The 54,866-nt window shown below is 68.0% G+C and carries 54 protein-coding genes, 1 other RNA gene, 1 pseudogene and 1 riboswitch (2 of these 57 cut by a window edge); of the genes and pseudogenes, 38 read left to right on the top strand and 18 right to left on the bottom strand.

The window, feature by feature from the left end:
* The 4 genes from ACIPRS_RS08160 to ACIPRS_RS08145 all read left to right on the top strand — a co-directional run.
* Nucleotides 1-341: the final stretch of an MDR family MFS transporter gene (locus tag ACIPRS_RS08160; protein WP_446538186.1), read on the top strand. Its footprint begins 1,213 nt before the window's first position; the window shows 341 of its 1,554 coding nt (coding positions 1,214-1,554); the start codon falls outside the window, past its left edge; it ends in the stop codon at nt 339-341.
* A 42-nt stretch (nt 342-383) separates the two neighbouring features.
* Complete coding sequence (gene gloA2 / locus ACIPRS_RS08155; protein ID WP_446538185.1) at nt 384-770, top strand: SMU1112c/YaeR family gloxylase I-like metalloprotein; 387 nt, start codon at nt 384-386, stop codon at nt 768-770.
* 218 nt (nt 771-988) lie between these two features.
* Nucleotides 989-1,306 carry an NINE protein gene (locus tag ACIPRS_RS08150; protein ID WP_192202081.1) on the top strand — a complete coding sequence of 106 codons (318 nt, stop codon included), beginning with the start codon at nt 989-991 and terminating at the stop codon, nt 1,304-1,306.
* Between the two features lie 26 nt (nt 1,307-1,332).
* Nucleotides 1,333-1,797 carry a DUF6265 family protein gene (locus ACIPRS_RS08145; RefSeq protein WP_446538184.1) on the top strand — a complete coding sequence of 155 codons (465 nt, stop codon included), beginning with the start codon at nt 1,333-1,335 and terminating at the stop codon, nt 1,795-1,797.
* 4 nt (nt 1,798-1,801) lie between these two features.
* Here ACIPRS_RS08145 and cysK read toward each other — a convergent pair whose 3' ends face one another.
* Nucleotides 1,802-2,776 (bottom strand): cysteine synthase A, encoded by a 975-nt coding sequence (cysK, locus tag ACIPRS_RS08140; RefSeq protein WP_337731560.1) that lies wholly within the window; start codon nt 2,774-2,776, stop codon nt 1,802-1,804.
* Between the two features lie 25 nt (nt 2,777-2,801).
* Nucleotides 2,802-4,262, bottom strand: coding sequence for a siroheme synthase CysG (cysG, locus tag ACIPRS_RS08135; protein ID WP_446538183.1), 1,461 nt, complete (start codon nt 4,260-4,262; stop codon nt 2,802-2,804).
* Between the two features lie 170 nt (nt 4,263-4,432).
* On the opposite strand from cysG, the gene ACIPRS_RS08130 reads away from it, so the two are divergent.
* From ACIPRS_RS08130 to ACIPRS_RS08120, 3 genes are all read left to right on the top strand, one after another.
* On the top strand, nt 4,433-5,416 hold the full coding sequence (locus tag ACIPRS_RS08130) for a LysR family transcriptional regulator (protein ID WP_192202077.1): 984 nt from the start codon (nt 4,433-4,435) through the stop codon (nt 5,414-5,416).
* An 80-nt stretch (nt 5,417-5,496) separates the two neighbouring features.
* The gene (locus ACIPRS_RS08125; RefSeq protein ID WP_337731558.1) at nt 5,497-5,844 is read left to right on the top strand and encodes a hypothetical protein; all 348 of its coding nucleotides are present in this window, start codon (nt 5,497-5,499) and stop codon (nt 5,842-5,844) included.
* Between the two features lie 16 nt (nt 5,845-5,860).
* Nucleotides 5,861-6,244 (top strand): ribosomal maturation YjgA family protein, encoded by a 384-nt coding sequence (locus ACIPRS_RS08120; RefSeq protein WP_446538182.1) that lies wholly within the window; start codon nt 5,861-5,863, stop codon nt 6,242-6,244.
* A gap of 19 nt (nt 6,245-6,263) precedes the next feature.
* On the opposite strand, the gene ACIPRS_RS08115 is transcribed toward ACIPRS_RS08120, so the two are convergent.
* The 6 genes from ACIPRS_RS08115 to ACIPRS_RS08090 all read right to left on the bottom strand — a co-directional run bounded on the left by ACIPRS_RS08115 (nt 6,264) and on the right by ACIPRS_RS08090 (nt 13,270).
* Nucleotides 6,264-6,629, bottom strand: coding sequence for a hypothetical protein (locus ACIPRS_RS08115; protein WP_446538181.1), 366 nt, complete (start codon nt 6,627-6,629; stop codon nt 6,264-6,266).
* A 113-nt stretch (nt 6,630-6,742) separates the two neighbouring features.
* The gene (locus tag ACIPRS_RS08110; RefSeq protein WP_277727251.1) at nt 6,743-7,513 is read right to left on the bottom strand and encodes a LytR/AlgR family response regulator transcription factor; all 771 of its coding nucleotides are present in this window, start codon (nt 7,511-7,513) and stop codon (nt 6,743-6,745) included.
* Complete coding sequence (locus ACIPRS_RS08105; RefSeq protein ID WP_337731555.1) at nt 7,510-8,772, bottom strand: histidine kinase; 1,263 nt, start codon at nt 8,770-8,772, stop codon at nt 7,510-7,512. Before ACIPRS_RS08105 ends, ACIPRS_RS08110 begins: the two co-directional genes overlap by 4 nt.
* 140 nt (nt 8,773-8,912) lie before the next feature.
* Nucleotides 8,913-9,626: a phosphoadenylyl-sulfate reductase gene (locus ACIPRS_RS08100; RefSeq protein WP_446538180.1), complete on the bottom strand. Its 714-nt coding sequence runs from the start codon at nt 9,624-9,626 to the stop codon at nt 8,913-8,915.
* Nucleotides 9,623-11,326, bottom strand: coding sequence for an assimilatory sulfite reductase (NADPH) hemoprotein subunit (gene cysI, locus ACIPRS_RS08095; protein ID WP_446538179.1), 1,704 nt, complete (start codon nt 11,324-11,326; stop codon nt 9,623-9,625). Before cysI ends, ACIPRS_RS08100 begins: the two co-directional genes overlap by 4 nt.
* An 84-nt stretch (nt 11,327-11,410) precedes the next feature.
* Nucleotides 11,411-13,270 carry an assimilatory sulfite reductase (NADPH) flavoprotein subunit gene (locus ACIPRS_RS08090; protein ID WP_446538178.1) on the bottom strand — a complete coding sequence of 620 codons (1,860 nt, stop codon included), beginning with the start codon at nt 13,268-13,270 and terminating at the stop codon, nt 11,411-11,413.
* A gap of 205 nt (nt 13,271-13,475) precedes the next feature.
* On the opposite strand from ACIPRS_RS08090, the gene cysD reads away from it, so the two are divergent.
* From cysD to ACIPRS_RS08055, 7 genes are all read left to right on the top strand, one after another.
* Nucleotides 13,476-14,387, top strand: coding sequence for a sulfate adenylyltransferase subunit CysD (gene cysD, locus ACIPRS_RS08085; protein WP_446538177.1), 912 nt, complete (start codon nt 13,476-13,478; stop codon nt 14,385-14,387).
* Between the two features lie 172 nt (nt 14,388-14,559).
* A complete protein-coding gene (cysN, locus tag ACIPRS_RS08080; protein ID WP_446538176.1) occupies nt 14,560-16,434 on the top strand; it encodes a sulfate adenylyltransferase subunit CysN in 1,875 nt (624 codons plus the stop codon).
* 164 nt (nt 16,435-16,598) lie between these two features.
* On the top strand, nt 16,599-17,705 hold the full coding sequence (locus ACIPRS_RS08075; protein ID WP_446538175.1) for an efflux RND transporter periplasmic adaptor subunit: 1,107 nt from the start codon (nt 16,599-16,601) through the stop codon (nt 17,703-17,705).
* A 4-nt stretch (nt 17,706-17,709) separates the two neighbouring features.
* Nucleotides 17,710-20,844, top strand: coding sequence for an efflux RND transporter permease subunit (locus tag ACIPRS_RS08070; RefSeq protein WP_446538174.1), 3,135 nt, complete (start codon nt 17,710-17,712; stop codon nt 20,842-20,844).
* Nucleotides 20,837-21,385: a GNAT family N-acetyltransferase gene (locus ACIPRS_RS08065; protein WP_446538173.1), complete on the top strand. Its 549-nt coding sequence runs from the start codon at nt 20,837-20,839 to the stop codon at nt 21,383-21,385. Before ACIPRS_RS08070 ends, ACIPRS_RS08065 begins: the two co-directional genes overlap by 8 nt.
* Before the next feature lie 112 nt (nt 21,386-21,497).
* Nucleotides 21,498-22,997 carry an alanine/glycine:cation symporter family protein gene (locus ACIPRS_RS08060; RefSeq protein ID WP_337731545.1) on the top strand — a complete coding sequence of 500 codons (1,500 nt, stop codon included), beginning with the start codon at nt 21,498-21,500 and terminating at the stop codon, nt 22,995-22,997.
* Nucleotide 22,998: 1 nt separating this feature from the next.
* Nucleotides 22,999-23,874 carry a TrmH family RNA methyltransferase gene (locus ACIPRS_RS08055; RefSeq protein WP_446538172.1) on the top strand — a complete coding sequence of 292 codons (876 nt, stop codon included), beginning with the start codon at nt 22,999-23,001 and terminating at the stop codon, nt 23,872-23,874.
* An 82-nt stretch (nt 23,875-23,956) separates the two neighbouring features.
* Here the strand turns inward: ACIPRS_RS08055 and ACIPRS_RS08050 are convergent, their stop codons facing one another.
* The 4 genes from ACIPRS_RS08050 to ACIPRS_RS08035 form a co-directional block, all read right to left on the bottom strand.
* On the bottom strand, nt 23,957-25,345 hold the full coding sequence (locus ACIPRS_RS08050) for a M28 family peptidase (protein ID WP_446538171.1): 1,389 nt from the start codon (nt 25,343-25,345) through the stop codon (nt 23,957-23,959).
* A 93-nt stretch (nt 25,346-25,438) separates the two neighbouring features.
* Nucleotides 25,439-25,840: a large-conductance mechanosensitive channel protein MscL gene (gene mscL, locus ACIPRS_RS08045; RefSeq protein WP_337731542.1), complete on the bottom strand. Its 402-nt coding sequence runs from the start codon at nt 25,838-25,840 to the stop codon at nt 25,439-25,441.
* Nucleotides 25,841-25,904: 64 nt separating this feature from the next.
* Nucleotides 25,905-26,612: a fumarylacetoacetate hydrolase family protein gene (locus tag ACIPRS_RS08040; RefSeq protein ID WP_446538170.1), complete on the bottom strand. Its 708-nt coding sequence runs from the start codon at nt 26,610-26,612 to the stop codon at nt 25,905-25,907.
* Nucleotides 26,613-26,676: 64 nt separating this feature from the next.
* Entirely contained in the window at nt 26,677-26,952 is a 276-nt protein-coding gene (locus tag ACIPRS_RS08035; RefSeq protein ID WP_337731540.1) for a hypothetical protein, read from the bottom strand.
* 90 nt (nt 26,953-27,042) lie between these two features.
* On the opposite strand from ACIPRS_RS08035, the gene ACIPRS_RS08030 reads away from it, so the two are divergent.
* On the top strand, nt 27,043-27,366 hold the full coding sequence (locus ACIPRS_RS08030; protein WP_446538169.1) for a Rieske (2Fe-2S) protein: 324 nt from the start codon (nt 27,043-27,045) through the stop codon (nt 27,364-27,366).
* A 15-nt stretch (nt 27,367-27,381) separates the two neighbouring features.
* Here the strand turns inward: ACIPRS_RS08030 and ACIPRS_RS08025 are convergent, their stop codons facing one another.
* A complete protein-coding gene (locus ACIPRS_RS08025) occupies nt 27,382-28,464 on the bottom strand; it encodes a methyl-accepting chemotaxis protein (RefSeq protein WP_446538168.1) in 1,083 nt (360 codons plus the stop codon).
* Nucleotides 28,465-28,749: 285 nt separating this feature from the next.
* On the opposite strand from ACIPRS_RS08025, the gene ACIPRS_RS08020 reads away from it, so the two are divergent.
* Nucleotides 28,750-28,959, top strand: a complete 210-nt coding sequence (locus ACIPRS_RS08020) for a hypothetical protein (protein ID WP_446538167.1) — start codon at nt 28,750-28,752, stop codon at nt 28,957-28,959.
* 274 nt (nt 28,960-29,233) lie between these two features.
* Here ACIPRS_RS08020 and ettA read toward each other — a convergent pair whose 3' ends face one another.
* On the bottom strand, nt 29,234-30,901 hold the full coding sequence (ettA, locus tag ACIPRS_RS08015) for an energy-dependent translational throttle protein EttA (RefSeq protein ID WP_062357777.1): 1,668 nt from the start codon (nt 30,899-30,901) through the stop codon (nt 29,234-29,236).
* Between the two features lie 215 nt (nt 30,902-31,116).
* Here ettA and ACIPRS_RS08010 point away from each other — a divergent pair, with 215 nt between their 5' ends.
* The 12 genes from ACIPRS_RS08010 to thiL all read left to right on the top strand — a co-directional run bounded on the left by ACIPRS_RS08010 (nt 31,117) and on the right by thiL (nt 40,321).
* The gene (locus ACIPRS_RS08010; RefSeq protein WP_337731536.1) at nt 31,117-31,605 is read left to right on the top strand and encodes an RcnB family protein; all 489 of its coding nucleotides are present in this window, start codon (nt 31,117-31,119) and stop codon (nt 31,603-31,605) included.
* Between the two features lie 149 nt (nt 31,606-31,754).
* The gene (glyA, locus tag ACIPRS_RS08005) at nt 31,755-33,008 is read left to right on the top strand and encodes a serine hydroxymethyltransferase (protein ID WP_446538166.1); all 1,254 of its coding nucleotides are present in this window, start codon (nt 31,755-31,757) and stop codon (nt 33,006-33,008) included.
* 6 nt (nt 33,009-33,014) lie between these two features.
* On the top strand, nt 33,015-33,551 hold the full coding sequence (nrdR, locus tag ACIPRS_RS08000; protein WP_192202052.1) for a transcriptional regulator NrdR: 537 nt from the start codon (nt 33,015-33,017) through the stop codon (nt 33,549-33,551).
* Nucleotides 33,552-33,554: 3 nt separating this feature from the next.
* Nucleotides 33,555-34,067: a GNAT family N-acetyltransferase gene (locus tag ACIPRS_RS07995; protein ID WP_446538165.1), complete on the top strand. Its 513-nt coding sequence runs from the start codon at nt 33,555-33,557 to the stop codon at nt 34,065-34,067.
* Nucleotides 34,068-34,070: 3 nt separating this feature from the next.
* Nucleotides 34,071-35,168, top strand: a complete 1,098-nt coding sequence (ribD, locus tag ACIPRS_RS07990) for a bifunctional diaminohydroxyphosphoribosylaminopyrimidine deaminase/5-amino-6-(5-phosphoribosylamino)uracil reductase RibD (protein ID WP_446538164.1) — start codon at nt 34,071-34,073, stop codon at nt 35,166-35,168.
* A gap of 9 nt (nt 35,169-35,177) precedes the next feature.
* On the top strand, nt 35,178-35,939 hold the full coding sequence (locus ACIPRS_RS07985; RefSeq protein WP_446538163.1) for a class I SAM-dependent methyltransferase: 762 nt from the start codon (nt 35,178-35,180) through the stop codon (nt 35,937-35,939).
* Between the two features lie 156 nt (nt 35,940-36,095).
* Nucleotides 36,096-36,242: riboswitch (FMN riboswitch) on the top strand.
* A gap of 139 nt (nt 36,243-36,381) precedes the next feature.
* Nucleotides 36,382-36,993 (top strand): riboflavin synthase, encoded by a 612-nt coding sequence (locus ACIPRS_RS07980; RefSeq protein WP_337731531.1) that lies wholly within the window; start codon nt 36,382-36,384, stop codon nt 36,991-36,993.
* A complete protein-coding gene (ribB, locus tag ACIPRS_RS07975; protein ID WP_446538162.1) occupies nt 36,990-38,084 on the top strand; it encodes a 3,4-dihydroxy-2-butanone-4-phosphate synthase in 1,095 nt (364 codons plus the stop codon). The genes ACIPRS_RS07980 and ribB overlap by 4 nt, the downstream gene beginning before the upstream one ends.
* Before the next feature lie 65 nt (nt 38,085-38,149).
* Nucleotides 38,150-38,617 (top strand): 6,7-dimethyl-8-ribityllumazine synthase, encoded by a 468-nt coding sequence (gene ribH, locus ACIPRS_RS07970; protein WP_192202046.1) that lies wholly within the window; start codon nt 38,150-38,152, stop codon nt 38,615-38,617.
* Nucleotides 38,618-38,639: 22 nt separating this feature from the next.
* Nucleotides 38,640-39,107: a transcription antitermination factor NusB gene (gene nusB, locus ACIPRS_RS07965; RefSeq protein WP_446538161.1), complete on the top strand. Its 468-nt coding sequence runs from the start codon at nt 38,640-38,642 to the stop codon at nt 39,105-39,107.
* Nucleotide 39,108: 1 nt separating this feature from the next.
* Nucleotides 39,109-39,360, top strand: a complete 252-nt coding sequence (locus tag ACIPRS_RS07960; RefSeq protein ID WP_337731528.1) for a helix-hairpin-helix domain-containing protein — start codon at nt 39,109-39,111, stop codon at nt 39,358-39,360.
* 7 nt (nt 39,361-39,367) lie between these two features.
* Nucleotides 39,368-40,321 (top strand): thiamine-phosphate kinase, encoded by a 954-nt coding sequence (gene thiL / locus ACIPRS_RS07955; RefSeq protein WP_446538160.1) that lies wholly within the window; start codon nt 39,368-39,370, stop codon nt 40,319-40,321.
* A gap of 138 nt (nt 40,322-40,459) precedes the next feature.
* On the opposite strand, the gene ACIPRS_RS07950 is transcribed toward thiL, so the two are convergent.
* The 3 genes and pseudogenes from ACIPRS_RS07950 to ACIPRS_RS07940 form a co-directional block, all read right to left on the bottom strand.
* Nucleotides 40,460-41,848, bottom strand: a complete 1,389-nt coding sequence (locus ACIPRS_RS07950) for an FAD-binding oxidoreductase (protein WP_446538159.1) — start codon at nt 41,846-41,848, stop codon at nt 40,460-40,462.
* A 29-nt stretch (nt 41,849-41,877) separates the two neighbouring features.
* Nucleotides 41,878-42,267, bottom strand: coding sequence for a YraN family protein (locus tag ACIPRS_RS07945; RefSeq protein ID WP_446538158.1), 390 nt, complete (start codon nt 42,265-42,267; stop codon nt 41,878-41,880).
* Nucleotides 42,257-43,522 (bottom strand): annotated as a pseudogene (locus ACIPRS_RS07940) (penicillin-binding protein activator); the annotation flags it as partial. The pseudogene ACIPRS_RS07940 and the gene ACIPRS_RS07945, both read right to left, overlap by 11 nt.
* Before the next feature lie 215 nt (nt 43,523-43,737).
* Here ACIPRS_RS07940 and rsmI point away from each other — a divergent pair.
* The 3 genes from rsmI (at nt 43,738) to rnpB (ending at nt 46,166) form a co-directional block, all read left to right on the top strand.
* Nucleotides 43,738-44,568, top strand: a complete 831-nt coding sequence (rsmI, locus tag ACIPRS_RS07935) for a 16S rRNA (cytidine(1402)-2'-O)-methyltransferase (protein WP_192202040.1) — start codon at nt 43,738-43,740, stop codon at nt 44,566-44,568.
* Between the two features lie 27 nt (nt 44,569-44,595).
* The gene (gene chrA, locus ACIPRS_RS07930) at nt 44,596-45,768 is read left to right on the top strand and encodes a chromate efflux transporter (RefSeq protein ID WP_446538157.1); all 1,173 of its coding nucleotides are present in this window, start codon (nt 44,596-44,598) and stop codon (nt 45,766-45,768) included.
* A gap of 48 nt (nt 45,769-45,816) precedes the next feature.
* An RNA gene (rnpB, locus tag ACIPRS_RS07925) (RNase P RNA component class A) lies at nt 45,817-46,166 on the top strand.
* Between the two features lie 204 nt (nt 46,167-46,370).
* Here the strand turns inward: rnpB and ACIPRS_RS07920 are convergent.
* Nucleotides 46,371-47,141: an NRDE family protein gene (locus ACIPRS_RS07920; protein ID WP_446538156.1), complete on the bottom strand. Its 771-nt coding sequence runs from the start codon at nt 47,139-47,141 to the stop codon at nt 46,371-46,373.
* Between the two features lie 322 nt (nt 47,142-47,463).
* On the opposite strand from ACIPRS_RS07920, the gene mraZ reads away from it, so the two are divergent.
* The 7 genes in view from mraZ to mraY are tightly spaced (at most 14 nt apart) and all read left to right on the top strand, a layout consistent with a single transcriptional unit that may run on beyond the window.
* Nucleotides 47,464-47,910, top strand: a complete 447-nt coding sequence (gene mraZ / locus ACIPRS_RS07915) for a division/cell wall cluster transcriptional repressor MraZ (RefSeq protein ID WP_142125694.1) — start codon at nt 47,464-47,466, stop codon at nt 47,908-47,910.
* A gap of 14 nt (nt 47,911-47,924) precedes the next feature.
* Nucleotides 47,925-48,875, top strand: a complete 951-nt coding sequence (gene rsmH / locus ACIPRS_RS07910; protein WP_446538446.1) for a 16S rRNA (cytosine(1402)-N(4))-methyltransferase RsmH — start codon at nt 47,925-47,927, stop codon at nt 48,873-48,875.
* Nucleotides 48,872-49,135, top strand: coding sequence for a cell division protein FtsL (gene ftsL, locus ACIPRS_RS07905; protein WP_192202037.1), 264 nt, complete (start codon nt 48,872-48,874; stop codon nt 49,133-49,135). Before rsmH ends, ftsL begins: the two co-directional genes overlap by 4 nt.
* Nucleotides 49,132-50,976, top strand: a complete 1,845-nt coding sequence (locus ACIPRS_RS07900) for a peptidoglycan D,D-transpeptidase FtsI family protein (RefSeq protein ID WP_446538155.1) — start codon at nt 49,132-49,134, stop codon at nt 50,974-50,976. The genes ftsL and ACIPRS_RS07900 overlap by 4 nt, the downstream gene beginning before the upstream one ends.
* Nucleotides 50,973-52,457 carry a UDP-N-acetylmuramoyl-L-alanyl-D-glutamate--2,6-diaminopimelate ligase gene (locus ACIPRS_RS07895; RefSeq protein WP_446538154.1) on the top strand — a complete coding sequence of 495 codons (1,485 nt, stop codon included), beginning with the start codon at nt 50,973-50,975 and terminating at the stop codon, nt 52,455-52,457. Before ACIPRS_RS07900 ends, ACIPRS_RS07895 begins: the two co-directional genes overlap by 4 nt.
* The gene (locus ACIPRS_RS07890; RefSeq protein ID WP_446538153.1) at nt 52,454-53,833 is read left to right on the top strand and encodes a UDP-N-acetylmuramoyl-tripeptide--D-alanyl-D-alanine ligase; all 1,380 of its coding nucleotides are present in this window, start codon (nt 52,454-52,456) and stop codon (nt 53,831-53,833) included. The genes ACIPRS_RS07895 and ACIPRS_RS07890 overlap by 4 nt, the downstream gene beginning before the upstream one ends.
* On the top strand, nt 53,823-54,866 hold the 5' portion of the coding sequence (mraY, locus tag ACIPRS_RS07885) for a phospho-N-acetylmuramoyl-pentapeptide-transferase (RefSeq protein ID WP_337731518.1). It continues 42 nt past the right edge of the window; only the first 1,044 of its 1,086 coding nucleotides appear in the window; its start codon is at nt 53,823-53,825; the stop codon falls past the right edge of the window. The genes ACIPRS_RS07890 and mraY overlap by 11 nt, the downstream gene beginning before the upstream one ends.

The raw sequence follows: 54,866 nt of genomic DNA, 5'->3' as shown, positions 1-54,866 counted from the left end.
TTTTCAGCCTGGTGCGCAACATCGGCTCGTCGGTCGGCATCTCGGTGGTGATGACGATGCTGTCGCGCGCGATGCAGGTGAACCACGCCGAGATCGGCGCGCGCATTCCCGCGTTTGGCGCAGAGACCACGCTGCTGCCTGCGGCGATGGATCCGTCCACGGCCACCGGTCTGGCGATGCTCAATGCCGAGGTCAACCGGCAGGCAGCGGCCATCGGCTATCTCAACGACTTCAAGCTGATGATGCTGCTCACCCTGGTGTCGATGCCGCTGGTGCTGCTGATGCGCGGCGGCAAGGCGCCGTCGGGGGGTGCCGGTGCGGATGCCGCTGCGGCGCATTGAGTGCCGGAGAGCGGTAGCGATGCCTGCGTTTACACTGCCCGCATGAAGATCGAAGGCCTGCACCACGTCGCGATCATCGCGTCCGACTACGCGCGCTCGAAGCGCTTCTATACCGACGTGCTCGGACTGCGCGTGGTTGCGGAGCACTATCGCGCAGAACGCGATTCCTGGAAGCTCGACCTCGCGCTGCCCGATGGCGCGCAGGTCGAGCTGTTCTCCTTTCCCTCGCCGCCGCCGCGTGTGTCGCGACCGGAGGCGTGCGGACTGCGCCACTTGGCGCTGCGCGTCGCGGACCTTGATGCTGCCGTCGCCCATCTTTACGCGCATGGCGTGGAATGCGAGCCGGTCCGCGTGGACGAGTACACGGGTCGTCGCTTCACCTTCTTCGCCGATCCGGACGACCTGCCGCTGGAGCTGTACGAGCAGTGAGGTGCTCACTGCAGGAGCGACGTGAGTCGCGACCGCACGCCATCCATGTTGGGATCTCGCAGACAGCGCATCATCTTGCCGCGCCCGGCTTGACCAGAGGCCAATATGGCGGACGACAGACGGTCGCGATTCACGTCGCTCCTACAGGACCCCGTACAAACGTGGATTCGCCCGCGTCGGCCTGCTAACGTGCGTGCCGTTCACTCGGGGGATGTCGGATGTTCTGCAGACAATGCGGCCAGCAGCTGGTCGACGAGGCCGTCGCGTGCCCGCAATGTGGCGTGGCGACGGGATACTTCCAGCAGGCCGTGGCGCAGGGCAAAAGCCGTACCAATTTCATCCTGTTCGGTGCGTTGCTGGGATTGATCGGCGTGCCGGGGGTGCATAACTTCTATGCCGGCTACAACCAGAGGGGATTGATCCAGCTGCTGGTCAGCGTGCTCTCGTGCTGGCTGCTCTGGCTGCCGATGTACATCTGGACGATCGTGGAGATCTGTACCGTCACCGTCGACAGCGACGGCAAGCCGATGTATTGAGGCGTCACGTCGATGAGGGCAATGCCATGAAGCCAACCGTCCCGTGCATGACCGGCCTGCTGCTGGCGATCGCCTCCGGCGCACACGCCGGAGAACTGGAGTGGCTGGCGGGCCACTGGTGCGGCCAGCATGGCAAGACATTCAGCGAGGAAACCTGGATGGCGCCGCGCGGCGGCCTTCTGGTCGGCATGCAGCGTGACTCGCGCGATGGCAAGGCGACAGGCTTCGAGTTCATGCGCATCGCGCAGCAGGACGGGCGCTGGGTGTTGCTGGCGCAGCCGGGCGGTGGCGCGGTCACCGCGTTCCCGGCGGCCAGCGTGGAGAAGGATCGCGTCGTGTTCGCCAATCCTTCGCACGACTTTCCGCGTCGCGTGATCTACCAGCGACGGGACGTCGACACGCTGCATGCCCGCGTCGACGACGGCCGCGATGACGGCAAGGCGCTGGAATGGACGTGGCGGCGCGAATGCGACGCGCCGCCGTCCGGCTGATCCGTCACGGCAGCGCGGCGTCGCCCAGCGAGGCCAGCCAGTCGTCGTCCGAACCCTCGTTGACGCCTTCGAACAGCGGCGTGGAGAAGTAGCGCTCGCCAGTGTCCGGGAGCATCGCCAGCAGCACGTCGCCGGGCTTGGCCTTCTGCGCAACCTGCAGCGCGGCAGCGACCGTGGCGCCGCCGGAGATGCCGACGAAGATGCCTTCCTCGGCCGCAAGGCGGCGCGCGGTGGCGATGGCCTCCACGTCGGTGACCGGCAGGATCTCGTCGGCCACCTCGCGGTTCAGCACGTCCGGCACGAAGTCCGGGGTCCAGCCCTGGATCTTGTGCGGCTGCCATTCCTTGCCCTGCAACAACGAGGCGCCCGCCGGTTCGGAGGCGGTGATGCGCACTTCCGGACGCGCGACCTTGAGCACTTCGCCCACGCCCGTCAGCGTGCCGCCGGTACCCCAGCCGGTGACGAAGTGATCGAGTCGCTGGCCGGCGAAATCGCGCAGGATTTCCGCCGCCGTCGTCTGCCGGTGATAGGCGGGATTGGCGGGATTGGCGAATTGGCGGGCAAGGAACCAGCCGTGCTGCTTCGCCAGTTCCTCGGCGCGGCGCACCATGCCGCTGCCACGCTCGGCGGCCGGTGTCAGGATCACCTTGGCGCCGTACGCGCGCATCAGCTTGCGGCGCTCGATCGAGAAGGTCTCGACCATCGTGGCCACGAATTTGTAGCCGCGCGCGGCGGCGACCATGGCGAGTGCGACGCCGGTGTTGCCGGAGGTCGCTTCGACGATGGTGTCGCCGGGTTTCAGCAGTCCCTTGGCCTCCGCATCGAGGATGATCGCCAGCGCCAGGCGGTCCTTCACCGACCCGCCCGGGTTGAACGATTCGACCTTGGCGTAGAGCGTGACGTGCTCGGGTGCGATGCGGTGCAGCTTGACGACCGGGGTGCGGCCGATGGTGTCGAGGATGCTGTCGTAAACGGCCATGGGGTCTCCGTAGGTAAGCGGTGGATCAGGCGGCCTGCAGTGTGGGCGCCGGGAGGTTGCGGGAATGTGTGGGCGCGCCTGCACCGAGCGGCGGCGCGCCGAACCAGTGCAGCGCGTCTGCCAGCGCGGCCACCTCGCCGAGGACCAGCAGGGCAGGTGAACGTACCTGATGGAAACGCGCGGTTTCCGGAAGATCGGCCAGGGTGCCATTCAGCACGCGTTGCTCGCGGCGCGTGCCGTTTTCGATCAGAGCGAAGGGCGTGGACGCTGCTCGGCCGTGCTGCACCAACCGGTCGCGCAGGCCTTCGAGCCCCGCCACGCCCATGTAGACCGCGAGTGTCTGCCGCTCCTGCGCCAGCGCCTGCCAGTCCAGCGTGTCGAACGACTCCTTGCAGTGCGCCGTCACCAGCTTCACCGACTGCGCGTGGTCGCGATGGGTCAGCGGGATGCCGGCGTACGCGGCGCACGCGACGGCGGCGGTGATGCCGGGCACCACCTCATAGGGAATGTCGTGCGCGCGCAGGAATTCCAGCTCTTCGCCGCCCCGGCCGAACACGAACGGATCGCCGCCTTTCAACCGCACCACGCGCTTGCCGGCGCGCGCGTGCTCCAGCATCAGCGCATGGATCTCCTCCTGGCGGGTGCTGTGGCCAGTGGCCGACTTGCCTACTTCAATGTAGGCCGCATCGCGGCGGCCGAGGCGCAGCACGTCGTCGCTGACCAGGCGGTCGTGCAGGATGACGTCGGCCTCGTTCATGGCGCGCAAGGCGTTGAGCGTCAGCAGGCCGGCATCGCCGGGGCCGGCGCCAACCACCGCGACGGAACCGGCGTGCGTGGTAGCGGCGCGCTCATCCAGCATGGCCTGGAAATGCTGTTCGGCCTGCGCGTGCAACTGCTGGCGGAACAGGCGGGGCAAGGGGCCCGCCAGCAGCTTCTCGAAGAAGCGGCGGCGTTCGCCAGGCTGCGGGAAGCGCTGGCGGATGCGCAGGCGCTGCCGGGTGAACAGGTCGGCCAGCGAGGCCCAGGAATCATCCAGCAGGGTTTCGAGCTGGCGACGCAGGTGGCGGGCCAGCATCGGTGCGCCGCCGCCGCTGGAGATGGCGATCTGCAGCGGGCCGCGTTCGACGATGGCGGGCACCTGGAAACTGGAGAGTTCGCCATCGTCCACGACATTGGCGAACACGTGGCGCGCTTCGGCGGCGGCGGCGACCGCGCGGTTGACCGACGCATCGTCGGTCGCCGCGACCACCAGCCATGCCCCCGACAGCCAGTGGGCATCGAAACGCCCGGCAATCCAGTCGATGCGTCCTTCCTCGTGCCACGTGCGCAGCTTCGGCGTGAGCTCCGGCGCGCCGACGCGCGGACGGGCGCCGGCATGCAGCAGCGCGGCTGTCTTCCTTTCCGCGACCGGGCCGCCACCCACGACGAGTACCCGGCGGCCTTGCAGGTCGGCGAACAGGGGGAACAACGGAGCACTCACGGGCATGGAGAGGATGGCGGCTGGGTTGCTGACCGTACTGCCGCCTCATGGCGGTCGGAAATGACATCCCACGAGAACCATATATCCTGCGGTTATAAGGCCGGCCGGCTACGGTCCGGACAAATCCTCTACAGTCCAAGGCCCCCTTCCGGTGGGCCGATGCGCGCCCCACGCCGATGACGCTGACCCAACTTCGCTATCTGGTGGCCATCGCCGATGCCGACCTGAACATCACGCTGGCGGCGGCGCGGGTGCATGCCACCCAGCCCGGCCTGTCCAAGCAGCTCAAGCAACTGGAAGACGAGCTGGGCTTCCTGCTGTTCGTGCGCAAGGGCAGGAGCCTGGAAGCCGTGACGCCTGCCGGCAACGAAGTGATCGAGCGCGCGCGGCTGGTGCTGGCCGAGGCCAACAACATCCGCACCTACGCCGCCAACCAGCGCCGCGAGAGCCAGGGCCAGCTGGTGCTGGTGACCACGCATACGCAGGCGCGCTTCGTGTTGCCGCCAGCCATCGCGCAGATCAAGCGGGATTTCCCGCAGGTGAGCGTGCATCTGCAGCAGGCGCCGGAAAGCCAGGCGCTGGACCTGCTGACCCAGGGCGATGCCGACATGGCCGTGGTCAGTACCGCCGGCGATCAGCCACAGGCGGGCATCGCCGTGCCGCTGTACCGCTGGCGCCGGCTGGTGCTGGTGCCACGCGGCCACGCGCTGGAAGAGCTCGGTCGCGTGCCGGGGATGGCCGATCTCGCCGGGCAGCCCCTCATCAGCTACGAATCCTCCACCCGGCCGGGGTCATCGCTGCAACGCGCGTTCGCCAAGGTGGGGCTGGAGCCGAACATCGCCCTGACCGCGCTCGATGCCGACCTGATCAAGACCTACGTCCGCGCCGGCCTCGGCGTGGGTCTGCTGGCCGAGATGGCGGTGAATGCCACCGACACCGATCTGCGAGCATGGCCGGCACCGGCGGAGGTCAAGGAATGCATCACGTGGGCGGTGCTGCCGCGTGAGCGCGTGCTGCGCGATTACGCGTTGGACCTGGTGCGCGCGCTGGCACCGCAGATCGACCGCCGCGACCTGCGCCGGGTGATCGACGGCAACCAGGATCCGGATTGGCCCGAGCCCCCAACGTGGGCAGCGCTCACCCAGACGATCACCAGTTGAATCGTCCCCCGATCACGTGATTGACGGCATCCCCCGACCTGCGCGAGCCTGAAGTCTCGTCGACACGGTCGGATACCGCGATGAACCGCATATCGAAGATGGTGCTGCGCATGTACGTGCCGGCGGTCGTCATCACCCTCGGCGGGCTGGCGACGGCCGAAGCCGTCACCCGCACCGAGCGCGTGCTGGTGGGTATTCCACCGCAACGACTGGCGTCGTTGTCGTTCCTGCTCGCCATCCTGTTGGGCACCGCGTGGGCGCTGCATTCCAGTTGGCGGCTGTACCGCTGGGCACGGGGCCGCGAGCTGCGCTGCGCCTGCGGCGGCATGATGTCGCGCGTGCGCTACAACCGGCAGCGACAGAAGTACCGCAAGTGCCTGGCCTGTGGTGGCAAGTCGCTGGAGGGCGCGCATTGCGCTGGCGGCTGACGGGCGGCGCGCACGCATGAGGTGGCGGTTCGACGCGGTCTCCGCCGCCTGGGCGCTGGCATTGCTGGTATTGCTCGTGTTGCTGGCGACCGTCGGCGCGGGGCTCGGCTGGACAAGGGGCTTCGTGGGCGACGTGCTCGCAGTGGTCTGGGTGCATTGCCTGCTTGCCACCGTCGCCTGGATGCGTCCGCCGGTGCGGCCTTTGCTGGCGCTCGCCGTGGGGCTCGCGATCGAGGCCGCGCAGTACGTCAGCCAGCAGACGGGCTGGCAGGTGTCCTCACCCGTGCTGCGCGTCGTGCTGGGCAGCACGCCGGATGCGCTGGACGTGTTGGCCTACCTGATCGGCTTCCTGCTGGCGCTCCTGCTGGAGCGCCGTCATCTCGGCGCCCGGGCGGCATGAGGCGCACATGGGTTCCCGTCTACGAGGGGCAACTCTCCCCGACCTGCTGTTGCGCCACGCATTCCCGGTAGCGGGTGGGCAGTCCGCGTATCTCATGGGTCTTGCCGGGCGCCAGCGCGAAGTTCTCCAGCGTCGTGCGCGTGCAGGGCGCAGGGTTTTTGCCCGGTGCGGGCGCAGGGCAGTGTTCGGTGTAAACGAGGTAATGGCACTGGCCGCTCTCGCTGGCGAAGCACTCGAACCTCGCCACGCCCTCCCGCACCGTGGTCTTGCTGAAGAGCGTGTCCACGCCGTTGGCGCTGCTGTGGTGGATGGTGGTGACGCTGGGCTTCTCGTTGCATCCTGCCAGGGCCATCAGGCAGGACAGCAGGGACGTGACGATGCGCATGGCGTTTCCTCTGGTGTTTCGATGGGCAAAGGCAAGCCATCCACGACGCAGGCGCGCCGTGCCGGTGATGCCACGTTGGATGCCGCGCGGAGCGGCCGGGTTTAGAACGGCGACTACATGTTGCGGAACAGGCTCATGAAGGGCTGGCTGACGGTCAGGGTTTCCGGACGCGTCTTCAACTTCAGCCGGCCACGGCCTGCGTCATCGCGGCTGACCGAGGCGACGGCCTTCATGTTGACGATGGTGGAGCGGTGGATCTGTTTGAAGGTGTTGGCATCCAGCGAATCGAGCAGCTCGCGCAGTGGGGTGCGCAGCAGCGATTCGCCTTCGGCGGTCATCACGGTGGTGTACTTGTTGTCGGCCTGGAAGTAGGCCACGTCGTCCACCATGATCAGCCGGGTGTCCTTGCCCGCGCTGGCGGTGATCCACACCAGCGGCGGCTTCGACGACGTTACTTCTCGTGCCGACAGGTGGCGCAGAAGCGCTTCCAGCGTTGCGCCGTCGGGATGGCCCGCCGCGGCGCGTGCCTGGATGCGCTGCACGGTGGCCAGCAACCGCTCGCGCGTGATCGGCTTGAGCAGGTAGTCGATGGCGCCCTGCTCGAACGCATCGATGGCGTACTGGTCGTAGGCGGTGACGAATACCACCTGCGTGCGTGGACTCGCATCGGCCAGGCCGCGAGCGACCTCGATGCCGGTCAGGCCGGGCATGCGGATATCGAGGAACGCCACGTCGGGCTGCAACTCGGCGATGGATTCCAGCGCGCTGGCGCCATCCTCGCACTCGGCCACGATGTCCAGCTGCGGCCAGGCTTCCTTCAACAGCGAGGACAGCGCGGTGCGCAGCAGCTCCTCGTCTTCGGCGATCACGCCCCGGAAGTTCATGCGGCACCTGCCTTGCCGGTCAGCGGCAGCGTCAGCGTGGCGGCTACGCCGCTGGGGAAATTGGACACGATGGCGAACGAAGCCTCGCTGCCGAAGGTCAGGCGCAAGCGTTCACGCAGGTTCTTCAGGCCGATGCCGGTGCCGGTGCTCTGGCCACCGAAGCCCTGGCCGTCGTCGGCGACGGTGAGCGTGGCGTGGTCGTCGTGCTTGCGGGCGAGGATCCAGATGGTGCCGCCGCCGGTCTTGGGCTCCAGGCCGTGTTTGATGGCGTTCTCCACCAGCGTCTGCAGCATCATCGACGGCATAGGCACCGGCTTCAGTGCGTCCGGTACTTCGACCTGCACGTTGAGGCGGGTGCCCATGCGGATCTTCAGGATCTCCAGGTAGGCCTGGGTGCGCTCCAGTTCCTCGCCCAAGGTGGACAGCGCCTCGTCGGTGCGCGGCAGCGAGCTGCGCAGGTAGTGGATCAGGTGGCCGAGCATGATGTCGGCACGCGGTGGATCGGTGCGGGTCAGCACCTGCGCGCTCGCGAGCGTGTTGTAGAGGAAGTGCGGTTCCACCTGCGCGTTGAGCAGGTTCAGGCGCGCCACGGTCAGTTCCTTCTCGCTGACGGTCTTCTCGACGTCGGCCTGTTCCTGCCGGCGCTGGTCGGCGACGCGGCGGGTGATGGCGCGGGTGACGGCTTCAGCGTTCTCCACGTTCACGCCGTCGTCCAGCACGAACAGGTCGAGCCAGGCGCTGGCATCCGGGCCCAGCATCAGGGTGATGCTGCTGGTGCCATTGCCGGGGGTGACGGTGGCCTGCACCAGGTCACGCTTCACCGCGAAGCGGGCCATGATGTTGAAGCGTGAGGGCTGGCTGGGACCGTCGAAACTGTCCACCCGACGCACCTTGACCCGTACCTGCAGACTGTCGGGGGCGCTCTCCGCCTCCTCCGCGCGCGGCAGTTCGCGCAGCGCGCCTTCGATCAGGGCGAAGGCGGCGGCCGTATCCAGCGGCACTTCGATCTGCCGGCGCTGGCGGCTCGACAGTGTGGTGCTGTCCAGCCGTCCCGTGATCAGCCAGATCCGGCGCAGATGGCTGATCAGGCCGATCAGCACCGACAGCATCACCAGGGTCGAGGCGAGGTTGAAGAGCCATTCGGCCGCACCCGACAGCATGGTCCGTTCGAAGATGCCGTTCCAGATGAAGCCCGCCATGAGCACTGCGCCGAACCAGGCGACGAGGATGCGGACGATCAGGAGCAGGCTTGGGAACACGTGGGACACCGCGGCTTCGGGAGTGCCGTGGAGGATAGCCCGCCCGTCCCGGGAGGGAAGAGGGTGCGCGACGGACCCCGCGATGCGGCGACGAAACCGGGCTGGCCCGACGCGAATGCCTCAGGCCGGCGGGGCTGCCATCAGACGTCGATGTGGATGCCGCACTCGCGCTTGAGGCCGTTGAAGCGGGTGTCTTCCTCGCGCATGCCGGGCTCCCAGCGGCGCGTGGTGTGGAAGTCGCCGATCGACACGTAGCCCTGCTCCCACAACGGGTGGTACGGCAGGCCATGCTGCTTCATGTACTGCCAGACGTCGCGGTCGGTCCAGTCGACGATGGGGTTGAGCTTCCAGCGGTCCTCGCGTTGTTGCAGCACCGGTGCGTTGGCCCGGCTGGTGGCCTGGCTGCGGCGCAGGCCGGTGAACCAGGTGCCCACGCCCAGTTCCTTCAGGGCGCGCTTCATCGGTTCGACCTTGCGCAGGCTGTTGTACTGCTCGATGCCGACCAGGCCCTGTTCCCACAGGCGGCCATGGCGCGCTTCCATCCATGCGCGGCTGACCAGCGGGCGGAACACCTGCAGGTTGAGCTGCAGGCGTTCGGTCAGTTCGTCGGCGAAGCGATAGGTCTCGGGGAACAGGTAGCCGGTGTCGATCAGCACCACCGGGATGTCGGCCTTCTGCTGCGTGACCATATGCAACAGCACGGCCGCCTGCGCACCGAAGCTCGACGACATCGCCGCTTCCGCCGGGCCATGCTCCAGCGCCCACGCGATGCGCTGCTCGGCGGTCTGCGTCTCCAGCCACGCGTTGTGCTCGGCGATCTGGTCCGTGTCCAGGGAAAGGGCGAGGGCGCTCATGCGTGCAGTTCCAGTGCGATCTGTCGGTGGGTGGGGTAGGCGGGCAGGGCGACCACGCCGCTGCGGTGGAGGAAGTCGCCGAAGCCTTCGCCGTCGTCGCGTTCGCCGGCGTAGCGCGCGAACAGGCCGTCGAGCGTGTCGAGGATGGCGGCCTCGTCGATGTTCTCGCGGTGCAGCGTGTTGAGCCGCTGGCCACGGGCGTCGCCGCCGAGCATCAGGTTGTAGCGCCCCGGCGCCTTGCCGACCAGCGCGATCTCGGCCAGGTAGGGACGCGAGCAGCCATTCGGGCAACCGGAGATGCGCAGCACGATCGGCGCCTCGCGCAGGCCGTGCTTGTCGAGCAGGGGCTGCAGCCGGTCGGTGAACCCGGGCAGGTAGCGTTCGGCCTCGGCCATCGCCAGGCCGCAGGTGGGCAGCGCCACGCAGGCCACCGCCGCGCGCTGCAGGGCGGTGCCCAGGCGTTCACCGGCATCCAGACCGTGCGTCTTCACCAGCGCGTCGATGCGCTCGCGTTCGCCCGCCGGCACGCCGGCGATGACGAGGTTCTGGTTCGCGGTCATGCGGAACTCGCCACGGTGTACGTTGGCGATCTCGCGCAGGCCGGTGAGATGCGTCGTGGTCCCGGCGTCGGCGATCCGGCCGGCATACAGGTGCAGGGTCAGGTGCCAGCGGCCGTCTTCGCCCTCGACCCAGCCGTAGCGGTCGCCGTTGTGGTCGAAGCGGAAGGCACGCACGGGCTGCAGGGCCGCGCCGCTGCGGCGTTCGATTTCGCCGACCACCTTCTCCAAGCCATGGTCGTCGATGGTGTACTTGAAGCGCGCACGCTTGCGCAGCTCGCGGTTGCCGAGGTCGCGCTGGGTGGTGACGACGGCCGTGGCGACCTCGAGCAGCTGGTCGGGCGTGATGAAGCCGACCACGTTGCCGATGCGCGGATAGGTCTCCGCATCGCCATGGGTCGCGCCCATGCCACCGCCGATCACCACGTTGAAACCGGCCAGGGCGCCGTCTTCGAGGATGGCGATGAAACCGAGGTCGTTCGCGAACACATCCACGTCGTTGACCGGCGGCACCGCGAAGCCGATCTTGAACTTGCGCGGCAGATAGGTGGCGCCGTAGATGGGCTCTTCTTCCTCGCCGCTGCCGGCCACTTGCTCCTCGTCCAGCCAGATCTCGTAGTAGGCACGGGTGTTGGGCAGCAGGTGTTCGGACAGCTTTGCCGCCCAGGCCTGCACCTCGGCGTGCGCGCGCGACTCCAGCGGATTGGCGGCGACCAGCACGTTGCGGTTGACGTCGCCGCAGGCCGCCAGCGTGTCGATCAGTGCGGCGTTGATGGCCTGCATCGTCGCCTTCAGTTCGCGCTTGATGACGCCGTGGAACTGGAAGGCCTGGCGCGTGGTGATGCGCAGTGAATGGTTGGCGTACTGTGTGGCGATGGCGTCCAGCTTCAGCCACTGCTCCGGCGTGACCACACCGCCGGGCGTGCGCGTACGGATCATGAACTGGAACGCGGGTTCGAGCTTTTGGCGGCGGCGCTCGTCGCGCAGGTCGCGATCGTCCTGCTGGTAACTGCCGTGGTACTTGATCAGGGTCTGGTCCGACTCGCGCAGCGCGCCGGTGACCGGATCGGCCAGGCTCTCGAGCAGGCTGCCGCGCAGGCGGTTGCTCTCGGATTTGATGTCTTCGACGGAGTGGTTGCTCATCGGTGTTCCACTGTAGGAGCGACGTAAGTCGCGACCGGAAGGTTGCAGGTCGCGACTTACGTCGCTCCTACAAAAGCGGGGTCGTCAGTACACGTCGCGCCCGTAGCGCCCCTCCGTCTGCAGCTGCACCAGGTACTCGCGGGCGGCCTCCTCATCAAGCCCGCCATGCTCGGCGACGATGGACTGCAGCGCCGCATGCACGTCCTTGCCCATGCCGATGGCACCGCACACGTACAGGTGCGCGCCGTTCTGCAGCCAGTCGTAGACCTCGCGGCCGCGTTCGCGCAGGCGGTCCTGCACGTACACCTTGCGTGCCTGGTCGCGCGAGAAGGCCAGGTCCAGCCGGTGCAGTTCGCCGCTGCGCAGCGCGTCCTGCCACTCGCTCTGGTAGAAGAAGCCGTGGTTGAAATGCTGGGCGCCGAAGAACAGCCAGTTGCGGCCGCGCGCGCCGGTCTCGGCGCGCTCCTGCACGAACCCGCGGAACGGCGCCACGCCGGTGCCGGGGCCGATCATCAGGATGTCGCGGCTGCCATCGGCGGGCACGCGGAAGCGTTCGTTGGCCTCGATGTAGACCGGTACCTGGTCGCCTTCCCCGCGTGCGGCGAGAAAGCCGCTGGCCGCACCGCCATGTGCATGGCCGAAGGCGTCGTAACCCAGCACGTCGACGGTCAGGTGGGCTTCTTCGCCCACGCGCTTGCGGCTGGAGGCGATGGAGTACAGGCGTGGCGCCAGCGGGCGCAATGCGGCGACCAGTTCCTGCGCGGACCAGTCGGCGGGCCAGCGACGCAGCACGTCGATGATCTGGTGGGTGCCGAACAACTGCGCCAGCGCCGGTGCGTTCGCCGGGCCGAGCAGGGTGTTGAGTTCTTCCGCCTGCGCGTGTGCGGCATGCGTGGCCAGGAACGGACGCGACACGCGGGTCAGTTCGCGGCGCGCCGCGAGCCATTCGCGCAGCGGCAGGGTATCGCCGCCTTCGCTGACGGCGCTCTCGCCGTCCAGCTGCAGCGCCTCGATCACGCCATCGACCAGCGCAGCGGGATTGCGGTGGCGCACGCCCAGCGCGTCGCCGGGTTCATAGTGCAGGCCGCTGCCTTCCAGCGACAGTTCGATATGGCGCACGTCCTTGTCGGCAACGCCGTGCTGGCCGAAGCGCGGTCCCTTGAAGTCGCGACCGCTGATGCGCTGGTTGAGCAGCAGCTCGGCGGGGAACGGGTGCTCGTGCGACCACGCGGCCGCATGGCCCGGGCGCAGCGGGGTGACGGATGCGAGCGAGGTGACGGCGGGTGCCTTCAGCAGCTCGCGCGCATGTCCCAGCGCCTGTTCGCGCCACGGGGCGGCGACGGTATCGATGTCGAGATCCGCCAGACCGGCAGCGAACAGGCGGCTGCCGCCCAGTTCGGCCAGGCGCGCGTCCAGGCGCGTGGCGATGCCGCAGAAGTCGGCATAACTGGAATCGCCCAGTCCGAGGACGGCGTACTTCAGTTCGGGCAGCTTCGGCGCGCGCTTGCCGCGCAGGAATTCCACCAGGCCGATGCTGTCGTCCGGCGGGTCGCCTTCGCCCTGGGTGCTGATGACGATGTACAGCAGGCGCTCGCTGGCGAGCTCGCGCTGCGGGTAGGCATCGGCCCGCAGCAGGCGAACCGACAATCCGGCGGCTTCGGCCTGCTGCGCCAGCGCTTCCGCGGTGCGGCGGGCATTGCCGGTCTGGCTGCCGTAGACGATGGTCAGGCGCTGGCCGGCCTGCGGGCCGGCGGCCGGCACGACGGCCAGAGGTTGGGGGGCGGCGTGGGCAGCCGGCGCGAGTTGCGCCTGGGCCAAGCCGGCCGTGTACCCCGAGATCCACCACAGGCTGGCGCCATCCAGGCCAGCGACCGCCTCGGCCAGCAGCGCCCGCCGTTCCTCCGCGAGGGGGATGGGGGCAGGAACAGGCTGGGTGGCGGACATTCGGTATGGCCCGTGGGCGCGACTGGGACGACCGATGTTAGGAAGGCGACGCCACGCGTTGAAAGGACGCATGGTTATGGGCTTATGGCCTGAGCTTATTTCGCCGGCATGAGGCGCGAGCCGAATACTTCCCGGCCTCCGGACCCGGCACCAACGCCCTGCTAGGCTAGCGTGTCCGGGTCCTCCGCCCCCTTTGCCTGCCTCGATGACCGCCGTACCCCGCCTCTCCCATCTCGACCGCCTGGAAGCGGAAAGCATCCACATCCTCCGCGAGGTCGCTGCCGAATTCCGCAATCCGGTGCTGCTGTACTCGGTGGGCAAGGACAGTTCGGTGCTGCTGCACCTGTTGCTGAAGGCGTTCGCCCCGGCCCGGCCGCCCATCCCGCTGCTGCATGTGGACACCCGCTGGAAGTTCCGCGAGATGATCGCCTTCCGCGACCAGCGCGCCGCGGAGACCGGCGTGGATCTGCGGGTACACATCAATCCGGACGGGATTGCCCAGGACATCGGGCCGATCAGCCACGGTGCCACCGTGCACACCGACGTGATGAAGACCCAGGGCCTGAAGCAGGCGCTGGACCAGTACGCCTTCGATGCCGCAATAGGCGGTGCCCGCCGCGACGAGGAGAAGTCGCGCGCCAAGGAACGCGTGTTCTCCTTCCGCAACGACAAGCACCGCTGGGACCCGAAGAACCAGCGCCCCGAACTGTGGAACCTGTACAACGCGCGCATCCACAAGGGCGAGAGCGTGCGCGTGTTCCCTCTGTCCAACTGGACCGAACTGGACATCTGGCTCTACATCTACCGCGAGAACATTCCGGTGGTGCCGCTGTACTTCGCCGCCGAACGTCCGGTGGTGGAGCGCGACGGCGCGCTGATCCTGGTGGATGACGAGCGCCTGCCGCTGCGCGACGGCGAAGTGCCGCAGCAGCGCCGCGTACGCTTCCGCACCCTGGGTTGCTACCCGCTGACCGGTGCCATCGACTCCGACGCCGATTCGCTGGAGAAGATCATCGCCGAGATGCTGGTGACTACCAGTTCCGAGCGCCAGGGCCGGGTGATCGACCAGGACCCGGGTGCATCGATGGAGAAGAAGAAGCTGGAGGGCTATTTCTGATGAGCATCCCTCCGCCGTCGTCCCAGCGAACGCTGGGATCCAAGTTGGTGTTCGCGCGATCAATGACGCTTGCCTGGGCTCCCTGCAAGATCAAGATGGATCCCAGCGTTCGCTGGGATGACGATACCGGTCTGGAGTTGACGCGCATGAAGATGATGTCGGTGGCCGCTGCATGAATACTGCAGGCGACATCGCCACCTACCTGAAACAGCACGAATCCAAGCCGCTGTTGCGCTTCATCACCTGCGGCAGCGTGGACGATGGCAAGAGCACGCTGATCGGCCGCCTGCTGTACGACAGCAAGCGCCTGTTCGACGACCAGCTGGCCGCGCTGGAAAAGGACAGCCGCAAGCACGGCACCCAGGGCGAGCGCATCGACTACGCGCTGCTGCTGGACGGCCTGGCCGCCGAACGCGAGCAGGGCATCACCATCGACGTGGCCTACCGCTACTTCGATACGGACAAGCGCAAGTTCATCGTCGCCGACTGCCCCGGGCATGAGCAGTACACGCGCAACATGGCCACCGGCGCATCCACCGCGGACCTGGCCGTGGTGCTGGTAGATGCGCGCAAGGGCCTGCTGACGCAGACACACCGGCACAGCTATATCGTCTCACTGCTCGGCATCCGCCACGTGGTGCTGGCGGTGAACAAGATGGACCTGGTGGACTTCGACCAGGCCGTGTTCGAACGCATCGCCGCGGATTACCGCGCGCTCGCGCAGCGGCTCGGCATTGCATCGATCACCTGCATCCCGCTGTCGGCGCTGGAAGGCGACAACCTGTCCACGCGTTCCGTGCGCACGCCGTGGTACACCGGCCCCGCCTTGCTGGAACACCTGGAAAGCGTGCAGGTCGACGCGCACGATACCGGCGCGGGCCTGCGCCTGCCGGTGCAATGGGTCAACCGCCCGCACCAGAATTTCCGCGGCTATGCAGGCACGATCGCGGCGGGCGAGGTGAAGCCGGGCGACGAGGTGGTGGTGCTGCCGTCCGCGCGCCGTTCACGCATCGAGCAGGTACTTGGCCCGGATGGCGAAGTCGCCACGGCGCACGCCGGCCAGGCCGTGACGTTGACCCTGGCGGACGAGATCGACATCAGCCGCGGCGACGTGATCGCCGCCGCCGGCGATCCGCCCGAGGTCGCCGACCAGTTCGCCGCGCACCTGCTGTGGATGTCCGACGCGCCGCTGCTGCCGGGCCGGCCCTACTGGCTGAAGATCGGTGCGCGCACGGTGTCGGCCACGGTGACGGAGATCAAGCACCGCATCGACGTGAACACCCAGGAGCACCTGGCCGCCAAGCGGCTGGAGCTCAACGAGGTCGGCTACTGCAACCTCAGCCTGGATGAACCGGTCGCTTTCGATACCTACGCGCGCAATCGCGCGCTGGGCAGCTTCATCCTGATCGACCGTTACGACAACGGCACGGCCGCCGCGGGTACGCTGGACTTCGCGCTGCGCCGCGCCGGCAACGTGCACTGGCAGCATGTCGATGTCGACAAGGCCGCGCGTGCGCGCCAGAAGGGGCAGGTGCCGAAGGTCCTGTGGTTCACCGGCCTTTCCGGCGCGGGCAAATCCACCATCGCCAACCTGGTCGACAAGCGCCTGCATGCACTGGGCTACCACAGCTTCCTGCTGGATGGCGACAACGTGCGCCATGGGCTGAACCGCGACCTCGGCTTCACCGACGAGGATCGCGTGGAGAACATCCGTCGCGTGGCCGAGGTGGCGAAGCTGATGACCGACGCCGGCCTGATCGTGCTGGTCAGCTTCATTTCGCCCTTCCGTGCGGAGCGGCGGATGGCGCGCGACCGGTTCGCCGACGGTGAGTTCATCGAGGTCTTCGTCGACGTGCCCCTCGATCTCGCCGAGGCGCGCGATGTGAAGGGCCTGTATCGCAAGGCCCGCGCGGGGTTGATCCCGAATTTCACCGGCATCGATTCGCCGTATGAAACCCCCGAGCACCCCGATGTGCATCTGCACGCGGGCGAACAGGACCCCCAGACCCTGGCGCTCCAGGTGCTGGCGAAGCTGGGCCTGGAGTAACGCCGGGCCGACCTCGCCGCAGCCGGCAAGGGTCATAGGTCATGGTTTGGCATGTGCACCACATGCCTTCTGGCGCGTTTCCCGCACGAACCGCCGCATCCGCTGCAGCGTGTTTCACGTACGGCCGGTAGACTGCGTGAATAACGGAAATTACGGGAAGTTCCATGCTCAACCGATTCGCCCCCCGCGCCCTGCTGGTCGCGCTGCCCCTCTTGCTGCTTGCCGCCTGTGGCGGTGACAAGGGTGCGCAGGCGAAGGGCAACGGCACTGGCGGCGCGGGCGAGCGGCCCATCCCGGTCACCACCCAGGTCGTCCGGCAGGCCGCATGGAACGACACCCTGCAGGCGCTGGGCACGGCGAAGGCACGCGAGTCCGTCACCCTGACCGCGAAGGTCAGCGAGATCGTGCAGGACGTGCATTTCGAAAGCGGCCAGCAGGTCAAGGCTGGCCAGACCCTGGTCACGCTGAAGGGCGACGCCGCGCAGGCCACGCTGGTGCAGGCGGAGGCGACCTACGCGGAGGCCGAACGTCTCTACCGCCGACAGAAGGAACTCGCCGACCAGCAGCTGATCGCCCGTTCGCAACTGGATACCCAGCTCGCGCTGCGCGATGCCGCCGCCGCGCGCGTGCGCCAGGCGCGCGCCGACATCGGTGACCGCAGCGTGCGCGCGCCGTTCGCCGGGGTCCTGGGCATCCGCCAGGTCAGTCCCGGTTCGCTGATCACCGCCAACAGCACCATCGCCACGCTGGATGACATCTCGCGCATGTACGTGGACTTCCAGGTGCCGGAGGCCGCGCTGGCGTCCGTCGAGGCCGGCAACACGGTGACCGCGACTGCTGCCGCGTATCCGGGCGAGTCGTTCGAGGGCGAGGTGGAGACCATCGAAGCGCGCATCGACGCGACCACGCGTGCCGTAACCGTGCGTGCGGTGTTCCCGAATGCCGAGCGCAAGCTGCGTCCGGGCATGCTGCTGGACGTACGCCTGTTCCGTCCCGAGCGGCAGGCGCTGGTGATTCCCGAGATCGCGGTGGTGCAGGTGGGCCGCGATTCGTTCGTCTACCGGGTCAAGCCGGATGGCAGCGTCGAGCAGGCGGCGGTGACCGCAGGCGTGCGGCGTGACGGTCAGGTCGAGATCGTGAAGGGCATTGCCGCCGGCGACCGCATCGTCATCGACGGCACCGGCAAGCTGCGTCCGGGCGTGAAGGTGGCCGATGCCGCCCCGGCGGCGGCGCCCAAGCAGGACGCCCCCGCCGCCGACGGCCAGGGCTGAGCGCATGAAGCTCTCCGATCTGTCGATCAAGCGCCCCGTCTTCGCGGTGGTGGTCAGCCTGCTGCTGGTCGTGCTGGGCGTGATGTCGTTCCTGCGGCTGACCCTGCGCGAACTGCCCAACATCGACCCGCCCATCGTGTCGGTGGAGGTGAACTATCCGGGCGCATCGGCGGCGGTGGTCGAAACACGCATCACCCAGATCCTCGAGGACGGTCTGTCGGGCATCGAGGGCATCAAGACCATCCAGTCGAGCAGCCGCAACGGCCGCGCCGACGTCACCATCGAGTTCAACCTCAGCCGCGACATCGAGGCTGCCGCCAACGATGTGCGCGACCGTGTCAGCCGCGTGATGAACCGCCTGCCGGACGAAGCCGATCCGCCGCAGATCTCCAAGGTCGAGGCCGACGCCGACGTCATCATCTGGTTGAACATGCGTTCCACCGTGATGGACACGATGGAGCTGACCGACTACGCCGACCGTTACGTGCTGGACCGCCTGTCCGCGCTGGATGGCGTGGCGCGCGTGCAGCTCGGCGGCGGTCAGCGCTATGCGATGCGGATCTGGCTGGACCGCGAGGCGATGGCGGCGCGCGGCGTGACCACCGGCGATGTCGAGACCGCGCTGCGCGCGCAGAACATCGAGTTGCCGGCCGGCCGCATCGAATCGGCCACGCGCGACTTCACCCTGCGCGTCGAGCGCGGGTACCAGCGGCCGGAGCAGTTCGCCCAGTTGCCGCTGCGCAAGGGCGCCGACGGTTACGTGGTGCGGCTGGGCGACGTGGCCAAGGTGGAACTGGGTGCCGAAGAGCGTCGCTCCTACCTGCGCAGCAACGCGGTGCCGAACGTCGGCCTGGGCATCGTGCGCACGTCCACCGCGAACGCGCTCGACGTGGCGCGCGCGGCGCGCGCCGAGGCCGAGATCATCCAGCAGACGCTGCCGGAAGGCACCGACATCTTCGTCGCCTTCGACAGCACCACGTTCATCGAGGCCTCGATCGAACGCGTCTACTGGACGCTGGGCGAGGCGATGGTGCTGGTGTTCCTGGTGATCTGGCTGTTCCTCGGCAGCCTGCGCGCGGCGCTGATCCCCGCAGTGACCGTGCCCGTCTGCCTGATTTCCGCCTTCATCGCGCTCTATGCCTTCGGCTTCTCGATCAACCTGCTGACCCTGCTCGCGCTGGTGCTCTGCATCGGCCTGGTGGTGGACGACGCCATCGTGGTGCTGGAGAACGTGCAGCGCCGCGCCGATCTGGGCGAACCGGCGCTGGTGGCCGCGCGCCGCGGCACTGCCCAGGTGGCCTTCGCGGTGATCGCGACCACGGCGGTGCTGGTGGCGGTGTTCCTGCCCGTCGGCTTCATGGAGGGCAACACCGGGCGCCTGTTCCGCGAGTTGTCCGTGGCGCTGGCGGCGGCGGTGGCGATCTCGGCCTTCGTCGCACTGACGCTGACGCCGATGATGTCGTCCAAGCTGGTGCGGCCGCATACCGAGCCGCGCGGCCTCAACGCGTGGACCAACCGCACGCTGACCCGCGTCAGCGATGGCTACGGCCGGCACGTGGAGCGCCTGGTCGGCCTGACCGGCAAGCGCATCCTCGGCCTGGTGCTGGCGGCCATGGCGCTGTGCGGCATCGCCATCGTCGTGCTCGGCCTGCGCGTGCCGAGTGAACTGGCGCCTGCGGAAGATCGCGGCCGCTTCTTCGTCATGGTCGATGGTCCGGAAGGCGCGGGCTTCGACTACATGGTCAACCAGATGCAGCAGGTCGAGCGCATCGTGATGGGCCAGGTGGGCGGCGACAAGCCGATCGAACGCGCCAACTCGCGCGTGCCGCGCGGCTTCGGCGGCAGCGAGGACATGCATACCGGCCAGGTGATCGTGTTCCTGCAGGACTGGCACGAGCGCGAGGCCACCACGGACGACGTCGTCAACGGCCTGCGCGCCGAGCTGTCCAAGCTGCCGGGCGTGCAGGCGCGCGCCAACGTGGCCGGCGGCCTGGTCGGCAGCCGTGGCCAGCGCTACCAGCTGGTGCTGGGTGGCCCCGACTACGTCGAGCTGGCGCAGTGGCGCGACCGCATCCTGCAACGGATGGAATCCAACCCGGGCATCCAGGACCCGGATTCCGACTACAAGGAAACGCGGCCGCAGATGCGGGTGAACATCGACCGCGACCGCGCCGCCGACCTCGGGGTGTCGGTGCAGGAGATCGGCCGCACGCTGGAAACGATGATGGGCTCGCGCCAGGTGACCACGTACGTGGACAACGGCGAGGAGTACGACGTCATGCTGCAGGCCGGCCGCGACAAGCGCGCCAACACCGAGGATCTGGCGCAGACCTACGTGCGCGGCAGCGACGGCGCGCTGATCCCGCTGTCCAACCTGGTGACGCTGAGCGAGATCGCCGAACCGGGCACGTTCAACCGCTTCAACCGCCTGCGGGCGATCACCATCAGCGCCGGCCTCGCGCCCGGCTACACGATGGGCGAGGCGCTGGAATGGACGCGGCAGACGGTGGCCGAGGAGTTGCCGGACTATGCGCAGATCGACTGGAAGGGCGAGTCGCGCGAGTACCAGGAAGCCGGTGGCGCGATCCTGCTGACCTTCACGCTGGCGCTGCTGATCGTCTACTTGGTGCTGGCAGCGCAGTTCGAGAGCTTCATCCACCCGCTGATCATCATGCTGACCGTGCCGCTGGCGGTGCTGGGCGCGCTGATCGGCCTGTGGGTCACCGGCGGCACGCTGAATCTCTTCAGCCAGATCGGCATCGTGATGCTGATCGGCCTGGCGGCGAAGAACGGCATCCTGATCGTCGAGTTCGCCAACCAGCTGCGCGATGACGGGGCGGATGTGGCGCGCGCCATCGCCGAATCGGCGCGCGTGCGCCTGCGTCCCATCCTGATGACGTCGGTGGCCACGGTGATGGGCGCAGTGCCGCTGGTGCTCGCCGGCGGCCCGGGTTCGGCCAGCCGGGCGACCATCGGCGTCGTGGTGATCTTCGGCGTGACCTTCTCCACGCTGCTGTCGTTGTACGTGGTGCCTGCGTTCTATGCGCTGCTGGCGCCGTACACGCGCTCGCCCGAAGCCGTCGCGCACGAGCTGGGCAAACTGGAAGCGGAAACCCCTTCCGTGGGCGGCCATGGCTGAGTCCGGCGGACGTCCGTTCGCCGGCGTCCGGCTGGAGGGCGAGGGGTTCGTGCTGCGTGCCTGGCAGCATGATGACCTGGACGCCCTGGTGCGGCATGCGGATGACCCGCTTGTACCGCGCGGGTTGAGCGACCGCTTCCCGCATCCCTATACGCGCGCGGATGGCGAAGCCTTCCTCGCCGGTCGCGTGGTCGACCTCGATCATCCCGTGCTCGCGATAGAAATCGACGGCGAGGCCTGCGGCGGCATCGGCGTGCGCCCGCGCCACGGCGAGAAGGCCCATGCGGCGGAACTGGGTTACTGGCTGGGACGCCGCCATTGGGGGCACGGGCACATGACCCGTATCGTCGCGGCCTACCTGAAATGGGCGGTGCCTGCGCTCGATCTGCATCGGATCGAGGCCAACGTGCTGGACGTTAATCCCGCCTCGGCACGGGTGCTGGAGAAGAACGGCTTCCAGCAGGAAGGCGTGCGCCGTGCGGCCGTGCGCAAGCCCGACGGGCTGCACGACCTGCGGCTCCTGGGCCGGATCTGGCCCTGAATCCACGTGGGGACTGCGCAGCGGCGCAGGTTACGGGTATCTTTCAGGGACTTGGCAGCGCTCGCCCGCCGCTTTCCCGCATCCCTGCATCAACGACCGGAGACCCATCCCCGTGGAAGCCTTTTTTGCCTGGTTGAACGGCATCATCTGGAGCAATGCGCTGATCGCGCTGTGCCTGGGTGCCGGCCTGTGGTTCACCATCCGCACCCGCGTCATGCAGGTGCGCGGTTTCGCCGAGATGTGCCGCCTGACGGTGACGGGCCAGAAGTCGGACGCCGGCGTGTCTTCGTTCCAGGCGCTGGCGATCTCGATGGCCGGACGCATGGGCATCGGCAACATCGCCGGCGTCGCCACGGCGATCGCCTATGGCGGCCCGGGCGCGGTGTTCTGGATGTGGGTGATGGGCTTCCTGGGCGCGTCGACCTCGTACATCGAGTGCACCCTGGCGCAGATCTACAAGGAGAAGGACGGCGAAGGGCGTTATCGCGGCGGCCCGGCGTACTACATCGAGAAGGCGATGGGGCTGAAGTGGTATGCGGTGACCTTCGCCGTGGCCACGGTCATCGCCACCGGCCTGCTGCTGCCGGGCGTGCAGGCCAACGCGATCGCCGACAGCGCCACCAACGTGCTGTGCGGCATGGGCGACTGCGCCGCCGTGGGCGGCACCGGCGCGCTGAAACTCTGGATCGGGCTGGGCGTGGCGGCCGTACTAGCGGTCATCATCTTCGGCGGCATCAAGCGCATCGCGACCTTCGCCGAGGTCGTGGTGCCGTTCATGGCGCTGGCCTTCATCCTGATGGCGGTGATCGTGATGATCGCCAACGCCGGCAAGGTGCCGGCGATGTTCGCCGACATCTTCTCCAGCGCGTTCGGCGCGCATGCGGCCTTCGGCGCGATCATCGGCCAGGCCATCGCCTGGGGCGTGAAGCGCGGCATCTACGCCAACGAAGCCGGCCAGGGCACCGGCCCGCACGCCGCCGCGGCCGCCGAAGTCTCGCACCCCGCCAAGCAGGGTTACGTGCAGGCGTTCGCGATCTACTTCGACACCATGCTGGTGTGCACCTCGACGGCGTTCCTGTTGCTGTCGACGGGCATGTACAACACGTTCAAGACGGTCAGCGAGAACGGCAAGGACACGCTGGTCGAGATCTTCTCCGGCGTTCCCGGCCTGCAGCCATCGGAAGGTGCGCAGTTCACCCAGGCGGCGGTGGAATCGGTGCTGCCGGGCTGGGGGGCAGGCTTCGTGGCGCTGGCGCTGTTCTTCTTCGCCTTCACCACGATCATGGCCTATTACTACATGGCCGAGACCAACCTGACCTACCTGGCCGGCGTGAAGAAAACCCACCCGCTGGCGACGCTGCTGCTGCGCCTGGGCATCGTGGGCATGGTCGTGTTCGGCGCGTACCACAACGCCGCGATGGCGTGGACGCTGGGTGATATCGGCGTGGGCCTGATGGCATGGTTGAACGTCATCGCCATCCTGATCCTGCAGAAGCCGGCCCTGATCGCGTTGCGCGACTACGAGCGGCAGAAGAAGCAGGGGCTGGACCCGACCTTCGATCCGGAAGCGCTCGGCATCCGCAACGCGCACTTCTGGAAGAAGCAGGCCTGACGTGAGCAATCCCTGGAACACCCGTCCGCCGCGTCCGCCCGGCAATCCGCCGGATCGCCGGCGTCCGCCAAGGGCGCAGGATGAGCGTCCACCCCGCGTCCAAGCCTCCGGCGGCGAACGTCCTGCGGACGCTTCACGCGAGGAACTGCGCCTGTACGGTCTGAATGCCGTGCAGGCGGTGTTCGCGCGGCGCCCCGACGCCATCCGCAAGCTGTATCTCCTCGAAGCGCGCATCCCCGCGCTGAAACCCCTGCTGGCATGGTGCGTCAAGCACCGTGTCGGCTACCGGGTGGTGGAGGAGGGTGATCTGGATCGCCTGGCTGCCAGCACGCACCACGAAGGCGTGGTGGCCGACGTGCTGAAACTGGCGCCGTCGCCGATGACGGACTGGTTGCGTGCGCTTCCCGAGGGACAGCCGGCCGCAGCGCTGTGGCTGGACGGCGTGGGCAATCCGCACAACTTCGGCGCCATCCTGCGCTCGGCCGCGCATTTCGGCGTGGCCGGCATCCTGCTGCCGCGCGACTCCACGCTGGCGCTGTCCGGTGCGGCGGCGCGTGTGGCCGAGGGCGGCGCCGAACAGGTGCCGCTGGTGCGGATGGGCAACCCGGAGAATGCGCTGGCGCAATTGCGCGGCGCAGGCTTTGCGCTGGCCGCCACTGTCGTGCGCGGGGGAGATGACCTGTTCGCGGCAAGACTGCCGCGACGCTTGATCTACGTGATGGGCGCGGAAGGCGAGGGCATGGATGCGCGCCTCGCCGAGGCCTGCGACCTGCGCCTGTCGATTCCCGGCAGCGGTGCAGTCGAGAGCCTCAACGTCGCCGCCGCGACGGCGGTGTTCCTGGCGCAGTGGAAGCAGCGTCTGTCGACAAAACTGTAGGAGGGGCTTCAGCCCCGACTTCGTTTTTTTGCGATCTCGGTAGTCAGCAGTGAGGGTCGGGGCTGAAGCCCCTCCTGCAGGTCTACTCCTTCAGCTGGCTGCCGAAATCGCCCTCGGCTTCTGCCGCCAGGTACGCGAACACCGTGTACGCCGCGACATTCTGCGCCAGCGCCGCCGGGTCGATCTTGTCCAGCGTGTCGTCGGCGTTGTGGTGCAGGTCGAAGTAGTCGCTGCCGTCCTGCGCCAGCCACGCCCACGCCATGCCCTTTGCGGCGAATGGACTGATGTCCGGGCCTGCGCTGCCCTTGCCGGGTGCGTACTCGATGCCCAGCGGCGCCAGTGCCTGCGCGATCTGTTCGGTCGCCTTGCGCGCATGGTCCGGCGCGCCGGTATTGAACGCGTAGATGCGGCCCGCGCCGAAGTCGCTTTCGGCGGCGATCTGGTGGCGCGTGATGTCGGCCAGGTACTTCTCCGCGTAGGCCTTGCCGCCGTAGAGGCCCTGCTCTTCGTTGGCGAAGGCGATTACGCGGATGGTGCGCTTCGGCGCCTGCTTGAGCTGGCCGATCAGATGCCCCGCCGCCATGGTGATGCCGATGCCCGCGCCGTCGTCGATCGCGCCGGTGCCCAGGTCCCACGAATCCAGGTGGCCACCGATCACCACCACTTCCTTGGGCAAGCTGCGCCCGGTGATCTCGCCGATGACATTGTGCGAGGTGTACTCGCCGTCCCAGCCGCAATCCAGTGCGAGCGACACGCGCACCGGGCCGCGCTGCAGCAGACGCGCCAACTGGTCGGCATCGGGGATGGTCAGCGACGCGGACGGTACCGGCGTCAGGCCCTCGTCGAAGCGCGTGATGCCGGTATGCGCGACGCGGTGGTTGTCGGTGCCGGCCGAGCGCATCAGGAACGCGATGGCGCCCTTGCGGATCGCCGCCGAGGGTCCTTTCGAGCGGATCGCGCCGCCGTTGCGGTAGTCGCTGCCGTCACGCGCGGCCTTCATCGGATAGTCGACGAAGGCGATCTTGCCGGCCAGCGAGCCCGCCGGCGCCGCTTCCAGTGCGGCCAGGTCGGCGAAGCGCACGATCTCCGCGTCCACCTTGCCCGCGGGGCTGCCGCCCAGCGCGGTGATCGTCAGCGGTTGCGCGTGCGTGCCGAGCACGGCCGCGCTTTCGCTGCGGCGCACCCACTTGGGAAACGTCACCGGTTCGATCCAAACCTTGTCGAAACCCAGTGCCTTGAACTTCGCCTGTGCCCACGCGACCGCCTTCGCGTCGGCCTCGCTGCCGGCCAGGCGCGGGCCCACTTCGGTCGTCAGTGATTCGACGACGTTCCAGCCGGTGCGGTCCGTGAGGGCCTGCTCGCGCAGTTGCGCGGCAGTGGCCAGTGCGGTGTCGGGGATGCGGGTTTCGCGGGAGGCGGCGAAGGCGGGCGCGGTGACGGCCAGGGCAAGCAGCAGCGGAGCAAGACGCATGGAGGGTCCCGGAAAAACGAAGGCCACGAGCTTACCAGCCCGTGGCCCCGTGTTTCCGTCGACGGCGTTGCCGATCCGGAACGCCGCGTGCCGTTATTTCTTCAGTGCGTCCCGGATCTCGCGCAGCAGCACGATGTCCTCGGGCGTGGCGGCTTCCGGCGCGGGTGCACGCACGCGGTTGTAGGCTTTCAGGAACAGGAAGATCACGAACGCGATGATCAGGAAGTCGATGGCGGTCTGCAGGAAAGCGCCATACTTCAACAGCAGCGCCGGCACGATCTCCTTGCCCGCCGCATCCACCTGCGCCGCGCGCAGGGTCACCGCCAGGTCGCTGAATTTCACACCGCCCATCGTCAGGCCCACCAACGGCATCACGATGCCATCCACCAGGCTGCTGACGATCTTGCCGAACGCGGCACCGATGACCACGCCGACGGCCAGGTCGACCACGTTGCCGCGCGATACGAACTCCTTGAACTCGCTGATCATGCCCATCCCATGTCCTCGTCAGTCGGCGCCTCTGCGGCGTCGGCGCCGACTATATCGCACGCACCGTCGATCAGCCGGCAATACGGCCGCGCAACTCGACCACGCCGTCGAGGGTGGCGGTGAACGTGTCGCCCGGCACCAGCGCAGCCACGCCTGCGGGCGTGCCCATGAAGACCAGGTCGCCCGCCTTCAGTGCGTAAAGCGTGGACAACTCGTGCAGGATGTCGGCCACGTCCCAGATGAGGTCGTGCAGCGCGCCATGCTGGCGCATGTCGCCGTTCACCCGCAGGGTCAGCGTGCGGTCTTCCAGCACCCCGACATCCGCCGCTGGAACCAGTTCGCTGACCGGTGCGGAATGATCGAAGCCTTTGCCGGTATCCCAGGGCAGGCCCTTGGCCTTGGCCGCGCCCTGCAGGTCGCGACGGGTCAGGTCCAGGCCGACGCCGTAGGCGATCACCAGCGCCTTCGCGGCCCCGGGGGAGAGCGGTCCGGGTGGTGCGTCGGTGCCCAGTGCGACGACCAGTTCCACCTCGTGGTGCAGATCGCGCGTGCCCGGCGGGTAGGGAACATCCGCATTCCCGGTGACGATCGCGTCGCCCGGCTTGTGGAAGAACACGGGGCTGCCGCGCTCGGCCTTCGAAGCGGGTGCGGTCGCGCCCATCTCGCGCGCGTGCTCGGCGAAGTTGCGGCCCACGCAGAAGATGCGGCGCACCGGGAACGTGCCGCCACCGCGCACCGGAACGCGCGGAACAGGCGGAGCAGGGATGATGTCGGTCATGTCGGCCACCCGGGGAATGTGGCCGCAGAGTTTAGGCGGGAACGCGCTCGCCCCGCCAAGATGCTCAATGCGAGAGGGGCAGCACCGGCTTGCGGACCACGTGGTACTCCGCGTCGACCACCCGCGCATCGCGCGCGCTGGGCTTGCCCCGCTGGCGCAGGAGCTTGTAAGCCAGGCCGCCGGCGATCATCGCGGCACCGACGAACACGCTGAAGAACACCAGCACACCGAGCAGCAGTACACCCAGCAGGCCCAGGCCGACCCGCAGCAGCGGATGGCGCGGCTTGCGCGGAGCGAACACGTGGCGGAAGGCATTGAACTGGAAATGGCGTGCGTACATGGCGTTGCGTCGTGACAGAATGCGGCCGGAGCCGGTACGCGCAGTATCGGATGACCGTTTGATGACCGTGTGAGGACTTCGTTAAGCGACATGCGACTGAGCGCACTGAATGACATCGCCGACGGCGGTTTCGCCGAGGTTGAAGCCGTGATCGGCGACGATGCCGAGTCGTTGATCCTGCATCGCGATGGCGGCGATGTGCGCGCATGGCTCAATGTCTGTCCCCACGCCGGCAGACGGCTGGACTGGGCGCCTGGTCAATTCCTCAAGAGCAAGAACGGCCACCTTGTCTGTGCCGCCCACGGTGCCTCGTTCGAACTCGTACGCGGTGACTGTGTCGCCGGGCCCTGCCGCGGCGATTCGCTGTGCGCCGTCGCCGTGCAGGTGCGTGACGGCGAGGTGTGGCTGGACTGAGCCGCGCTGCTGGCGTCAGTCGACGCCTTGCACGATCACGCAATGCCAGCCGGTGCGGTAGGTCTCGTAGCCGGGTGACGCGGCCTGTGCCACGCAATGGGCGCGGCCCTCGATGGATACGTCGATCGCGCCACGGGGCTGGGCGAACAGGGATGCATGCCCAGGAAAATCGAGTCGCGAGGCATCCGCGCCGGACTGCGTGTCGGCCAGCAGCCGGCCCTGCGCATCGACGATGCAGACCCGGCTACGGCGCCATTCCACCTCCGACAATGGCGTCCGTTCCACGATGGTCTGCGCCAGTGCGTCCCATCGGAACACAATGCCGAGCACGCCCAGCACGCGCCCCTGTACGCGACCGCCTTCGCGCACCGTGCAGGCGTAAACCAGTACGCGCTCACCGCCCGCAAGCGTGCTCGCATGCATGGACTGGAAGCCGAACTCTTCGCCATTGCGCGTGGACATGGCGGACTGGAACCATTCCTGCTGCGCGACCGAGTGGCCTGCGGACGGGTACTGGCGTGGCCGGCCATTGGTCAGCACATTGCCTTGCAGGTCGGTGAGCACGAGGTCGAAATAGACGGTGTAGGAATCCAGTATCTGGCCGAGCCGCTGGCTGGCATGCGTGAGCGCGGCCGGTTGCGGGTCGTGTGCGGCGGCGACGATCGCCGCATCGGTAGCCCACCAGCGCACATCGCAACTGCGCTCGTACAGGTTGCGGTCGATCAGGTCGATGTTGGCCAGCGCCAGGTCCGTCAGCCGCGTCCGGCGCACGTCGGTCTGCAGTTGGTCCAGTCGCTCGCGCAGATCGGTGCTGGTGCGACCCGCCATGCGGTCGATTTCCTGCGCGGTGTCGCTGACCCGTCGCGACAGCGTGTCCATCTCTTCGGCGATCACGCCGAAGCTGCGTCCGGCGCTGCCGATACGCACGGCCTCGATGCGTGCATTCATCGAGATGATGCGGGTGATGCGGTTGATCTCGTCGATCTTCTGCAGCGATTGACGCAGTTGTTTCAGCAAGGAATCCGACAGTCCCGATACCGACTGGATGTGGTCGTCGATGCCGGCGTCGGGCACGGGGGCGACAGCGCATGCGTTCATGGAGCTCCTTGTGGGGAAGGGGGCGGGGCAACACGGCGCCAGAATGCGGCAGCGTGAAGTCGCTCCCCGTATTGAGGCGCTATCGGCGCGCAAGCGGAGCGCTTTAATCGGCACCGTCGCGGTGCGCGATTTCCCCGGGATGGGGCGGCCGGGCGTCGCGTGTTGGACGCATGCGCGACGCTTGCCTGGAATCCGCGCACCACGGACAGGAGACCGGCATGGGCGACGCGAGCAACTGCATCGCCGTCCGCGTTGGCGACCACGTCCAAGTCGATCGGCGATTGGATGAACGCCTATTTCGCGGCTGCGACGTTGCTGCTGTTGCCGTTCGAAGCAGTGGCGTTCCGGTTGGCCTTTCACCGCGTCGGTTCGCTGAACTACCCGGAATGGCTGGTGATAGCGGCCTTCCTGACCGTCCAGACCTTTGTCTTCTGGTCGATCGCGCTGCTTCTGCAACGCTGGGTCCCGGGACGGTTTACGGCATCTTTTCGTTGATGCAGCTGTTTCAGCCGTATGCGCGCTGGAAATCGCTGCTGCGCGGCCTTCTGGATTGTGGGCTCTTCTTCGTTGTCATCCAGGTGGTAGTGGGGGTAGCGGTGGCAGTGGTGATGGCGACCTCCGCCGGAGGGTAGTACCCCACCTTGCATTCGATTGCCGCACATTTGCAGGTCGAACGCAGTGACCGATCGCAGACGAGAACGCCGGCACAGGGCCGGCGTTCTCGTTGGGCAAGGTCAGAGGCGATCACGCATCTGTGCGCGCGAACACGTCACTTCAGCGCCTTGAACCGCAGGCGGTGCGGACGGGCGCCGTCTTCGCCCAGGCGACGCTTCTTGTCTTCCTCGTACTCGCGGTAGTTGCCCTGGAAGAACTCCACGTGCGAGTCGCCTTCGAAGGCGAGGATGTGGGTGGCGATGCGGTCCAGGAACCAGCGGTCATGCGAAATGACGAAGGTGTTGCCGGGGAACTCCAGCAGCGCGTCTTCCAGCGCACGCAGGGTTTCGATGTCCAGGTCGTTGGACGGTTCGTCGAGCAGCAGCACGTTGCCGCCCTGCAGCAGCGTCTTGGCCATGTGCAGGCGGCCGCGTTCACCGCCGGACAGCGAGCCCACCATTTTCTGCTGGTCCTGGCCCTTGAAGTTGAAGCGGCCGATGTACGCGCGCGACTGGATCTCGACGCCGTTGATGTTGAGGATGTCCAGGCCGCCGGAAATCTCCTGGAAGACGTTGTGGTTGCCTTCCAGCTTCTCGCGGCTCTGGTCCACGTACGCCAGCTGCACGGTCGGACCGGTGGTGATGGTGCCGGAATCCGGCTTTTCCTGGCCGGTGATCATCTTGAACAGCGTCGACTTGCCCGCGCCGTTGGGGCCGATGATGCCGACGATCGCGCCGCCCGGGACCAGGAAGCTCAGATTGTCGATCAGCAGGCGGTCGCCGAACTTCTTCGAGACATTCTTGAACTCGATGACGTTGTTGCCCAGTCGCTCCCCCGGCGGGATGAAGATCTCGTTGGTCTCGTTGCGGCGCTGGTAGTCGACCGATTGCAGTTCTTCCAGACGTGCCAGGCGCGCCTTGCCCTTGGAGCGGCCGCCCTTGGCGTTCTGGCGCGACCATTCAAGTTCCTTCTGGATCGCCTTCTGGCGGGCCTTTTCCTGGTTGTCTTCCTGCTTCAGGCGCTCGTCCTTCTGCACCAGCCAGTCGGTGTAGTTGCCCTTCCACGGGATGCCGCGACCGCGGTCGAGTTCGAGGATCCATTCGGCGGCGTTGTCGAGGAAGTAACGGTCATGGGTGACCGCCACCACGGTGCCGGTGTAGCGGGCGAGGAACTGTTCCAGCCACTCGACGGACTCGGCATCCAGGTGGTTGGTCGGTTCGTCGAGCAGCAGCATGTCCGGCTTCTGCAGCAGCAGGCGGCACAGCGCCACGCGGCGCTTCTCGCCGCCGGACAGCTTGCCGACGATGGCGTCCCACGGCGGCAGGCGCAGCGCGTCGGCGGCCACGTCCAGCTGGTTTTCCAGTGTGTGCGCGTCGCCGGCGGCGAGGATCGCTTCCAGACGCTCCTGTTCCTTGGCCAGGGCGTCGAAGTCGGCGCCTTCTTCGGCGTAGGCGGCGTACACGGCTTCGAGGGCGGCCTGCGCCTGCAGCACATCGCCCACGCCTTCCTCGACGGCCTGGCGGACGGTGTGTTCAGGGTTGAGCTCCGGCTCCTGCGCCAGGTAGCCGACCTTGATACCGGGCTGCGGGCGGGCCTCACCCTCGAAATCCTTGTCCACGCCGGCCATGATCTTCAGTACCGTGGACTTGCCGGCGCCATTCAGGCCCAGCAGGCCGATCTTGGCGCCCGGATAGAAGGACAGCGAGATGTCCTTGATGATCTGCCGCTTGGGCGGGACCACCTTGCTGACCCGGTTCATGGTGTAGATGTATTGCGAGGACATGCAGGCTCCGGTACGCAGGCCCCGGCGCCCGGCCGGGGACGGCGGGCGGGGAGGCAAATTGGGAATGCGGCGATTATAGCCGCTAAGGCTCGCCCGACCGCTGGCTGAATACGTTTCGCCAACCCGCCTTTGACACAGCCGTAACCGTTTTCCAGCGGGAATCGGTTCAGATGCGATCCGCATCATGGACTCACGTGCCACACAGAGGGGTTTCCATGAATACCAAGCGCATTTTCCAGAGCATGGCCTGCGCCGTCCTGGCCTTCGCCGTCACCGCTCCCGTGCTGGCGCGCGACGATGATCGCGGCCACGACCGGGGTCGTTCGCACCACTACGACCGCCGGGATGACCGGCGGGATGATCGCCGCGACTGGCGCGAAGACCGCCGCGATGACCGTCGCGACTACCGTGATCAGCGCCAGGCGTACCGTCACGGCTACCACGATGGCCGTCGTTACGACGACCGCCGCTACTACGCACCGCCGCGCGTGGTCTACCGCCCGGCGCCCGGCTACCATCGCTGGGCGAAGGGCCAGCGTTACCGCGACTACTACCGTGGCCCGGTGTACGTGGTGAACGACTACGATTACTACGATCTGCGCCGCCCGCCCCGGGGCTACCACTGGGTCCGCGACGACCGCGGCAACATGCTGATGGTGGCCATCGCCACCGGCATCATCGCGGACCTGCTGCTGCATCACTGACGCCCCAGGTCGGGTGTGACCGAAAAGCGCGCTTCGGCGCGCTTTTCTTTTCCCGGCGGTGGGCAAGCGGGACCGGGAGGGCGCTTCGTCCGTGGGGTCCCGGGCGGGCTACAATCGGCCCTCCCGACCGACCTTGCCCCGGAGACCCGATGTTCCCGCGCGACGCCCGCATCGAAACCTACGATCCCGAACTGGCCCAGGCCATCGCCAACGAGGCGCGCCGGCAGGAGGATCACGTCGAGCTGATCGCCAGCGAGAACTACGCCAGCCCCCGCGTGCTGGAGGCCCAGGGCAGCGTGCTGACCAACAAGTACGCCGAGGGCTACCCGCACAAGCGCTATTACGGCGGTTGCGAATACGTGGATATCGCCGAGCAGCTGGCGATCGACCGTGTGAAGCAGCTGTTCGGCGCCGACTACGCCAACGTGCAGCCGCATTCCGGCTCCCAGGCCAACCAGGCCGTGTACTTCGCCCTGCTGAACCCCGGCGACACCATCCTGGGCATGAGCCTGGCCCACGGCGGCCACCTGACCCACGGCGCCAAGGTCAACGCCTCGGGCAAGCTGTTCAACGCCATCCAGTACGGCGTGAACGACCAGGGCCTGATCGATTACGACGAGGTCGAGAAGCTCGCCCTGGAGCACAAGCCGAAGATGGTCGTGGCCGGTTTCTCCGCCTACTCGCAAGTGGTGGACTGGGCGCGCTTCCGCGCCATCGCCGACAAGGTCGGCGCCTACCTGTTCGTCGACATGGCGCACGTGGCAGGCCTGGTGGCCGCCGGCGTCTACCCGAATCCGCTGCCGCATGCCCACGTGGTCACCTCGACCACCCACAAGACGCTGCGCGGTCCGCGCGGCGGCATCATCGTGGCCAAGGGTGCGGGCGAAGAGATCGAGAAGAAGCTGCAGAGCATCGTCTTCCCGGGTATCCAGGGCGGTCCGCTGATGCACGTCATCGCGGCCAAGGCCGTGGCCTTCAAGGAAGCGCTGGAGCCGGAATTCAAGGACTACCAGGCGCAGGTGGTGAAGAACGCGCAGGCGATGGCGAAGACGATCATCGCGCGCGGCTACAAGATCGTGTCCGGCGGCACCGAAAACCACCTGATGCTGGTCGACATGATCGGCAAGGACGTCAGCGGCAAGGATGCGGAAGAGGCGCTGGGCAAGGCGCACATCACCGTCAACAAGAACTCCGTGCCGAACGACCCGCGCAAGCCCTTCGTGACCTCGGGCCTGCGCATCGGTACGCCGGCGGTGACCACGCGCGGCTATGGCGAGCAGGACTGCATCGACCTGGCCAACTGGATCTGCGATGTGCTGGACGCGCCGACCGACGAGGCCGTGCTGGCGAAGGTGCGGGACAACGTGACCGCGCAGTGCCGGAAGTACCCCGTCTACGGCTGATCGACGATGCACTGCCCCTTCTGCCAGCACACCGATACCCGCGTGATCGATTCGCGCGTATCCGAGGACGGCGCGACGATCCGTCGTCGCCGTGAGTGCGAGGCGTGCGGGGAGCGGTTCTCCACGCTGGAGAACATCGAGATCAAGCTGCCGGCGGTCATCAAGGGCGATGGCCGCCGCGACACCTTCGATGCGCGCAAGCTGCGTGCCGGCTTCGACCGCGCGCTGCAGAAGCGGCCGGTATCCGAAGAACAGATCGAAGCGGCCGTACGCGCGGTGATCCATGCCATCCGCATGAGTGGCGAGCGCGAGATCGCCTCGCGCAAGATCGGCGAGTTCGTCATGAACGAGCTGCGGAAGCTCGACCATGTGGGCTACGTGCGCTTCGCCTCGGTCTACCGCAGTTTCGAGGACGTGGCCGATTTCCGCGAGGAGATCGAGAAGCTGGAGCGCGACCTGCCTGCGGGCGCCGGCCAGCTCTCGCTGCTGGGCGGTGATGTGGTGCCGTTCGACAAGCACGCGGACAAGAACAAGAAGCGTTGATTCGTGCACATCGACTGGATCGGTCGGCACCGGCAGTACATACCTGCGCTCGCCGCGTGGCACCACGCCGAATGGGGCGGCCTGTACGACGACTGGACCCTGCAGGCGGCCACCGATGAGCTGGAGGATCACGCGGCGCGCACGTCGGTGCCGACGACGCTGTTGCTGATGGATGACCGGGCGCTGCTGGGGTCTGTCAGTCTGCTGCTGGAGGATGCGCCGGCGCTGCAGGATCGCGGCAGTCCCTGGCTGGGCAGCCTGTTCGTATTGCCGGAGGCGCGCGGTCGTGGCGGTGGACGGGTCCTGGTGGATGCCGCCGTTGCGCACGCTGCGCAGGAAGGCGTGGCAGTGCTCCGGCTGTTCACCCTGTGGCATGAGGATTTCTACACCTCGCTGGGCTGGCAGGTCGATGAGTGCACGTCGCTGCATGGGACACCGGTGGTGGTCATGTCCATCCGGCCCGCGCAGCGCGTGGCGCATACTGGTTCACATGCCCCTGACGTGCCGCGTGGATGACGCATGACCGAATTCGCTTTTTCCTCCCTGGATCACACCTGCATGGCGCGAGCGTTGCGTCTGGCCGAACGCGGGGCGTACACCACGCGTCCGAACCCGATGGTGGGTTGCGTGATCGCGCAGGGTGGGGAGATCGTGGGTGAAGGCTGGCACCAGAAAGCCGGCGGGCCGCACGCGGAGGTGTTCGCGTTGCAGGCGGCGGGCGAGCGCGCGAAGGGCGCGACGGCCTACGTCACCCTGGAGCCGTGTGCGCATACCGGTCGCACGGGCCCGTGCGCGGATGCGCTGATCGCGGCGGGTGTGGTCCGGGTGGTGGCGGCGATGCGCGATCCCTTCCCGCAGGTCGATGGTGCCGGTTTCGACAGGCTGCGCGCGGCAGGCATCGCCGTGCAGTCCGGACTGATGGAGACGCAGGCGCGGCGCCTGAATCGTGGATTCCTGTCGCGCGTCGAACGCGGCAGGCCCTGGATGCGGGTGAAGCTGGCGACCAGCCTGGATGGCCGCACGGCGATGGCGAACGGGGATTCCAAGTGGATCAGTGGCGAAGCCTCCCGCCGCGACGTGATGCGTTGGCGCGCCCGTGCGGGGGCCATCCTGACCGGCGCCGGTACCGTGCTGGCGGATGATCCGTCGCTGACGGTGCGCTTCGGGGATGACACGGTGTTCGAGCCGCCCCTGCGGGTCGTGCTGGACCCCGGGCTGGCGACGGTGGCGCGCGGCAATGTGCGGCAGGGCGAAGCCCCCACGCTGTACGTCCATGCCGCGGATGCCAAACCGCCGCGCGACACGGCGGTGCAGCGCGTGGTGGCGCCGGCGACGGGCAGCAATTTCGATCTGAAGGCGGTGCTGGAGCTGCTTGGCGCGCGCGGCATCAACGAGGTGCATGCCGAGGCGGGCGCCACGCTGGCCGGCGCGTTCCTCGCCGCCGGGCTGGCCGACGAGGTGCTGCTGTACGTCGCGCCGATGCTGTTGGGCGACCAGGCCCGGCCGTTGTTCGGGGGACTGGGCATCCAGGCGATGGCGGACCGCCTGCAGCTGGAGATTGTCGACAGCCGCATGATTGGCGAAGATCACCGCCTCCTGCTGCAACCTGCCCGCTGACCGCCCGCCATGGTGGCTTTCAAGGATCATTTTTCCGGCGTCGCCGATGTCTACCTCGCTTCGCGCCCCACGTATCCCGAGGCGCTGTACGAGGCGATCGCGTCGGCCGTGCCCGCCAATGCGCGGGTCTGGGAGCCCGGCTGCGGCAGCGGCCAGGCGACGCGCGGGTTGGCGGCGCACTTCGCCCATGTGTACGCCACCGACCCCAGTGCGGCGCAGATCGAGCGCCACTGGGCGAAGGAGCGCGCCGTCGCCAATGTCAGCCTGGCGGTCGAACCGGCCGAAGACACCCGCCTGCCGGACCTCAGCGTGGACCTGGTGGCCGTCGCGCAGGCGCTGCACTGGTTCGACCGCTACCGCTTCTTCGATACCTGCGACCGCGTGCTGCGGCCAGGCGGCGTGCTGGCCGCCTGGACCTACCAGGACATCATTTTCGAAGACGATCTGGCCGAGGTGGCCGAAAAGGTCCGCGACGATATCGACCCCTACTGGCCGCCCGAACGCGCCGACGTGGACATGGGGTACGGCGACTACGTGTGGCCGTTCGAGGCCGTACCCACGCCACGCCTGTGGCTGACCGCCGAATGGAACCTGCCCACGTTGCTGGGCTACTTCGGCAGCCTGTCGGCGACCGGCAGCTACCGCGCCGCGACCGGCGAGGATCCGGTCTACGCCCATACACCGGCCCTGGCCGAAGTTTGGGGCGATCCGCAGCGCGTCCGCACCATGCGCTGGCCGCTGATCCTGCACCTGCGCAGGAAGGCCGTGTAGGAGGGGCTTCAGCCCCGACCGGCCGTTTCCGTCCGCGGTGGCGCCGGAAGCATCGGGGCTGAAGCCCCTCCTGCAGTGGCGCGGAACGCTGCGTTCAGGGCCTTCGCCGGATCGAGGCGTTAGAATGCCCCGGCCGGTTCGCCGGCATACCACCAACGACGTCTTCAGGGCGGGGTGCAATTCCCCACCGGCGGTAGGTCGCCCAGCGACGAGCCCGCGAGCGCCTTCGGTCCCACCGAAGGGTCAGCAGATCCGGTCAGATGCCGGAGCCGACGGTCATAGTCCGGATGAAAGAAGACGGCATCGCCGATGCCATGCGCGAGCGTGGCGTCGTGCGCCTGCCTTCGCGCCCGGAGGCGTCTCCGCTCTGTTCAAGCGAGAGACGTTCCATGCCTTCCACGATTTCCTTTGCGTTCCCCGTCCTCCTGCCGGAGGTGTGCTGATGTTCACCGGCATCATCGAGGGCGTCGGCCGCATCGCCGCGCTGCAGCCGCTGGGCGGTGACGTCCGCCTGACCGTCGCCGTCGGCACGCTGCCGTTCGACGCCGTGCAGCTCGGCGAGAGCATCGCGGTGAATGGCGTGTGCCTGACCGTGATCGCGTTCGATGCATCGAGCTTCCAGGCCGATGCGTCCACCGAGACCTTGTCGCTGACGACGCTCGGTGGCCTGGGCGAAGGCGCACTGGTGAACCTCGAGCGTGCGATGCGCCCCACCGACCGCCTCGGTGGCCACCTGGTCAGCGGGCATGTGGACGGTGTCGGCCGGGTGCTGTCGGTGCACGAGGACGCGCGTGCGCAGCGCTGGCGCTTCCGCGCGCCGGCCCCCCTGCTGAAGTACATCGCGAAGAAGGGCTCGATCTGCGTGGATGGCGTGAGCCTGACCGTCAACGAGGTGGATGGCGAGGGATTCGAGGTCGCGCTGATCCCGCATACCGTCTCGCACACCGCCTTCTCGCAGACCGCCGTCGGCGATGCGGTGAACCTGGAGATCGACCTGGTGGCCCGCTATGTCGAACGCCTGCTGGGCGCGCGCGCTGGCGGAGACGCCGCATGAACTTCGCACCGATTCCCGAACTGCTGGAAGAGATCCGCAACGGCCGCATGGTCGTCATCGTCGACGACGAGGACCGCGAGAACGAAGGCGACCTGATCATGGCCGCCGAGCTGGTGAAGCCGACCGACATCAACTTCATGGTCACGCATGCGCGCGGCCTGGTCTGCCTGTCGCTGACGCGCGAACGTTGCACGCAGCTGGGCCTGGCGCCGATGGTGCAGACCAACACCGCGCAGTTCCACACCAACTTCACCGTCAGCATCGAAGCAGCGGAAGGCGTCACCACCGGCATTTCCGCGTACGACCGCGCTCACACCGTGCGTACGGCCGTGCGGCCGGATGCGAAGCCCAGCGACCTCAGCCAGCCCGGGCATATCTTCCCGCTGATCGCCCAGCCCGGCGGCGTGCTGACGCGCGCGGGGCACACCGAAGCCGCCAGCGACCTGCCGATGCTGGCCGGGCTGGAACCGGCCGGCGTGCTGGTCGAAGTGCTGAACCCCGACGGCAGCATGGCGCGCCGCCCACAGCTGGAGGTGTTCGCACGCGAGCATGGGCTGAAGATGGGCTCGATCGCCGACCTGATCGCCTACCGGCTGGCCACCGAGCACACGGTGGAGCGCATCGACGAGCGCGACATCGAGACCGAGTTCGGTCCTTTCCGGCTGGTGACCTACCGCGACCGTATCGCCCATGACCTGCACTTCGCCCTGGTGCGCGGCACGCCCGAGGCGGCCACGCCCACGCTGGTACGGGTGCAGGTGGAGAACCCGCTGAGCGACCTGCTGCACTGGCGGCGCGACGATTTCGGGGTGCACGCCACGGACGCACTGCGGGCGATCGCCGCCGAAGGGCAGGGCGTGATGGTGGTGCTGGCCGAACCCCGCAGCGCCGAGGCGCTGCTGGCGCGGCTTCGCAAGCAGCCCGAAGTGCGCGCCAACGCCAAGGACGTGGGCCAGTGGCGTCGCAACGGTGCCGGTGCGCAGATCCTGGCCGACCTGGGCCTGGGCAGGTTGCGGGTGCTGGGCACGCCGCGCCGGCAGGTCGGCCTGGCCGGATTCGGACTGGACGTGGTGGAGTACGTCCAGCATTGATCCCCACCGGGCGGACCCGTCACCGCGCCCGGCTGTTAGACTTTCCCACCCCCAAGGAACCCGCCATGTCCCACTACGAAGGCGATCTGCGCGCGCCCGACGGCGCCCGCTTCGCGATCATCGCCAGCCGCTGGAACCCCCGCATCACCGATGTGCTGGTGGCCGGCGCGCGCCAGAGCCTGGCCGGCAACGGCGTGGGCGAAGAGGCGATCGACGTGGTGCGCGTGCCTGGAGCGTGGGAGATCCCGGTCGCCGCCGCGCGTCTGGCCGGAGACGGGCGCCACGTGGCGATCATCGCGCTGGGCTGCGTGATCCGTGGCGACACCCGCCACTACGAGCACGTCGCCGATGGTTGCGCTGAAGGCCTGATGCGCGTGCAGCTGGATTCCGGCGTGCCCGTGCTAAACGGCGTGCTGGCGGTGGAAAGGATCGAGGATGCCGAGGCACGCGCCGGCGGCAGCCATGGCAACAAGGGCGAAGAGGCCGCACTGGCCGCCATCGAGATGGCGCAGTTGCTGGAACAGTTGCCGTAACCCAAGAATCGCAGGAGCAGACGTGAGCCGACATCATCAATCCCACCGCAAGGACGGCGTCGATCCGGTCACGCGTGCCCGTGCGCGCCGCCGCGCGCTGCAGGCTGTCTATGCGTGGCAGATGTCGGGTGGCGAAGTGGGGCAGGTCATCGCGCAGTTCGCCCATGAGCAGGCGCACGAGATCGCGGACCTCGAGTATTTCGAAGACCTGGTGCGCGGCGTGGTGAAGCATCGCGCCTCGCTGGACGAGGCGCTGCTTCCGTTCCTCGACCGGACGGTCGAAGAGGTCGACCCCATCGAGCGCGCGGTGCTGCGCATCGCCGCCTACGAGTTGATCCACCGCATCGACGTGCCGTACCGCGTGGTGCTGAACGAAGCCATCGAGACCGCCAAGCGTTTCGGTTCCGAACACGGGCACACGTACATCAACGGCGTGCTCGACCAAGCGGCCGTGGCATGGCGCCCCACCGAGGCGCAGGCACGGCGCTGACGTGTCGGGCGGCGACACACGGTTTCCCCTGGAAGAGCGCGATGCGTTGCTCGCGTTGAAGGGGATGGGCCCTGCTGTCGTGCAGCGGCTGGAACAGATGGGCATTGCTTCGCTGCGCCAGCTGGCCGCCGCGGAACCATCGGAGATCGTCGCCAGTGCCGCAGGGCTGACCGGTTCCAGTTGCTGGAAGAACAGCCCGCAGGCACGTGCGGCGATCCAGTCCGCCGTCGATTTCGCGCGATCGCGCGCCTGACGCCGCCATGAGTGCCGGCGAGTTCGACCTGATCGCCCGCATCCGTGCCCGCGCGGGGACGCGCGCCGACATCGTGCTCGGCATCGGCGACGACGCTGCGCTGTTGGCGCCACCGCCGGGCTTGCAGCTCGTCGTCACCGCCGACACCTTGAATGCCGGCGTCCATTTTCCCGAAGACAGCGCAGCGGCCGACATCGGCTGGAAGGCGCTGGCGGTGAACCTGTCCGATCTCGCCGCGATGGGTGCCGAACCCGCATGGTGCACGTTGTCGCTGTCGTTGCCACAATCCGATGCGGCATGGATCGATGGATTCCTTGATGGTTTCCTGATGCTGGCCGCACGCTACGGCATCGTGCTGGTCGGCGGGGACACCACGCGCGGGCCGCTGTCCATCTCCGTGACGGCGATGGGTCTGGTCGACCCCGGCCATGCCCTGCGACGGGATGGCGCGCGCGTTGGCGATGACGTCTGGGTCACCGGCACGCTTGGCGATGCGGCGGGCGGCCTGGCGCTGCTCGACCGCGAACCGGCTCATGCGCTGCGTGCGCGGCTGGATCGTCCCACGCCACGCGTGGAAGTGGGGCGCGCGCTGCGGGGCTTTGCTACCGCCTGCGTCGATGTTTCCGACGGGCTGCTGGCGGATCTCGGCCATATCTCATCGCGGAGCGGCGTGGGCGCGCAGGTCGACATCGACGCGTTGCCGGCGTCGGATGCGTTGATGGCGACGTTCGATGGGGCGACGCGTGTGCCGTTGCAGGCCAGCGGCGGCGACGACTACGAACTCTGCTTCACCGCACCTGCCGATGCGCGTGAACGCATCGACGCCGTGTTCTCGCAGCTTGATCTGCGGGTCACGCGGATAGGACGCATCGTGGCAGGCGAGGGGGTGCAGCCCATGCGTTCCGATGGCGAACCATGGTCGTCGCTGCGCCGCGGTTACGACCATTTCGCTGAGCGTTGAGGCAGTTGCAGGAGCGACGTGAGTCGCGACCGCACGTCGTCGACGTTCGTGGCCCGGCATCAAGCGCAAGAGGGAACGGAGAAGTCTGTCGGTGGCTTTCCCGGCGCGCATGGCGCACGGTCGCGACTCGCGTCTCTCCTACACGGGCTTCCGCGGTGGCAGGACCTTGCCGGGGTTCAGGATGTCGTCGGGGTCGAGCGCGGCTTTGACCGCACGCATCGCGTCGAGCGTCGCCACGTTGAACGCATCCGCCATGAAATCCCGCTTGCTCAGGCCGATGCCGTGTTCGCCGGACAGCGTGCCTCCCAGCGCCAGCACGTGCGCGAAGACCTTCGGCAAGGCCGCATGCGCGCGTGCCGTCTCGGCGGCGTCACCGTCGTCGTACATGATGTTGACGTGCAGGTTGCCGTTGCCGGCATGGCCGAACACGACGATCGGCAGCGCGGCCTCGATCGACAGTGCTTCCATTGCCGCCACCAGATCCGGAATGCGCGACACCGGCACCACCACGTCCTCGTTGATCTTGCCGGGTTTGATGGTGCGCAGCGCTGGCGACAGGGCGCGCCGTGCGGCCCATAACCGGTCGCGCGCGGTACCGTCCTGCGCGACATCCAGCGTGAGCATGCCATCGCCTTCGGCGGCGTCGGCCAATGCCTGCAGCGAATACGGCAGCGTGTCGTCATCGCCGTCGGCTTCGACCAGCAGCATCGCACCCGCCTCGGGCACATCGCTGCCGTTGCGCCGGATCAACGCGAGGGCGCTGCGGTCCATGAATTCCAGCATGGTCGGCGTCGCCGGGCGCGCCATGATGCGCGACACCGCCGCCGCGGCCGTGGCGGCGTCGCGATAGAGCACGCGCAGTCCGGCCTGCGCACGTGGTCGCGGCGCCAGCTTCAGGGTTGCTTCCACGATCAGCGCCAAGGTGCCCTCGCTGCCGACGAGCAGGTGGGTGAGGTCGTAACCCGTCGCGTCCTTGGTGTAGGCGCCGCCGCAGCGGATCAGTTCACCCGCACCGGTCACGGCGACCAGCCCCAGCACGTTGTCGCGTGCGGTGCCGTACTTCACCGCGCGCGGTCCGCCGGCATTCGTGGCAAGGTTGCCGCCCACGCTGCACAGGTCGGCACTGGACGGATCGGGTGGCCAGAACAGGCCATGGGGTGCGAGTGCCTGTTGCAGGTTGCCGTTAAGCACGCCGGGTTCCACCACCACGCACCGGTCGGCAGCGCGCATGTCGATGATCCGGTCCATGCGCGAGAACGAGACCACCACGCCGCCCTGTGCAGGCACGGCGGCGCCGGTGGTGCCCGTGCCTGCACCACGCGCGACGACGGGAACGCGATGCGCACGGCATGCGCGCACCAGGGCCAGCACGTCTTCGTGCGTGCGCGGCAGGGCAACGGCCCACGGCATGGCCCACTGGCGCGAATCGTCGCCACCATAAGGACCGCAGGCATCGCCGGTGAGCCAGCTGTCCCCCAGGCGCGTGGACAGGGCTTCGTGCAGTTCGGTGGGCAAGGACGGATTCACGCCGTCATTGTAGGCGCGGCGTGCACGGCTCAGGTTTCGTCGGCGCGGAATGCGTCGCGGATCCAGGTGAGCCGGGGTGCGGCAGGATCACCCTGCGCGTCGATCACGTCGAACCGGCAGGGGGCATCTGCGAGTGCGGGGTGGTCCTGGAGGAAGCGCAGGGCCGCATGCACCAGGCGGCGGCGCTTGCCGGCATCGACCGATGCCGCGCCTCCACCGAAGAGCTGCGATTGGCGGTAGCGCACTTCCACGAACACCACGGTCGGCGTGCCGGGGCGCGTGGCGTCCCGCATCACCAGATCCAGTTCACCGCCGCGGTAAAGGGCGTTGGCAGCCAGATCGGTCAGGCCGGCGCGGCGCAGCAACTCGCGCGCCGCTGCTTCGACGGCTTGCCCGCGTTTCCGGCGGTCAACCGCCATCCGCCACGGGCACGGCCTGGCCACCACTGAACACCGACCACGAGGGCGTGCGCACTACGTTGCCGAAGCCGTCCAGTTGCAGGCGCCCGGTGGCGCCACGGATCTCGGTGTTCGCCCCCAGCGCCAACTTCTCCAGATAGGCCGTCAGCAGCCAGGCGTCATAGCCGAACGCGAACAGCCGTGCGGCAGCACCCCGTGCGGTCGGCACGCGTTCGCCGGTCACGCTGGCGGCGGGCAGTGCCGGCACGCCGCGCGAGGTCCAGGTTTCGGTCGGGAAGGCGATGCCGTCCAGTGCCATGTCTTCCACCGGCTTGCCGGTGCCCGAGGTCAGTTGCGAAGTGCCCACGCGCGTCTTGCCGCCCAGGCCGGCCAGCGCCAGTTGCGGGGTCAGGACGCGCGCCGTGCTGCCGCGCACGGCCAGGAAGACCGCATCGACGCCCTCCTGCGAAGCGGTCGCAAGGATGGTCGACAGGTCGCCGGGGGTTTCCGCCACGCTGATCACCCGCGTGACCTTGCCGCCGCGTTCGCTGAAGCGCTCGCGGAACGCCTGGGATGCGCGGCGGCCGTTGTCGTCGCTGCCCTCGATGATCAGCGCCATGCGGCGCTCGCGCGCCAGCAGATACTCCGCGGCGGCCAATCCATCGTCTTCCGGGGCCAGCGAGAAGCCGGCCTTGCCGTCCGGCGGTGCCACCACGCCGCGATTCAGCACCAGCATCGGGACAGCGAGCTGCGGTTGCTGGAAGAGCGCACTGACTTCGTCGCGGCCGAGCGGGCCGATCACGAAATCGGCGCCTTCGGCCGCTGCGCGCGCGTATGCGGTGGTCGCGCCCGCTGCCGTGCCGGTGGTGTCGTAGAACTGCACTTCGGGGCGGCGGCGGTGTTCGCCGTAGTAACCCGCCAGCAGGCCGTCGCGCACGGGTGCGGCGGCGGTGGCGAGGGTGCCGGACAGCGGGAGCAGGACGGCCACTTTCATGGGGGGGCGGTAGCCGTCGGCATCCGCAGGCGGGCGGTTGCCCGCATCGAAATGCCATTGCGTGCCGCGGTCGAACGGGCGCGGCAGCGGCAGGTCGCGGCGCTGCAACGCGCGACCGGCGAAGTTGTACAGCGGATCGCCAGCCTGCAATGCGGCGGCGTCGCGAGCGAGCGTGGCATCGTCCAGCGTGGCGAGCAGGCGGTCGATCTCGCGCGCATTGTCGCTGCGTGCCTGCCCGCTCAGGGTGGCATCCTGCCGGGCCAGCGCCGCGGCATTGCCGAACGCCGGGGCAAAACGCACTGCCGATGCGGTGGGGCCGGCGCCGGGCGTGGTGGCGCAACTGGCCAGCAACGCGGCCAGCAGCAGCGCGAGCAGGGCCCTTGCGGGGCGGATGCGTACGGAAAGCATGCTTGCAACAGGCGGGTTCATGGGCGGCATCGGCGATCGGGCAGGGGAACCGGCTACGATTCTACCCTCAGCCATCGAGCCCCACTGGAATGCCTGCCGGAACCCTGTTCATCGTCGCCACGCCGATCGGCAATCTCGGCGACCTCACGCCGCGCGCGCTGGAGACACTCCGCAACGTCGCGGCGATCTGCGCCGAAGACACCCGGCGCAGCGGCCAGTTGCTGTCGCATTTCGGTGTTTCCACGCCCCTGCTGGCGCTGCACGAGCACAACGAGGACGCCCTGTCGCAACGCGTGGTCGAACGCCTGCTGGCCGGCGACTCGCTGGCGCTGGTCAGCGATGCCGGCACGCCGCTGGTCAGCGATCCCGGTTTCCGCCTGGTGCGTGCGGCGCGTGCGGCGGGCATCAAGGTCAGTCCCTTGCCGGGCGCGTGTGCGGCGATCGCGGCGCTGAGCGTGGCCGGGCTGCCGAGTGACCGGTTCACGTTTGAAGGCTTCCTGCCTGCCAAGGCGTCCGCGCGGCGGGAGCAGCTGCAGCGCCTGGCGGGCGAGGCGCGCACGCTGGTGTTCTATGAGTCTTCGCACCGCATCGCCGAATCCCTCGCGGACATGGGCATGGCCTTTGGCGCAGACCGTCCTGCCGTGATCGCGCGTGAGCTGACCAAGCTGTTCGAGACCGTGCTGGATGGCACGCTCGCCGAGCTGCAGGCGCGGGTCGATGCCGATGACAACCAGCGTAAGGGGGAGTTCGTGGTGATGGTGCAGGGCGCTGCGGACGATGAAAGTGCGCAACTGGTGGAAGGGCGCCGTGTCTACGCCCTGCTCAACGCGCACCTGCCGCCATCGGCGGCCGCCAAGCTGGCAGCCGAGATCACCGGCGCGCCGCGCAAGGCGCTGTACGGAATGAAGGCGGAAGACTGATGGCGTGGCGCAAGCCTCGTTGACGCCATGGAAGCGTGGCGCGTCTTCCTTGTTTTCCTGCGTCTCGGGCTGACCTCGTTCGGCGGGCCGATCGCCCATCTTGGCTACTTCCGCGAGGCGTTCGTGGTGCGTCGTCGCTGGCTGGACGAGGCCGAGTACGCGGACATCGTCGCGCTGTGCCAACTGTTGCCGGGGCCGGCCAGCAGCCAGGTGGGCATGGTGGTCGGCCTGGGCCGTGCGGGTCTTCCCGGTGCGCTCGCGGCCTGGTGTGGCTTCACCCTTCCTTCCGCACTGCTGATGATCGGCTTGGGTGCCGGCATCTCGCATGGATGGGGCGATATCCCGGAGGGCCTGGTCCATGGACTCAAGCTGCTGGCGGTGACCGTGGTTGCGCATGCGGCATGGGGGATGGCGCGTGCGTTCTGCCGGAATGCGGCCACGTGGCTGCTGATGCTGGGGTGCGCGGCGGTGCTGGTCGCGTGGCCGGCGGCATGGATGCAACTGGCCGTCATCGTCTCGGGTGCGGTGGCGGGGCTGGCGTTGCGGCGGGACCTGAAGAGTGCGCCGACGCCATCGATGCGTGGCGTACCCTCGCGCCGGGTGGGCGTCGTCGCGCTGGTGGTGTTCACCGCGTTGCTGATGCTGCCGTGGTGGCTGTCCGGGCCAGGTTCTTCCGCCGACGTGTTCGGTCTTTTCTATCGCGCGGGCGCGCTGGTGTTCGGCGGCGGGCACGTGGTGATGCCGTTGTTGCAAGCGGGTGTGGTCGCGCCGGGCTGGTTGGCGCAGGACGCCTTCATCGCGGGCTACGGGGCGGTGCAGGCGGTGCCGGGACCGATGTTCACCTTTGCCGGCTACCTGGGTGCGTCCATGAGCGCTGGATCCGGCGGGTGGGCCGGCGGCTTGCTGGCACTGGTCGCCATCTTCCTGCCCTCGTTCTTGCTGGTCATCGGGGTGCTGCCGTTCTGGTACCGCATCGTGGCGCTGCCGCGCATGCGTGGCGTCCTGGCGGGCATCAATGCGGCTGTGGTGGGCCTCCTGCTTTCAGCGCTTTACGATCCGCTCTGGACGGAAGCGGTGTCCGGGGCATGGGACGTGGTAGCCGTGGTTGCGGGCATCGCCGCGCTGGCGATGCGGGTGCCGATGGCGTGGGTCGTGCTGGGGATGCCTCTGCTCGGCATGTTGCTGCACGCATTCCCCTGATCATTCGCGACGGGGCGGGGGCGGCAGCTGTGCGACAATGCATGCGGCGGAGCCGGCCAGACAGTCGCGTCATTGGAAACAATGCCGAGGAAAGTCCGGGCTCCACAGGGCACGGTGCCAGGTAACGCCTGGGCGGCGCGAGCCGACGGAAAGTGCAACAGAAAGATACCGCCTAAGACTGTTTCGGCAGGACGGCAAGGGTGAAATGGTGCGGTAAGAGCGCACCGCGAGTCCGGCAACGGACCGGCACGGCAAACCCCACCGGGAGCAAGACCAAATAGGGACCTCATGGCGCGGCCCGCGTCGGGTCCGGGTAGGTTGCTTGAGCGTAACGGTGACGTTGCGCCTAGAGGAATGACTGTCCACGACAGAACCCGGCTTACCGGCCGGCTCCGCCGCTTTCCAAAGCGCCACCGGCGCTTCGGAAAGTCCCAAGGTTTGCGGCGCAAACCTTGGGCCCCAGGCCCTTGGCCTCCAGACCCCCCGCTCGTGCTTTGCGCTCGCCGTCTCCTGACTCAGGGGGCTCGTAAGCAGGTGCTCGCTGTTTTCTTGTAGGAGCGACGTCATTCGCGACCGCACGACTTCAGACGTGGAAGGGTCGACTACGCGCCCGTTCCTATCCGCAATGTCGTCTCCCCCTCGAACACCCCCTCCGGACCGAACCGGCGCTCGCTTATCCAGCCATGTCCGCCGTGGTCGATGGCGATCAGGGTGCTGGCGCGGGTGCCGTAACGGGCGTCGCGGATGAAGGCGGACGAGAGCATTCGCTCCAGGTCCCGTCCAACACCCGTGTCGGGCAGGCGTGTATCCGGCGCGCGGGTTTCGTCCGACAGGGCGTGCCACAAGGGCGTCACGTCATCTTCCCCGGAGGCGACCCACGCGGCCAGTCGTTCCTTCAGGGCCATCGTCTTGGGCCAGGGTTCGTCCAGGTCCCCATTGGAGACGGCGTGCAGGCCGGGTGCCAGGGCGATCCGGCGTGGAGTGGGGTAGTTGCTGACGTATTCGCATGCGACCGCATCGGCCAGCACCAGATTGAACGGGGCAAACCCTTCCGCCGCCGTCAGCAGACCCGCCGCACGATGGTCGGCGCCGCCGGGAGAGCCCAGGAATCCCGCCGCCAGGTGGCCCCGGGAGGGCGCCCCCGGCACCTGGATGGCCGGGTCGCGCACATTGGTCACCACTGCCATCCGGCCCTGCTGGTCCACGCCGGCCCAGGTGCCGCCCGACTGGAGGTCGCGGCCCGCCAGGACGCCCGGCGCCTCGGCCCAGGCGGCCAGCGCTGCGGTCGGGCGCCCGTGGAACTCGTCACGGTTGCCCGCCAGCAACAGCCGCCAGCGGGGATGGACGTTCCAGGCGAGCGCGACCAGGCACATGGGGAGGATTCTGGACCGGCGGTTTGCGCAGTTCCACTCCGGCCCCGGCCTCGCCGTCAGCCGATATGTGAAACGACGATCACCTCACTGAATCCTTCCTCAATCTCAAAATTTGAGACGAAACAGCAACTTGTGGATAAGGCTTGAACAAGTCTCTGAAGTTTGCTGCAAGCCATTGATCCGCCAAGCGATTTCCCGTCCGCTTTCCTGTTGACAACCCTGTGCGCAGTGCTAAGGTGGGTAGCAGAGGGAAAACCGGGTTTTTAGTGGTTTTCCGTGGTTCAATTGATCGCTCTTTTAGCGAACCGGGAAGGCAGGGGCCGTGTTTCAGGGTGAGACCGCCATCACAGTGGACGACAAGGGACGGCTCGCGGTGCCCACCGCGTACCGCGACCTCGTCGCGCGCGAGTGCGGCAATCGCCTGGTCATCACCTACAACCCCTTCGAAGCCGGCAGCCTCTATCTCTACCCGGAACAGGTCTGGCAGCGCGTACGCGATGACGTCAACAAGCTGCCCAGCACCCAGCGCGCGCACCGCAATCTGCAACTGAAGCTGGTCGGTGCCGCCTCGCCCGTGGAACTGGACGGCAATGGGCGCATCAGCATCCCGGCCAGCCATCGCAGTGCGGTGGGCATCGAGAAGAAGGCCGTGCTGCTGGGCATGGGCGAGAAGTTCGAACTCTGGAGCGAACAGGCGCACCACGCGCAGATCCGTCAGACCCTCACTGACGACGATCTGAGCGCGCACATGCTCGAGCTGCGCTTGTGAGCAAGGGTGACGGCATGCGGCAGTCCGCGCCGGCCGGTCACCTCCCAGCGCTGCACTTGCCGGTGTTGTACACGCAGGTCATGGAAGGGCTGCAGGTGAAAGAGGACGGAACATACCTGGACGGCACCTTCGGGCGCGGAGGCCACGCGCGCGGCGTGCTGCAACAACTCGGCCCGGGAGGCCGGCTGCTGTTGATGGACAAGGATCCCGACGCGATCGCGCATGCCGAACAGATGTTCGCGGGCGACGCGCGCGTGGCGATCCGTCGCGGCAGCTTCGCCTCGATGGCGCAATGGGACGAAACCGCCGCAGGCCTGGATGGCGTGCTGCTCGACCTGGGCGTGTCGTCGCCCCAGCTCGATGTCGCCGAGCGCGGCTTCAGCTTCGGCAAGGATGGTCCGCTGGACATGCGCATGGATCCCGATGCCGGCGAAAGCGCCGCCGACTGGATCGCCCGCGCCGAAGAGCGCGAGATCGCCGACATCCTCTGGACCTACGGCGAAGAGAAGCAGAGCCGCCGCATCGCGCGCGCCCTCGTCGCGCGCCGCGCCACCCAGCCGTTCGTGCGTACCGCCGACCTGGCCGCCGCGATCGCGTCGGTGATGCCGCGCGGCGACAAGATCCATCCGGCCACGCGCAGCTTCCAGGCCATCCGCATCCACATCAATCGCGAGCTGGCCGATCTCGAGGCAGGACTGGAGGCGGCGCTGGCGCGGCTCAAGGTGGGCGGCCGGCTGGCGGTGATCAGCTTCCATTCGCTGGAAGACCGCATCGTCAAGCAGTTCATCAACCGGCACGCGAAGGCACCGCCAGCCAATCGACGCCTGCCCGTGGCGGATACCTTCGCGCCCACGCTGCGAGCGATCGGCAGTGGACAGAAAGGCGAACCCGACGAAGTCTCCTCCAACCCGCGCGCACGCAGCGCGGTGTTGCGCGTGGCGGAGAAGCTGGAGGTGGCGGCATGACCCGCTTCCTGCTGATCGTGCTGGTGCTGGCCAGCATCGCCTCGGCGATCGGCGTGGTGTACGCGCGCCATCGCCACCGCGTGCTGTTCGATGAAGTGACGCGGCTGGAGCGTGCCCGCGACGAACTGAACGTCGAGTTCGGCCGCCTGCAGCTGGAGCAGGCCACCGTCGCCGAGGCCACGCGCATCGACCAGGTGGCACGCGTCCGCCTGGGCATGAAGTTCCCCGAGACGGCTGACGTGGTGGTGATCAGGCCATGAACGCCGCGCCCGCGAAAAACCGCAACCGCGCCCGGTTCAACCTGCGCGGACGCCTTGCGCTGGTGCTGGGCGCGATGGGCCTGTGCTCGATCAGCCTGGTCGGTCGCGCCGCCTATGTGCAGCTGATCAACCACGACTTCTACCAGCGGCAGGGCGATGCGCGCTTCCTGCGCGAGATCCCCATCCCCACCTCGCGCGGCATGATCACCGACCGCAATGGCGAGCCGGTTGCGGTGTCGTCCCCGGTGGAATCGGTATGGGGCAATCCGCAGGAGCTGTTGAAGGCGCCAGATCGTCTGCCCGAGCTGGCGAAGGCGCTGGGCGTGCCGGTCGACCACCTGACCAACCGCCTGTCGCAGCGTGCCGACAAGGAATTCCTGTACCTCAAGCGCCGGATCAATCCGGACGAGGCGCAGCGGATCCTGGCGCACAAGATTCCCGGCGTGTTCTCGCAGCGCGAATTCCGCCGCTTCTATCCGCAGGGGCCGGCGATGGCCCACGTGCTCGGCTTCACCAACATCGACGACCGCGGCCAGGAAGGCCTGGAACTGGCGTTCGACGAATGGCTCAGCGGCACGCCCGGTGCCCAGAAGGTGATCCGCGACAACCGTGGCCGCATCGTGGAGAACGTCGACCTGATCCGCTCCGCGCAGCCGGGCAAGGACCTGACGCTCAGCATCGACCGCCGCATCCAGTACCTCGCGCACCGCGAGCTGCGCAATGCACTGCTCGAGCACCAGGCCAGCAGCGGCTCGATCGTGATCATGGACGTGGCCACGGGTGAAGTGCTGGCGATGGTCAACCTGCCGACCTACAACCCCAACGCGATCGAGCGGGTGAAGCCGGACGCGCGCCGCAACCGCGCACTGACCGACATGATCGAGCCGGGCTCGACGATGAAGCCCTTGACCGTGTCGACGGCGTTGAGGGCCGGCGTGGTCACGCCCTCGACGCTGATCAACACCAATCCGGGCTACATGGCGTTGAACAGCCGCTACACCATCAGGGATGTTCCCCGGAACAACGGCGTGCTGACCGTCACGGGCGTCATCACCAAGAGCTCGAACATCGGCTCGATCAAGATTGCAGAGAAGCTCCCGAACGCCTACTTCTACGAGAGCATCCACAGCTTCGGCTACGGCCAGAAGCCCGGCAGCGGCTTCCCGGGCGAGTCCGCCGGCATGCTGGCGCCGCCGGATCGCTGGAATGGCCTGCAGAAGGCGACCATGTCGTACGGCTACGGCCTGGCGGTCACGCCGCTGCAGATCGCACGCGCCTACTCGGCGCTGGGCAATGGCGGCCGGCTGGTGACGCCGACGTTCGTGAAGGGCCAGCGGGGCGAAGCGCCGCAGGTGCTGGATCCTGCGATCGCGCGCGAAGTCGTCGGCATGATGGAAACCGTGGTGACCGAGGGTGGCGCCAAGCGTGCCGGCGTGCTCGGCTATCGGGTGGCGGGCAAGACCGGCACCGCCCGCATCGCGTCCGGCGGTGGCTATGCGAAAGGTCGCTACGCGTCGTTCTTCGCCGGCCTGGTGCCCGCCAGCAATCCGCGTTTCGCCGCCGTCGTGGTGATCAACGACTCGCAGGAAGGCGGCTATTACGGCGGCCTGGTCGCCGCTCCCGTATTCCACGACGTGATGGACGGAACGTTGCGCCTGATGGACGTGCCGCCGGATGACATCGAGGCGTGGCTCGCCGCGCAGGCCAGGAACACGCAGAAGCCCAACGGAGGCGGCGCACCCGTGCCGGCGGCCCTCGTCGACGACGCCGTCGACACGATGGACCCGTCCGCGTTCGACGCCCCGCGGGCCGTGTTGCCGGCGACGGGGGCGACGCGATGAGGCGGATGATGGCCCTGGCCGAACTGCTGCCCGACGTGGAGGTGCCGCGCGACATCGTCGTGCGTGGCCTGACGCTGGACAGCCGCAGCGTGCAGCCGGGCGATGCCTTCGTCGCCATCGCCGGGTTCGGCGCGCATGGCCTGAACTTCGCCGTACAGGCGAAGGAAAACGGCGCCAGCGCGATCCTGTTCGAGCCGCCGGTGCCGGACGGACTGGAGGCGCCGCGCGATGCGATCGCGGTGCCCGGCCTGCGCGCGCGCATGGGCGTCATGGCCGACCGTTTCCACGCGGCGCCGTCGCACGACATGAAGATGGTCGGTGTCACCGGCACCAACGGCAAGACATCGACCGTACAGCTGCTGGCGCAGGCGTGGCACCTGCGCGGCGTGCGCTGCGCGACCGTGGGCACCCTGGGCGCCGGCATGTACGGCGAAGTGGTGCCCACCGGCTTCACCACGCCGCTGGTGCTGCAGATGCATGCGCTGCTGGCGCAGTTCCGCGACGCCGGCGCCAAGGCCGTGGCGATGGAAGTCAGTTCGCATGCGCTGGACCAGGGCCGCGTGGACGCCGTGCATTTCGATGTCGGGATGTTCACCAACCTCACCCGCGACCATCTGGACTACCACGGCGACATGGAACGCTACGGCGCCGCGAAGTCGCTGCTGTTCTTCCGTGCCGGCCTGAAGGCCGGCGTGGTCAATCTCGACGATGCCTACGGGCGCGACCTGTTCGCGCGCCTGCCGCATGGCGTGCAGCGCATCGGCGTGAGCTCGCGCGGACAGGCCGAGGCCAGCGTGCGCGCGGATGCACTGCGCCTGGACGGTAACGGCATCGCGTTCGAACTGGTCGTCGGCGACGATGTGCAGCCCGTGCAGTCGCGCCTGCTGGGGCGCTTCAACGTGGACAATCTGCTGGCGGTCGCCGGCGCGCTGCATGCACTGGGCGATACCACGGCCGACATCGCGCGCACGCTGTCGCGCCTGGCGCCGATCCATGGCCGGATGAACCGGCTCGGCGGCGACAGCGATGCCGCAGGCAACCTTCGCCCGCTGGTCGTCATCGACTACGCGCACACGCCGGACGCGCTGGAACAGGCGCTGGCCAGCCTGCGCGACCACGTGCAGGGCAGGCTCTTCTGCGTGTTCGGCTGCGGCGGCGATCGCGACGCGGGCAAGCGTCCGCAGATGGCCGCGATTGCCGAGCGCCTGGCGGACGTGGTGGTAGTCACCGACGACAATCCGCGCACCGAAGATGGCGACCGCATCGTGGCGGACATCATGGCGGGCTTCTCCCGTCCGGACGCCGTCACGGTGCGGCGCGACCGCGCACAGGCGATCGCGCAGGCGATCGCGCAGGCCGACGCCGACGACATCGTACTGGTCGCAGGCAAGGGTCACGAGCCTTACCAGGAAATCCATGGCGTGAAGCACCCGTTCGATGACACCGCCGTGTCGCGTCAGGCACTGGAGGAGCGCCGATGAAGCGTCTTCCCCTTTCCCTGTTGGCGCACTGGGCGGGCGGTGAACTGCTGGGCGATGACCTCGTGATCGGCTCGCTGACCCACGATACGCGCACGCTGATGCCGGGCAGCCTGTACGTCGCCCTGCGCGGCGAGCGGTTCGATGGCCATGATTTCGCCTACGACGCGTCCATGCGCGGCGCTGCCGCAGTGCTGGTCGACCATGAGGTGAAGGTCGACGTGCCGCAGGTCGTCGTGCCGGACACGCTGCTGGCGATCGCGCGCATCGCCGCCGGCCTGCAGCGCGACCGGGTGGAGAAGACCGTGGCCATCACCGGCAGCAACGGCAAGACCACGGTCAAGACGCTGGTGGTCTCCATCCTGCAGCGCGCTGGCGTCACCTACTTCAATCCCGGCAACCGCAACAACGAGGTCGGCTTGCCGATGGCCGTCATCGACGCGCCCGACGATGCCGACTTCTCGGTCTACGAAATGGGTGCGGGCAAGCCGGGCGACATCGCCTACCTGACCGACATCGTGACGCCGGAAGTGGCGCTGGTGAACAACATCGCTGCCGCCCATCTGGAGCGCATGGGCTCGTTGATGGGCGTGGCGGAGACCAAGGGCGCCATCTACGACGCCTTGCCCGCCGACGGTACCGCGGTGATCAACGCCGACGATGCCTTCGCCGAGTACTTCGCCAGCCGCGTGCCGGATCGCCGGATCCTGCGCTTCGGCCTGGAAACCACGGCCGACCTTTCCGCGCGCGATATCCGCGCGACGGCGGAGGGTTCGGATTTCGTACTGGTCGCTCCGCACGGCGAGGTAGGCGTGAGCCTGCACCTGCCGGGCCGGCACAACGTGTTGAATGCGCTGGCGGCCGCCGGCATCGCGATGGCTTGCGGTGTATCACTCGCCATCATCGCCGAGGGCCTGTCGGCCGCGCAGCCGGTGGCGGGTCGCCAGGTGGCGCACGTGCTCGCCAATGGCGCGGTAGTGATCGACGACAGCTACAACGCCAATCCTGGCTCGCTGGTGGCCGCCATCGACACGCTGGCCGCGGCGAGTGCGCAGGCCGGTGGCGAAGGGTGGCTGGTACTCGGGGACATGCGCGAGCTGGGCGACGATGCCGAGGCGCTGCATGCCGATGCCGGTCGTCGCGCCAAGGCCGCCGGGATCCGTCGCCTGTACACGCTGGGTCCGCTCAGTGCCGCCGCTGCCGCCGCCTTCGGTGAAGGCGCGCATCCGTTCGACAGCCATGCTGCGCTGGCCGATGCCCTGGGCGTCGAGCTGGGGCCCGGTGTGCGCTGCCTGGTCAAGGGGTCGCGTGGCAGCGCGATGGACCGGATCGTCGCCATCTTGCTGTCCACCGGGGAGGACACATCGCATGTTGCTTGAGCTGGCTCGCTGGTTGCAGAGCCTGGAGAATTTCTTCGGCCTGTTCGGCTACCTGACGTTCCGCGGCATTCTCGCTGCGCTCACGTCGCTGTTCCTGTCGCTGTGGCTCGGCCCGGCGGTGATCCGCAAGCTCGGCCAGTTGAAGGGCGGGCAGCCGATCCGCAAGGACGGCCCGCAGTCGCACTTCTCCAAGGCCGGCACACCGACGATGGGTGGTGCGCTGATCCTGGTGACGGTACTGCTGTCGGTGCTGCTCTGGGGCGACCTGCGCAACAAGTACGTATGGGTGGTGCTGCTGGTGATGGCGACGTTCGGCGCCATCGGCTGGTACGACGACTGGATCAAGATCGTCAAGCGCGATCCCAACGGCCTGAAGTCGCGCTGGAAGTACCTGCTGCAGTCGATCTTCGGCCTTGCCGCCGGCCTGTATCTCTATCTGTATGCCGACGTGCCGGCGGCGACGACCTTCTACGTGCCGTTCTTCAAGTCGATCGCGCTGCCGCTGGCGGGCATCAGCTTCGTCGCCATCGCGTACTTCTGGATCGTGGGCTTCTCCAACGCCGTCAATCTGACCGATGGCCTGGATGGCCTGGCGATCATGCCCACGGTGCTGGTGGCCTGTGCGCTGGGCGTGTTCGCCTACGCCTCGGGCAACGCGGTGTTCTCCAGCTATCTGCAGATCCCGCAGGTGCCGGGCGCGGGCGAGCTGACGATCATCTGCGCGGCCATCGCGGGTGCCGGCCTGGGCTTCCTGTGGTTCAACACCTATCCGGCGATGGTGTTCATGGGCGACATCGGCGCACTGGCGCTCGGCGCCGTGCTGGGCACCATCGCGGTGATCGTGCGCCAGGAGCTGGTGCTGGTGATCATGGGCGGCATCTTCGTCATCGAGACGCTGTCGGTGATGATCCAGGTGGCGTCGTTCAAACTGACCGGCAAGCGCGTATTCCGCATGGCGCCGATCCACCACCACTTCGAACTGAAGGGCTGGCCGGAGCCGCGCGTGATCGTGCGCTTCTGGATCATCTCCGTC

The organism is Pseudoxanthomonas sp. LARHCG66 (genome assembly GCF_052871755.1).
Note: the sequence above shows the minus strand (reverse complement) of the source record. Positions and strands in the feature narration are given on the sequence as shown.

What these genes read in the sequence shown, in the direction of transcription:
- gloA2 (WP_446538185.1), top strand. Translation starts at nt 384, where the DNA reads ATGAAGATCGAAGGCCTGCACCACGTCGCGATCATCGCGTCCGACTAC.
- ACIPRS_RS08150 (WP_192202081.1), top strand. Translation starts at nt 989, where the DNA reads ATGTTCTGCAGACAATGCGGCCAGCAGCTGGTCGACGAGGCCGTCGCG.
- ACIPRS_RS08145 (WP_446538184.1), top strand. Translation starts at nt 1,333, where the DNA reads ATGAAGCCAACCGTCCCGTGCATGACCGGCCTGCTGCTGGCGATCGCC.
- cysK (WP_337731560.1), bottom strand. Translation starts at nt 2,776, where the DNA reads ATGGCCGTTTACGACAGCATCCTCGACACCATCGGCCGCACCCCGGTC.
- cysG (WP_446538183.1), bottom strand. Translation starts at nt 4,262, where the DNA reads ATGCCCGTGAGTGCTCCGTTGTTCCCCCTGTTCGCCGACCTGCAAGGC.
- ACIPRS_RS08130 (WP_192202077.1), top strand. Translation starts at nt 4,433, where the DNA reads ATGACGCTGACCCAACTTCGCTATCTGGTGGCCATCGCCGATGCCGAC.
- ACIPRS_RS08125 (WP_337731558.1), top strand. Translation starts at nt 5,497, where the DNA reads ATGAACCGCATATCGAAGATGGTGCTGCGCATGTACGTGCCGGCGGTC.
- ACIPRS_RS08120 (WP_446538182.1), top strand. Translation starts at nt 5,861, where the DNA reads ATGAGGTGGCGGTTCGACGCGGTCTCCGCCGCCTGGGCGCTGGCATTG.
- ACIPRS_RS08115 (WP_446538181.1), bottom strand. Translation starts at nt 6,629, where the DNA reads ATGCGCATCGTCACGTCCCTGCTGTCCTGCCTGATGGCCCTGGCAGGA.
- ACIPRS_RS08110 (WP_277727251.1), bottom strand. Translation starts at nt 7,513, where the DNA reads ATGAACTTCCGGGGCGTGATCGCCGAAGACGAGGAGCTGCTGCGCACC.
- ACIPRS_RS08100 (WP_446538180.1), bottom strand. Translation starts at nt 9,626, where the DNA reads ATGAGCGCCCTCGCCCTTTCCCTGGACACGGACCAGATCGCCGAGCAC.
- cysI (WP_446538179.1), bottom strand. Translation starts at nt 11,326, where the DNA reads ATGAGCAACCACTCCGTCGAAGACATCAAATCCGAGAGCAACCGCCTG.
- ACIPRS_RS08090 (WP_446538178.1), bottom strand. Translation starts at nt 13,270, where the DNA reads ATGTCCGCCACCCAGCCTGTTCCTGCCCCCATCCCCCTCGCGGAGGAA.
- cysD (WP_446538177.1), top strand. Translation starts at nt 13,476, where the DNA reads ATGACCGCCGTACCCCGCCTCTCCCATCTCGACCGCCTGGAAGCGGAA.
- cysN (WP_446538176.1), top strand. Translation starts at nt 14,560, where the DNA reads ATGAATACTGCAGGCGACATCGCCACCTACCTGAAACAGCACGAATCC.
- ACIPRS_RS08075 (WP_446538175.1), top strand. Translation starts at nt 16,599, where the DNA reads ATGCTCAACCGATTCGCCCCCCGCGCCCTGCTGGTCGCGCTGCCCCTC.
- ACIPRS_RS08070 (WP_446538174.1), top strand. Translation starts at nt 17,710, where the DNA reads ATGAAGCTCTCCGATCTGTCGATCAAGCGCCCCGTCTTCGCGGTGGTG.
- ACIPRS_RS08065 (WP_446538173.1), top strand. Translation starts at nt 20,837, where the DNA reads ATGGCTGAGTCCGGCGGACGTCCGTTCGCCGGCGTCCGGCTGGAGGGC.
- ACIPRS_RS08050 (WP_446538171.1), bottom strand. Translation starts at nt 25,345, where the DNA reads ATGCGTCTTGCTCCGCTGCTGCTTGCCCTGGCCGTCACCGCGCCCGCC.
- mscL (WP_337731542.1), bottom strand. Translation starts at nt 25,840, where the DNA reads ATGGGCATGATCAGCGAGTTCAAGGAGTTCGTATCGCGCGGCAACGTG.
- ACIPRS_RS08040 (WP_446538170.1), bottom strand. Translation starts at nt 26,612, where the DNA reads ATGACCGACATCATCCCTGCTCCGCCTGTTCCGCGCGTTCCGGTGCGC.
- ACIPRS_RS08035 (WP_337731540.1), bottom strand. Translation starts at nt 26,952, where the DNA reads ATGTACGCACGCCATTTCCAGTTCAATGCCTTCCGCCACGTGTTCGCT.
- ACIPRS_RS08030 (WP_446538169.1), top strand. Translation starts at nt 27,043, where the DNA reads ATGCGACTGAGCGCACTGAATGACATCGCCGACGGCGGTTTCGCCGAG.
- ACIPRS_RS08025 (WP_446538168.1), bottom strand. Translation starts at nt 28,464, where the DNA reads ATGAACGCATGCGCTGTCGCCCCCGTGCCCGACGCCGGCATCGACGAC.
- ACIPRS_RS08020 (WP_446538167.1), top strand. Translation starts at nt 28,750, where the DNA reads ATGAACGCCTATTTCGCGGCTGCGACGTTGCTGCTGTTGCCGTTCGAA.
- ettA (WP_062357777.1), bottom strand. Translation starts at nt 30,901, where the DNA reads ATGTCCTCGCAATACATCTACACCATGAACCGGGTCAGCAAGGTGGTC.
- ACIPRS_RS08010 (WP_337731536.1), top strand. Translation starts at nt 31,117, where the DNA reads ATGAATACCAAGCGCATTTTCCAGAGCATGGCCTGCGCCGTCCTGGCC.
- glyA (WP_446538166.1), top strand. Translation starts at nt 31,755, where the DNA reads ATGTTCCCGCGCGACGCCCGCATCGAAACCTACGATCCCGAACTGGCC.
- nrdR (WP_192202052.1), top strand. Translation starts at nt 33,015, where the DNA reads ATGCACTGCCCCTTCTGCCAGCACACCGATACCCGCGTGATCGATTCG.
- ribD (WP_446538164.1), top strand. Translation starts at nt 34,071, where the DNA reads ATGACCGAATTCGCTTTTTCCTCCCTGGATCACACCTGCATGGCGCGA.
- ACIPRS_RS07985 (WP_446538163.1), top strand. Translation starts at nt 35,178, where the DNA reads ATGGTGGCTTTCAAGGATCATTTTTCCGGCGTCGCCGATGTCTACCTC.
- ACIPRS_RS07980 (WP_337731531.1), top strand. Translation starts at nt 36,382, where the DNA reads ATGTTCACCGGCATCATCGAGGGCGTCGGCCGCATCGCCGCGCTGCAG.
- ribB (WP_446538162.1), top strand. Translation starts at nt 36,990, where the DNA reads ATGAACTTCGCACCGATTCCCGAACTGCTGGAAGAGATCCGCAACGGC.
- ribH (WP_192202046.1), top strand. Translation starts at nt 38,150, where the DNA reads ATGTCCCACTACGAAGGCGATCTGCGCGCGCCCGACGGCGCCCGCTTC.
- thiL (WP_446538160.1), top strand. Translation starts at nt 39,368, where the DNA reads ATGAGTGCCGGCGAGTTCGACCTGATCGCCCGCATCCGTGCCCGCGCG.
- ACIPRS_RS07945 (WP_446538158.1), bottom strand. Translation starts at nt 42,267, where the DNA reads ATGGCGGTTGACCGCCGGAAACGCGGGCAAGCCGTCGAAGCAGCGGCG.
- rsmI (WP_192202040.1), top strand. Translation starts at nt 43,738, where the DNA reads ATGCCTGCCGGAACCCTGTTCATCGTCGCCACGCCGATCGGCAATCTC.
- chrA (WP_446538157.1), top strand. Translation starts at nt 44,596, where the DNA reads ATGGAAGCGTGGCGCGTCTTCCTTGTTTTCCTGCGTCTCGGGCTGACC.
- ACIPRS_RS07920 (WP_446538156.1), bottom strand. Translation starts at nt 47,141, where the DNA reads ATGTGCCTGGTCGCGCTCGCCTGGAACGTCCATCCCCGCTGGCGGCTG.
- rsmH (WP_446538446.1), top strand. Translation starts at nt 47,925, where the DNA reads ATGCGGCAGTCCGCGCCGGCCGGTCACCTCCCAGCGCTGCACTTGCCG.
- ftsL (WP_192202037.1), top strand. Translation starts at nt 48,872, where the DNA reads ATGACCCGCTTCCTGCTGATCGTGCTGGTGCTGGCCAGCATCGCCTCG.
- ACIPRS_RS07900 (WP_446538155.1), top strand. Translation starts at nt 49,132, where the DNA reads ATGAACGCCGCGCCCGCGAAAAACCGCAACCGCGCCCGGTTCAACCTG.
- ACIPRS_RS07895 (WP_446538154.1), top strand. Translation starts at nt 50,973, where the DNA reads ATGAGGCGGATGATGGCCCTGGCCGAACTGCTGCCCGACGTGGAGGTG.
- ACIPRS_RS07890 (WP_446538153.1), top strand. Translation starts at nt 52,454, where the DNA reads ATGAAGCGTCTTCCCCTTTCCCTGTTGGCGCACTGGGCGGGCGGTGAA.